The sequence below is a fragment of the Microbacterium sp. NPDC056736 genome (assembly GCF_042790415.1).
Lineage (GTDB): Bacteria > Actinomycetota > Actinomycetes > Actinomycetales > Microbacteriaceae > Microbacterium.
The window spans coordinates 1-55693 of record NZ_JBHTZE010000003.1; the positions used below are offsets into that span (position 1 = coordinate 1).

Genomic DNA, 55693 nt, shown 5'->3' on the forward strand with positions numbered 1-55693 from the left:
AAAAGACCCCCACCAACCAGAAAACTGGTCGACAGAGAAATAAATTTGGCATTTGACAAGTGCACGCTGTTGAGTTCTCAAAGATCGGACGCACCCGCGTTCAGGCCTCTCAGCCGTCGCCGCAGGGCAACTTCTCTATCTTACACATCCCGACCCGCTTGTCAAACCGCCTCAGCGGGGCACGAGACCCCACCACGGCCGACAGCACACGGAAGTGGAAGAAACCCATCCTAGACCGAAACCGGACAGACTCGCCAGGAGCTGATTCGGATGGGGTGGTCCGCTGCTTGAGGGGAGCCAGGCCTTCCGGCCTTCCGCTCTACCCTTTGGGGCGAACAACAATTACTTTACGTGGCACCGACGCACGCGTCGAATCCACCCCGCATCCCGGGCGTGTCGCACCGCCGATCCGCGTGAATACGCGGAAGCGTCGCCCTCCCACCGCGCTAGCGTTGATCGCATGAGTCAAGAACGATGGGTGTGGGGCGTCGGCCTCGCGACGACCGCAGATGACGGAACCGTGCTCGACACGTGGTTCCCCTCCCCCAGCGCCGGACGGATCCCCCTGGGATTCGACCCCAAGATGCCGCCGGACGAGTTGGACCGCCTGGCTGTCGCCGACCCACGACGCGCCGTCTCCGTCGACGTCGTCACCCTCGAGGCGGACCTCGACGCGGCGCCGACCTCCACCTCCGACGCGTACCTGCGCCTGCACGCGCTGTCCCACCGGCTCGTCCGCCCCAACGAGGTGAACCTGGACGGCATCTTCTCCCACCTCCCGAACGTGGCGTGGACGAACGCCGGCCCGATGCATCCCGATGCGCTCACCCGGCTCCGCCCCTTCCTCGCGCGCGACGGCATCCAGGTGCAGGGCCTGGACAAGTTCCCGCGCCTGCTGGACTACGTCACCCCGTCGGGCGTGCGGATCGCCGACGCCTCCCGCGTGCGGCTGGGCGCATACCTGTCTCCCGGCACGACCGTGATGCACGAGGGGTTCGTGAACTTCAACGCCGGCACCCTGGGTCAGAGCATGGTCGAGGGTCGTATCTCGCAGGGCGTCGTCATCGGCGACGGCAGCGACATCGGCGGCGGGGCATCCATCATGGGAACGCTGTCCGGCGGCGGCACGCTCAAGGTGTCCATCGGCGCACGCACGCTGCTGGGGGCGAACGCGGGTGTCGGGATCTCGCTGGGAGACGACTGCGTCGTCGAGGCCGGCCTCTACGTCACGGCCGGCACGAAGATCGTCCTCGCGGACGAGACCCCGCGCGCGGACGGCTCGTTCCCGACCGCCAAGGGCGCAGAGCTCTCCGGCCGCGACGGACTGCTCTTCCGCCGCAACTCGCTCTCCGGCGCGGTGGAGGCGGTGCGCCGCGCGGGCGTGGGCGTGACGCTCAATGAGGCGCTGCACGCGTAGCGCGCTGCCCTCGCCGCCCCGGCACTGACGCCGCGGCGCCCCCCGGTGCCATAATGTGCGCGTCAGATCGTGACGCAAAGGGGGGCGGCACGTGGATGAACGCGACGTCGAGCACGTGGACGCCCTCGTGGTGGGCAGTGGTTTCGGCGGATCCGTGGCGGCCTACCGCCTCGCCGAGGGCGGCAGGTCGGTGGTCGTCATGGAGCGCGGACGACCGTATCCGCCGGGCTCGTTCGCGCGCACGCCGAGCGAGTTCGGCGCGAACTTCTGGTCGCCGTCCGACGCGCTCTACGGTCTGTTCGAGACGTGGAGCTTCCGTGGCCTGGAGGGGGTGGTGTCCAGCGGTCTCGGCGGCGGCTCGCTGATCTACGCGAACGTCCTCCTGCGCAAGGACCCCGAATGGTTCGTGCACGATTCCCCGCTCCCCGGCGGCGGGTACGAGAACTGGCCCATCTCGCGGGAGGACCTCGACCCGCACTACGACAGCGTCGAGGCGATGCTGGGGGCGAACCCGTATCCGTACACCGACACGGCCAAGACGGTGGCGTTCGAGCAGGCGGCCCGACGTGCCGGCCTTCCCACCTTCCGTCCGCCGCTGGCGGTGTCGTTCGCGCCCGAGCGTGAAGGGCGCCCGTCGATCGGGCTCGTGCCGACACCGGCGTACGGCAGCATCCACGGCTCCGAGCGCTTCACCTGCATGCTGTGCGGGGAGTGCGACATCGGCTGCAACTACGGCGCCAAGAACACCCTCGATCACACCTACCTCTCCGCGGCGGCCCATGCCGGCGCCGACATCCGTGCGCTCCACGAGGTCAAGGGATTCCACCGCCGCGACGGAGCGTGGGAGGTGCGCTATCGCGTGCACGACGCGGATGCCGCGACCGCGGAGGACAGGATCATCTCCGCGACCTCGTTGATCCTCGCCGCAGGGACCTTCGGGTCCACCTACCTGCTGCTGAAGAATCGGGCCTCCCTCCCCGGCCTCAGCACCGCGCTGGGAACCCGCTTCTGCGGGAACGGGGACCTGCTGGGCTTCCTGTTCAACGCCCGCGAGAGCATCGATCGCACCGCCAAGGCACGATCGCTGGTCAGCAGCCGCGGCGCGGTCATCACGAGCGCCGTCCGCGTGGGCGATCGCGTCGACGGCGACGACACCGATGCGGACGGGCGCGGCTACTACGTGCAGGATGCCGGCTACCCCGGCTTCCTCAACTGGCTGATGGAGCTGAGCCAGCTGCGGTCGGTGATCTCACGCAGCACCCGCGTGGCCGCCCGCATGCTGGCGTCGCGGCTGTTCGGCGACGGGCGGTCCAACGTCTCGCGCGACCTCGCGGCGGCGATCGGCAAGGTCTCGCTCTCGTCCTCGTCCATGCCCGTGCTCGGCATGGGGCGCGACCTGCCCGACGGGATGATGTACCTCGAGGAGGGTCGCCTGCAGATCGACTGGACGACGGCCACCTCGATGGAGTACTTCGACCGCATGCGGCACACGATGGCCCGCATCGCCGACGAGCTGGGCGCCGAGTACGCCGACAACCCGCTGTGGTGGGCCAAGCGGGTCATCACCGTGCACCCGCTCGGCGGTGCGCCGATGGGGCGGAATCCCTACGAGGGCGTGGTCGACGAATGGGGCCGCGCCTTCGGCGTCGACGACCTCTGGGTGCTGGACGGCGCCTCGATGCCCGGTCCGGTCGGGCCGAACCCCGCGCTCACGATCGCCGCCTTCGCGGATCGAGCCATCGAGCATGCGCTCGAGGCTCCCGCTCCACAGCCCCACAGACGACCCCGGACCGGTTCCGGCGGCGAGAGGAGACACGCCATGCAGGACGCGCCCCGTCCCGGTCCCGACGCCAGGAAGGTCCGCTTCACCGAGCAGATGAAGGGATTCGTCGCCCTCGGGGCGCGCGACCCGCACGACGCCTACGAGGATGCCCGCATCCTCGACGAGAAGTTCATGTTCGAGCTGACGATCGAGACCTCCGACATCGATGCCTTCGTCGCCGACCCCTCACACGCCGGGACGGCATCGGGATACGTCGACGCGGACATCCTCGGAGGTCACGTGCCCGTCGACCGCGGGTGGTTCAACCTCCTCGTCCGAACCGATGACGGGGCGGACCGGCGCATGGTCTACCGTCTGTGGATCACCCCCGACTCCGGTGCGCCCTTCACGGTCCTGGGGATCAAGGAGGTGCGGGACGATCCGGGCTTCGACCTGTGGGACGACACGACGACGCTGTACGTGCAGCTGCTCACCGGGCACGTCCCGCCTCCCGACGTGGGAGAGCTCGGGCAGCTGCATCCCACGGGCGACGAGCTCGTCGCGGGGGCGGGGGTGCTCCGCATCAAGCCGCTCGACTTCGCCCGGCAGATGACGACGTTCCGCGCGACCGGCGAGGACGGCGCCGCCGCGATCGGCGCGTTCGGATCGCTCTTCCTCGGGCAGCTGTGGGACGCCTACGCCGGGCTGGCCGTCGAGGGGTCGTGACCGCATGGCGACGAAAGCGGACCCTGCGCCGTGGCGGTACGTGCGCCGCGGGGCGCGCGGGCACGACACGGAGCTCATCCCGTTCCCGGCGGACGACGGGGTTCCGCTGCTGATGCTCCACCTCACCCGCCCCGGTGCGGAGACTCCTCGCGGACCGGTGATGCTCGTCCACGGCGCCGGCGTGCGCGCCGAGATCTTCCGGCCGCCGCTGGAGCGGACGCTCGTCGACGCGCTGCTCGACGACGGCTTCGACGTCTGGCTCCTCAACTGGCGCGCGTCGATCGACCTGCGGCCGGTGGCCTGGACGCTCGACGACGCCGCCGCGTACGACTACCCGGCGGCGGTGCGCCTGATCCTGCAGCGGACCGGCCACCAGACCATGAAGGCGTTCGTGCACTGCCAGGGGTCGACGTCGTTCATGATCGCCGCGATCTCGGGCCTCGTCCCGGAGGTGACGACGGTCGTCACCAACGCGGTGTCGCTGCACACGGTCCTGCCGCGCTGGTCGACCATGAAGATCCAGGTGCTCTCGCCGATGGTGCGTCGCATCAGCCCCACGCTCTCGCCGAAGTGGGGCTACAAGACGGAGGGGCCCTTCTCGCGAGTGCTGCGCTCGGTCGTCACGGCCACGCACCCGGAATGCGACAGCCCCGTGTGCGCGATGGTGAGCTTCACCTACGGCGCGGGCCATCCGGCGCTCTGGGCGCACCGCAACATCGACCGAGCCACACACGACTGGATCACGGGCGAGTTCGCCGGCTCGCCGATGACGTTCTTCGCTCAGATGCGCGACAGCGTGCGCGCCGGGCATCTCGTCCCGACGGGGGATGTGCCGGAGGTGGTGCCTGATCTCCTGGCCCGTCCGCAGACCGACGCGCGGTTCGTCTTCCTCGCGGGAGCGGACAACCGCTGCTTCCTCCCGCTCGGCCAGCGGCTCTCGTTCGCGCACTTCGACGCGCTCGCCCCCGGCAGGCACACCCACCACGAGTTCCCGGGCTACGGGCACCTCGACGTGATCTTCGGCGCCGACGCGTGGCGCGACACCCACCCGGTCATCGTGGACGAGCTCCGACGCTAGGCGAAGGACCTCGGCAGAAGCCGTCGGGTCAGGACAGGCCGGGGTAGCTGCGCTCGGATGCGCCGACGTAGAGCTGCTGCGGGCGGCCGATCTTCCCCTGCGGATCGTTCGCCGCCTCGCGCCACTGCGCGAGCCAGCCGGGCAGACGCCCGATGGCGAACAGCACCGTGAACATGCGTGTCGGGAAGCCCATCGCCTTGTAGATCACGCCGGTGTAGAAGTCCACGTTCGGGTACAGCCGCCGGTCCTGGAAGTACGCGTCGTTGAGCGCGATCTCCTCCAGCTCCTTCGCGAGGTCCAACAGCGGGTCGCTGACGCCGAGCGCCGAGAGGACCTCGTCGGCCGACTCCTTGACGAGCTTCGCGCGCGGGTCGTAGTTCTTGTACACGCGGTGGCCGAAGCCCATCAGCTTGACGCCGTCCTCCTTGTTCTTCACCCGCTCGACGAAGCGCTGCACGCTCTCGCCCGAGTCGCGGATGCGCGCCAGCATGTCGAGCACCGCCTCGTTGGCGCCGCCGTGCAGCGGGCCGTAGAGGGCGTTGATGCCGGCGGAGATCGACGAGAACTGGTTGGCGCCCGTCGAACCGACCAGGCGCACCGTGGAGGTGGAGGCGTTCTGCTCGTGGTCCTCATGGAGGATCAGCAGGCGCTCCAGCGCGCGCGACATGACCGGGTCGACCTGGTAGACCTCAGAGAGCACGCCGAAGTTCAGCTTCAGGAAGTTGTCGACGAAGCCGAGCGAGTTGTCGGGGTACAGGAACGCCTGCCCGATGCTCTTCTTGTGCGCGTACGCGGCGATCACCGGCAGCTTCGCCAGCATGCGGATCGTGTTGAGCTCGACGTGCTCGGGGTTGTTCGGATCGGACTGGTGCTCGTAGTACGTCGACAGGGCCGACACCGCCGACGACAGCACCGACATGGGGTGCGCCGTGTGCGGCAGGGCTGAGAAGAAGCGCTTGAGATCCTCGTGCAGCAGCGTGTGGCGACGGATCTTCTCGTCGAACTCGCCCAGCTCGTCGGCGGTCGGCAGCTCGCCGTAGATCAGCAGCCATGCGACCTCGAGGTACGTGCTGTTCTTCGCCAGCTGCTCGATCGGGTAGCCGCGGTAGCGCAGCACGCCCTGGTCGCCGTCGATGTAGGTGATCGCCGACTTGGTGGCCGCGGTGTTGACGAACCCGTAGTCGAGCGCCGTGTAGCCGGTCTGGCGGGTGAGGGTCGAGACATCCACGCTCGGTGTGCCGTCCGTGCCCCGCAGCAGCGGGAACTCTGCGGTCTTGTCACCGATCGTGAGGGTGGCCTTCTCCTGCTGGGTGCCCGCTTCGCTCACGGCGCCTCCTCGCGATTGTCGTCGTACGGGGGGTTTCGTCCACTCCGGCGCGACGCCGTGACGTCGTCTGCGTGAGGACTTCGGGAGCGGGACGGGGGATGCCGCGTCGCCGCGTTCCTACAGCCTAGTGCGCCGCTGCGCCTACTGCTGACACAGCCAAACGGACGAGGCATCCGATGGAGGAATCCTCACGACCCGTCTGCGGATGCGGCGCGCAGGCGCTCGGCCGCCCGGAAGATGCCGTCGTCGGTCGCCGTCAGCGACAGCCTGATGTGCTCCGGATGGTGCGTGCCGTAGAAGTGCCCGGGCCCCGCCAGGATCCCGAGGTCTGCGAGCCGGCCGAGGCTCTCCCATCCGTCGCGGCCCTCCGTCGCCCAGAGATACAGGCCCGCTTCGCTCCCGTCGATCCGGAACCCGGCCGCCTCGACCGCAGGACGCAGCACCTCCCGGCGGCGGCGGTACAGCTCCTTCTGGGCGGCGACGTGCGCGTCGTCTTCGAGAGCGGCGACCATCGCCGACTGCACGGGCGCCGGCAGCATCAGGCCGAGGTGCTTGCGCGCGGTCAGCAGGCGCGCGACGATCGCCGGATCTCCGGCGAGGAAGGCCGCGCGGTAGCCGGCGAGATTGGACTGCTTGCTCAGCGAGTACACCGACAGGATGCCGCCGACGTCGCCGTCGGTGACGCGGGGGTCCAGCGCTGAGGGCACCGGCTCGGAATCCCACGGCGCATCCCAGCCGAGCTCCGCGTAGCACTCGTCCGAGGCGAGCACGGCGCCGAGCTGTCGCGCGCGTGCCGCCGCGCGCCGCAGGGCGGCGGCATCCAGGACCCGCCCGTCCGGGTTGCCCGGCGAGTTCACCCACACGAGCCGCGTGCCCTCCGGCCACTCCGCCGGGTCGTCGGACGCCAGGGGCGTCGCGTCGACCAGCCGCGCGCCGACCTCATAGGTCGGGTACGCGGCGCGGGGATGCACGACGATGTCGCCGGGGCCGAGTCCGAGCAGCAGCGGCAGCAGGGCGACGAGCTCCTTGGAGCCGACCGTCGGAAGCACGTGCGCCGGCGTCAGCCCCGGCACTCCCCGCCGCCGCTCGAACCACGCCGCGATGGCGGCACGAAGCGCCGGCGTTCCGACGGTCTGCGGGTACGCGTGTGCGTCGGCGGCCGCCCGCAGCGCGTCCGCCACGACGGCGGGCGTCGCGTCGACGGGCGAGCCGATCGAGAGGTCGACGATGCCGTCGGGGTGGGAGCGGGCGCGCGCCGCATACGGGGCGACGGCATCCCAGGGGTAGTCGGCGAGGTCGGCGACCCCCACGTCAGTGTTCCTGCGGCGGGAGGGCCTCGATGATCGGGTGGTCCTTGTGGATCACGCCCACCTTGGCGGCGCCGCCCGGCGAGCCGATGTCGTCGAAGAACTCGACGTTGGCCTTGTAGTAGTCCTGCCACTCGACCGGGAGGTCGTCCTCGTAGTAGATGGCCTCGACCGGGCAGACCGGCTCGCAGGCGCCGCAGTCCACGCATTCGTCGGGGTGGATGTACAGCGAGCGCTCGCCCTCGTAGATGCAGTCCACGGGACACTCGTCGATGCAGGCGCGGTCCTTGACGTCCACGCAGGGAAGGGCGATCACGTACGTCACGGTGCCAGTCTAGCCGCGGCCCTCGGGCCTGAGCGGCGGGACGCCGATCAGGCGGTGCGATCGGATGCCGCGACGGCGGGCACGCGCGTCTGCGGCCAGGCGATCACGATCGCGGAGACCAGCGGCACGAGGATCGTCCACGCCACGCCGGGATTGAATGCGCCGTCCGCCTCCTGCGGCACCACGACGGAGCCGCCGGGCCCGGCACCGGAGAAGACCAGCGTGGCGACCATGGCGCCCAGTGCGGTCGCCAGCGTCGCCCAGCGGTCGCTCGTGAGCAGCCGGACCGCCACGAGCAGCGCGGTCACCCCGACGAGTGCGAGCACCAGCCCGAGGGGGAACCAGCCGAGCCGGAACCCCTGGGCCACGGTGCCGGCCACGCCGTAGAAGGCGCCGATGACGAACGCCACGACCCAGGCGCCGATGCGCGACCAGAACGAACCCACGTCTCGAGTCTAGGCGGCGGGACCACGCGACGACCGCCCGGCTCAGGCCGCCCAGCCCCACAGCCGCAGGAGCGCGGCCACGAGCGCGGCCGCGATGACGACGACGAGGAACGGCGCCCGCAGCACCAGCAGACCGGCCGCGACCAGCAGCGCGGGCACCCGGGCGTCGACGACCACCGCCTGGCCGGCGCCCAGTGTCTGCACGGCGACGAGCGCTGCCAGCAGTGCGACGGTGAGCAGATCTGCGATCCGCATGGGTCGCGGCGCCGCCACCCACCGGGGCGGGATCAGGTATCCGACCGTCTTCAGCGCCACGCAGACGATGGCTGCCACGAGCACGGCGGTCCACATGGTCACGGCAGTCCCTCCCACGGCTCCTGAGCCCGCCGCTGTGCGGCGTCCTCGGGTTCGGCGCCGTCCGCCGCGTCGTCGGCGCCCAGCCAGTTCGACCAGCCGACGACGATGGCCACGGCGGCGGCGATGATGACCGGCATCCCCGGCATCAGCACCGGGGTCAGCACCGTCGCCACGACCGCGGCGGCGACACCGACCACGATGGGCTGGCGGGCGCGAAGCCGCGGCCACAGCAGGGCGAGGAACGCCGCCGCTGCCGCCGCATCCAGCCCATAGGCGCGGGGATCGCCCAGCACGTCGCCGAGCAGGGCGCCGGCGAGGGTCGAGAGGTTCCAGCCGATGTAGATGCCGATGCCCGTGACCCAGAAGCCCAGCGTGCGCGCGCGATGCGACGACTGCGCGAGCGACACCGCCGTTGACTCGTCGATCGTGAACTGCGCTGCGGCGGCGCGTCGCCAGAATCCCGGGCCGATGACCGGTGACATGCGGATGCCGTAGGCGACGTTGCGCACGCCCAGCAGCCCGGCGGACGCGATGGCGGCGGGCGCGGCGGCGACTCCCCCGGCGCCGACGATGCCGGCGAAGGCGAACTGCGATCCGCCGGTGAACATCACGAGGCTGAGGATGCACGTCTGCCAGACGTCCAGGCCGGACGCGACCGCCAGTGCGCCGAACGAGATCCCGTAGGCGCTCGTCGCCAGGGCGACCCCGAGCGCCTCGCGCACCGCCCGCCTCGCCTCTCCGGCGCTGTGCACGTCGTCGAAGTGAGGGTCGTGGGTCACCTCGTCATGGTAACCAGCGTCGCCGGACGTCGCGGCGGTCCGCTCTGCGACGAGTGGCCCACCCGCCGCGGCATCCGTTCGCCCGTCTCTTACGCGTTGGCGTCCTGCCGCTTGAGACGCGCGGCGGCGCGGCCGCGCTCGGTGGCGTCGAGGACGACCTTGCGGATGCGCACCTTCTCGGGCGTGACCTCGACGCACTCGTCATCGCGGGCGAACTCGAGGCTCTCCTCGAGCGACAGCTGGCGCGGCGGCGTCATCGACTCGAACGCGTCGGCCGTCGAGGAGCGCATGTTCGTGAGCTTCTTCTCCTTGGTGATGTTCACGTCCATGTCGTCGGCGCGCGAGTTCTCACCGACCACCATGCCCTCGTACACCTCTTCGGTGGGCTGCACGAAGAAGCTCATGCGCTCCTGCAGCGCGATCATCGCGAACGGCGTGACGACGCCCGCACGGTCGGCGACGATCGACCCGTTCTGGCGGGACTGGATGTGCCCGGCCCAGTCGTCGTAGCCATGGGAGATCGCGTTGGCGATACCGGTGCCGCGGGTGGTCGAGAGGAACTCGGTGCGGAAGCCGATGAGACCGCGGGACGGGACGATGAACTCCATGCGCACCCAGCCGGTGCCGTGGTTGGTCATGCTGTCCATGCGGCCCTTGCGCGCCGCCATGAGCTGGGTGATGGCGCCGAGGTACTCCTCCGGCGCGTCGATGGTGAGGTGCTCGAACGGCTCCTTCACCTTGCCGTCCTCACCCTTGCGCGTGACGACCTGCGGCTTGCCGACGGTGAGCTCGAAGCCCTCGCGGCGCATGTTCTCGACGAGGATCGCCAGCGCGAGCTCGCCGCGGCCCTGCACCTCCCACGCGTCGGGACGGCCGATGTCGACGACCTTGAGCGAGACGTTGCCCACGAGCTCGCGATCGAGGCGGTCCTTGACCATGCGGGCGGTGAGCTTGTGGCCCTTCACCTTGCCGACGAGGGGGCTGGTGTTGGTGCCGATGGTCATGGAGATGGCGGGGTCGTCGACGTGGATCTGGGGCAGCGGGCGGACGTCCTCGGGGTCGGCGATCGTCTCGCCGATCGTGATGTCCTCGAAGCCCGCGATCGCGACGATGTCACCGGGTCCGGCGCTTTCGGCGGGGTACCGATCGAGCGCACGGGTCTTCAGCAGCTCGGTGACGCGGGCGTTGCTGGTCGTGCCGTCGTGGCGCACCCACGCGACCGTCTGGCCCTTCTTGAGCGTGCCGTTGAAGACGCGCAGCAGCGCCAGGCGGCCGAGGAAGGGGCTCGAGTCGAGGTTGGTCACCCACGCCTGCAGCGGCGCCTCGTCGTCGTACGACGGAGCGGGAACATGCTCGAGGATCGCCTCGAAGAGCGGCTCGAGGTCGCCGTTGTCGGGAAGCTCGCCGTTGCCGGGACGGTTGTGGGATGCCGCGCCCGCGCGTCCTGACGCGTACACCACGGGCACGTCCAGCAGCGCGTCGACGTCCAGGTCGGGCACGTCCTCGTGGAGGTCCGACGCGAGCCCGAGCAGCAGATCGTGAGCCTCCTCCTCGACCTCGGCGATACGCGCGTCGGGGCGGTCGGTCTTGTTGACCAGCAGGATCACCGGCAGCTTCGCCTCGAGGGCCTTGCGCAGCACGAAGCGGGTCTGCGGCAGCGGCCCTTCACTGGCGTCGACGAGCAGCACGACGCCGTCGACCATCGACAGACCGCGCTCCACCTCGCCGCCGAAGTCGGCGTGGCCGGGGGTGTCGATGACGTTGATCGTCACCGGGACCTCGGTGTGCACGCCGTTGTAGGTGATCGCCGTGTTCTTGGCGAGGATCGTGATGCCCTTCTCGCGCTCGAGGTCGTTCGAGTCCATCGCGCGCTCTTCCATGTGCTCGTGCGAGCCGAACGAGCCGGTCTGGCGGAGCATGGCGTCGACGAGGGTCGTCTTGCCGTGGTCGACGTGTGCGACGATCGCCACGTTGCGGAGGTCCGGACGGAGGGCGCGCGCCATGAGGGAATCCTTGAAAGTGAGGGGAAGAACGAGGTCGGCCCCTGAACGTGTCGAGGGGACCGGCATCCGTCATTCTACCGGTCCGACCAGGACGTCTCCCGCGAACGCCTCCGCGCCGCCCCGGAGGACCGGGACGGCGCGGCGCCGACAGAGGCCGGCCGGGTCAGCTCGCGGCGGGGCCGCTGCGCTCGAGCAGCGCGGCGCGCGCCTCGCGGCGCACCCGCTGCTCCTCGGGGTTCGGCACCGGGACGGCGGCGATGAGGCGCTGCGTGTACGGATCCTTCGCCCCGCGCAGGATCTGGTCGCGGGTGCCCGACTCGACCAGCTTGCCGTGGTGCATCACCGCGATGCGGTGCGCGAGGATGTCGACCACCGCGAGGTCGTGGCTGATGAACAGGCACGCGAACTGCAGCTCCTGCTGCAGCTCCTGCAGGAGGTCCAGGAACCGCGCCTGCACCGACACGTCCAGGGCCGAGGTGGGCTCGTCGGCGACCAGCAGCTCGGGTGCCAGCGCGAGCGCCCGGGCGATGCCCACGCGCTGGCGCTGCCCACCCGAGAGCTCGTGCGGGAAGCGGTTCCGGTACGACGCAGGCAGCTCGACCTGGCTGAGCAGCTCCTCCACGCGCTTGTCGAGGTCCTTGCCCTTCGCGACCCCCGCGAGCAGGATCGGCTCGCCGATGGACTGCCCGATCGGCATACGCGGGTTCAGCGACGATGCGGGATCCTGGAACACGATGCCCGTCTTTCGACGGATCGCGAACAGCTCCTTCTGCGTCGCGTGCGAGATGTCGGTGCCGACGGTGGTGAGCTTGCCCTCGGCGATCGGCAGCAGACCGATGGCGGCGCGACCCAGGGTCGTCTTGCCGGAGCCCGACTCCCCCACGAGGCCGACGATCTCGCCGGGATAGATCGCGAGATCGATGTGCTCGGCGGCGCGGAACGCCGGGATGCGGCCGCGCTTGGGGTAGTCGATCGCGACGTCCTCGAACGCGAGCACGGGGGTGCGCGTCTCGATGATCTCCTCGGCCGCTTCGCTGGCGCGCTCCCGGATGTAGGAGACCGACGGCACCGCCGACGTCTCGGTGGCGACCTCCGCCGGCCCGGGCTCCGCCTCTTCGAGGACGCCGAGGCCGAGGTGCGGCACCGACGCCAGCAGCTGCTGCGTGTACGGGTGCACCGGGGCGTGGAAGATCTTGTCGACCGTGCCCGACTCGACCACGACGCCGTTCTTCATCACCATGATGCGGTCGGCGAGGTCGGCGACCACGCCCATGTCGTGGGTGATGAGGATGATCGCGGAGTCCAGCCGCTTGTGCAGGTTGCGCAGGAGGTCGAGGACCTCCGCCTGCACGGTCACGTCCAGGGCCGTGGTCGGCTCGTCGGCGATGAGCAGCAGGGGGTCGCACGAGATGGACTGCGCGATCATCGCGCGCTGGCGCTGACCGCCGGAGAGCTGATGGGGGTACTTGTGGAACGACTGCTCCGGCTCGGGCATCTCCACCATGCGCAGCAGCTCCACCGCGCGGTCCCGGGCATCGCTCGGGGCCATGCCGCGATCGTGCGAGCGCAGCGCCTCCATGATCTGGAAGCCGACGGTGTAGACGGGGTTGAGGGCCGTCATCGGCTCCTGGAAGATCACGGCGATCTCGTTGCCGCGGAGGGACCGCAGCGCCGCCTCGTCGAGGCCCCGCAGCTCGCGGCCCAGCAGCTTGATCGATCCCGTGACGCGGGAGTTCTCGGGGAGCAGCCCGAGAAGCGCCATCGAGCTCGTGCTCTTGCCGGAGCCCGACTCGCCGACGATGGCGAGCACCTCGCCGCGGCGGACCTGGTAGTTCATGTCGATGGCTGCCGGGTAGAACTGCCCGTCCACCCAGAACTCGACCCCGAGGTTGTCGACCTCGAGGATCGTCTCCGGAAGGGCTCCTCGCGACGCCGCCGCAGCGGCGTCGATGCCCGTCGTGTCAGTCATTCCGTGGTGTCCAATCTGCGAAGCTTGAAGTCATGTCGTTCCAGGAGGTCCGCTACCGGCCGGCGTTCGGCCGCATCCTCGCTGTCGTGACCGTTGTGGTGTGCGCCCTCGGCGTCGTCGCGCTGATCGTCACCGATCCCGCTGCGGCACTGCGCTATGTCTGGCCGATCCTGCTGGTCGGCGTGCTGGCGTGGGCGCTGTTCTGGCGACCGGCGCTCATCGTGCAGGAGCACGGCATCACCGTGGTGAACGTCCTGCGCACGAGCTTCGTGCCCTGGCCGTCGATCACGGCGATCGACACCCGCTACTCGCTCACCCTGCACACCGCCCACGGCCGTGTGCCCGTGTGGGCGGCGCCCGCACCCGGCCGGCACCGCACCCTGGGGCTGGCCCCGAAGGACTTCGACGGCGTCGGTGAGACCGCGCGGGGCGAGGTCGGGGAGCTGCGCCCCAACGATGCCGTCACGACGCCCACCGGCAACCTGGCCCAGCTCATCCGCGGCCGCTGGGAGCGCCTGCGCGACGAGGGCGCCTTCGCGAGCGGCGTCGACCCCGAGGCGTCGACGCAGACGTGGCACTGGGGGACGATCGCCACCGTCGCGGCGCTCGGCGCCGCGACGGTGGTCGGCGCGCTGGCGTGAGAGCACGTCACCGCTCCGGATCGAGCGGCTTGTGCTGCACGTCGCCGGGCTCCTCGGGGCGCGGATCGTTGAAGTTCACGATCCGGTCGCCCGTGTAGGCCGTCTGGATGCCGACGTCGACCATCGCCGCGTCGGTCGACGGCGTCGTGTCGACCTCTGGTGCCACCGGTCCGCCCGCCCGACCCGCGCGGGCCATCGCCCGCTCGCTCGGCATCTTCTTCTGGCGCGGGTCGAACGCGTCGCGCAGCCCGTCGCCGATGAAGTTCACGCACAGGGCGATCGCGATGATGAACAGACCCGGCCACCAGAACAGCCACGGACGCGTGGAGAACGCGGCCTGGTTCTCAGAGATGATCTTGCCCAGCGAGGTGTCCGGCGACTGCACGCCGAAGCCGAGGAAGCTCAGCGCCGACTCCAGCAGGATCGCGCCGGCCATCAGCAGCGTGGCGTTGACCACGATCACGCCGACGGAGTTGGGCAGGATGTGCCGGAAGATGATGCGGCGGTCCCGCGCACCCGAGACCCGGGCGGCGTCCACGAACTCGCGCTCGCGGAGGGTGAGGAACTCGCCGCGCACCAGCCGGGCCATGGTGGTCCACGCGAACAGGCCGATGACGACGCCGAGCACGGCTGCACCGAGGCTGCCGAACGTGTTGCCGAGCACGGAGCCGATCACGATGAGGGGGATCGTGATGATGATGTCGGTGAAGCGCATGAGCACCGAGTCGGTCAGCTTGCCGTAGTACCCGGCGACGGCGCCGATCACCACGCCGAAGATCGTCGCGACGACACCGGCGATGACCATCACCATGATCGACTGCTGCGCACCGCGCATGACGACCGCGAAGATGTCGCGCCCGACCTCGTCCTGGCCGAACGGGTGGTCGCCGAACTGCAGCGGCCACAGGCTCAGCGTCGGAACGCCGTTGTCGATCTTCGGGGGGATCTCGTCCCAGGAGTACTGCCACCACCCGGGGATGCGTATGCCCCACAGGTTCACGCCGACGGAGGTGAACGCGAGGAGCACGATGAACGCCAGCACGATCATCGAGATGAGCGCAGCGCGGTGACGGAAGAACCGCCGGCGGACGATCTGGCCCTGGCTGAGGCCCTGGGTCTCCTTCTGCTCGATCGAGATCTCAGCCTTGGCCTCGGTCTCCCTCGAGTCGGAGTCGTTGACGGTCGTGGTGTTCATGTCAGCCCACCTTGATTCTCGGGTCGAGGGCCGCGTAGACGAGGTCCGCGATGAGGTTGAAGAGCACGGCGAGCGTGCCGGTGACCACGAAGAACGCCATGACGGGGTTGGGGTCGTGCACGGCCAGCGCATCGACGAAGAGGCGGCCCATGCCGGTCCAGCCGAACACCGTCTCGGTGATGACGGCGCCGCCGATGAGCGCGCCGATGTCGAAGGCGATGATCGTGGTGATCGGGATCAGCGCGTTGCGGAACGCGTGCCGGACGATCACCGTGCGACCGGTGAGGCCCTTCGCACGCGCGGTGCGGATGTAGTCCTGGTTCATCACCTCGAGCAGGCTCGCGCGCGAGTAGCGGGTGTAGCTCGCGAACGAGATGAGGATGATCGCGATCGTGGGCAGCAGCAGGTGCGTGAACAGGTCGATGCCCTGCACCCAGAAGTTGCCGCCGAGTCCAGGCGTCGAGGCCCCCACCGTCGCGATCGGACGGCCGCGCACGCGGCTGGAGTTGGCGTACGCCTCCCAATACGACATGTACTTGTCCAGCGCGATGAAGGCGGCGACGATGAACCCGACGATCGCGGTGGTCCGCACGACGGGCCCCCGGTCGGGAGCGCCCATGAACCAGCCGATCGCCCCCGAGACGACGACGGCGCCCACTGCCAGGAGCACGAAGACCCACAGCGTCATCCCGTTCAGGATGTAGTTCATCATCGGCGAGTACAGCGCGATGCCGATGGCCGCGACGATGAGGGACGCGTACAGCGCCTTGCGGTTGCGCAGGCCCGTCGAGATGGCCGTCACGCCGACGGCCACGCCGATCGCGAGGAAGGCGTACACGACGATGCCGATGCTGGGGTCTGCGAACCACTGGGTCACCGACAGGAACGTCAGCACCGCTGCGGTGGCGACCGCCGAGATGCCGAAGACGGTCAGCCGGCGGCGCCATCTCCCGCCGACCAGCGACATCCAGATCAAGCCGGCGAAGATCGACATGCCGATGATCACGGGTACCGAGATCGTCGGGTCGCCGAGCCAGTTGTTCAGCTGGATGGCACCGTACTGCTTGAGCAGCACCGCGACCCAGAAGATGGGCAGCGAGAAGAACAGGAATGACAGCAGCGTCACCCCGTAGTCGAAGCCCGTGTACTGGCGCAGCGCCGACACGATGCCGACCGTGATGCCCAGCACGATGGCCACGATCGTCGCCGTGGTGACCAGCGTCAGCGTCGACGTGATCGCGTTGCCCAGCAGGGCGTTGACGGACTGGTTCTGGATGCTGATGCCGAAGTCCCCGCGGAAGAGCGCGCCGAGCCACAGGAAGTAGCGCAGCGGCGGGGGGACGTCGAGGTTGAGGAGCTTGGTGCGAGCTTCCATGAGCTCGGCTTTGTTCGGTGCATTGCTCTGCCGCAGGTCCTCGAGGGGATCGCCCGAGAAGGACACCAGCAGATACATCAGGAATGTCGCGGCGAAGAGCACGAAGATCGACGCGATCAACCGCCGGATGATGAATGAAGCCATGTTGTGGCCGCCTGCCAATCGATGAAGCAGCGCAGGAGGGCCGGCGAGACGCTCGGCCCGTCCTCCGCCGCTGAGGAGGAGTCTAACGCGGTGAGGTGCAGGCCCCTCGGGGACCTGCACCCCACTTCGGTCACGACCCGGGCATGAGCCCGGCGTGAGCCGTTATGCGCTTACTCCTCCGAGCCGCCGTCCGTGACTTCCCAGTCCCAGGCGTTCCAGAAGATCGTCGGGGCGAGGATCGACGCGTCGATGTTGGTGACGCGGTCGCTGAAGGCGGTGACCTCGGGGAACTGGAAGATCGTGACTCCGTAGAAGTCCTCCCACAGCAGGCGGTCCATCTCCTGCTGCAGCTCGATCTGGGCCTCCGCGTCGAACTCGACGTTCAGCTGGGAGATGATCTCGTCGACCTCAGCGTTCGAGTAGAAGTTGAGGTTGTTGATTCCACCGGTCTCGAACGTCGGCAGCGAGTTGGTCACGCCGAGGCTCGTCGACTGCCAGCCGAAGAGCGACGCGTCGTAGGCGCCGGGCGTGCCGAGCAGGCCGCCCCACTCCTCCGAGCCGCAGTCCGTGACGTTGAAGCCCGCCGAGTTGGCCGACTGCTGGATGAGCGAGAACTCGTTCACACGACGCGGGTTGTTCGAGGCGTACAGGATGCAGACCTCGGTGTTGGTGACACCCGACTCGGCGAGCAGCGCCGTGGCGCCCTCGATGTCGACCTCGGCGTAGTCCGCGGAGGTGTTGTTCGCGGCCGAGTCGTCGTAGCCCTCTGCACCCGGCACGAACAGCTGCGAGTCACGCAGGATCGCGTCGTCGCCGATGATCGGCTTGATGAGCGTGTCGACGATCTCCTGACGCGGGATCGTCTTCATGAACGCCTCGCGAACGAGCGGGTTCGAGAAGATGTTCTCCGGGTTGCGACCCTGGTCGAACTGCAGGTCGACGTGCTCGTAGGTGCCGCCGAGGCCCGTGTTGACCGTGATGCCGTCGATGCCCTCGAGCGCCGTCGTGATGTCGGCGGTCGCCTGGGGCTGGATGATGTCGACCTCGCCGTTCTCCAGCGCCTGGACCGCAGCGAGCGGGTCAGGGATGAAGCGGATCGTGATCTCCTCGATGTTCGCGGTGTTGTCACCGGCGTACTCGGGGTTCGCGGTCAGCGTGACGTACTGGTCGGCGACGTAGTCGCTGATCATGTACGGGCCGCTCGCGGTGACCAGCTCGGGGTCGTCGGGCATCTCGGTGAAGTTGAAGCCCGAGTTCCAGAACGACGAGATCGGCGCCAGCGCGGCGGCGTCCTCGTCCTGGATCGCGTCGAGGATCGCCTGCTTGGCCGCCTCGTTGTCGTCGAGCTCGAGAGCCTTCTTCGCGACGATGTGGGCCGGCAGCATCGCTCCGACACCCGCGAACGTGAGCTCCCAGTCCACGAAGGGCTGGTCGTACGTCATCGTGATCGACTTGCCGTCGTCGCCGACCTCGGGGGTCTCCGAGACCAGGCCGAGGCCCGACGTGGGCGTCGCACCCGAGTCGAAGTAGACGACATCGGTCGGGAACGACTCGGTGAACTCACCCGTGTCGGGGTCGGTGAACTCTGCCGGGTCGAAGTCCGGGGTGTCCAGCGAGCGCGAGTTGGCGGCCCAGTGCAGCAGCATGTCGGCGGCGTCGACGGGCGTGCCGTCGGACCAGCTCGCGTCGTCGGAGATCGTGTACTTGACGGTGAGCGGGTCTTCGCTGACGAGCTCGTACGAGCCGAACGACTCGTTCTTCACCAGCTCCGGCGTGTTGTCGTAGTAGTTGAAGCCGTCGAGCACCAAGTAGTTGATGTTGTTGTTCGCGGTCGCGTTGCCGAACGACGTGTTGCCGTTCATCGAGTAGAACGCCTGGTTCCACGCAGCCGTGATCGACGAGCCTTCGACGAGACCGGAGTCATCGTTGTTCTCCTCGCCACCACCGGCGGTGCAGCCCGAGATCACCAGTGCGCCGACTGCGGTGAGTGCCACCGCAGTCGAGATGCGCTTAATTCTCACTGTTCCTCCTGTGCAGGGTAATGCGCACACGACCAGTCGATGACCGGTCGGTGCGCGGATGGGAACACGATAAGCACCGGCTGTGAGATGGTCAAAACGATCGACGAAAACGTTACAGAGCCTTAACTCAATCGACGCCGAGTGTGACAATCTGACAAGATGACTCCCCCGAACGCGCCCGCGAACCAGAGGGAATCCACTACCCTTCCCCGGCTGGACCGGTATGGCCGGCAGCGACTGCGGTGGGAGGTCTGGATCGTCCTGGCGATCACGGTCGGCCAGTCCGCCGTGTACTCCGTCCTCTCGCTCGTCCGCAAGCTCCTCGCGCCCGTCCCGCTGGGTTCGCAGCAGACGCAGGTCAATCCGTCGCGCGACGCCCAGGCGGTCTGGGACGTGGTGTATCAGCTCCTGTCGGTCTTCTTCGCGCTGGCGCTCGTGGCCCTCGTCGTCTACCTGCTGTGGGAGCCGGGTGGCAACGCGCTGCGCCGCATCGGGCTGGACTTCACGCGGTTGGGCGGCGACGTCGGCCGCGGCATCCTGCTCGCCGCCGTCATCGGCCTGCCGGGGCTCGCACTGTACGCCGTCGGACGGGTGCTGGGCATCACGGTCGCGGTGGTGGCCTCGCCGCTGGACGCGGCGTGGTACACCGTCCCCCTCCTCCTGCTGTCCGCCCTGCGCGCCGGGCTGACGGAGGAGGTCATCTTCATCGGCTACCTCTTCGACCGCCTGCGCCGCCTGGGCTGGGGCGACTGGACGATCATCCTCACGACCGCCGCGCTGCGCGGCGCGTACCACGCCTACCAGGGCATCGGCGCGATCGTCGGCAACATCGTGATGGGCATCGTCTTCGGCTGGTGCTACCGCCGATGGGGCCGGGTCATGCCGCTCGTGATCGCGCACACGGTGCTCGACGTCGTCGCCTTCGTCGGGTACCCGCTCGCCGTCGCCCTCTGGCCCGGCGTCTTCGCGCCCGTCCCGACGCCGACCCTCACCCCGACCCCGACCCCGACTCCGGCCGCCGCGTCCTGACGGGCCAGGCCGCGGGATCTCGTCGCTCCGGGGGTGTCAGGCGAACGCCTCGATCGGGGGGCACGCGCACACGAGGTTCCGGTCGCCGTAGGCCTGGTCGATGCGGCGCACCGGCGGCCAGTACTTCGTGCGCACGAGCGCGTGGACGGGATACACGGCGGTCTCGCGGGAGTACGGATGCGACCACTCGCCGGCCACGACCGACTCGGCGGTGTGGGGGGCGTTGACCAGCGGGTTGTCGGCGGCGGGCCACTCCCCCGCGGCCACACGGTCGGCCTCGGCCTTGATCGCGATCATCGCCTCGATGAAGCGCTCGATCTCGGCCAGGTCCTCGGACTCCGTGGGCTCCACCATGAGCGTCCCCGCGACCGGGAACGACATCGTCGGGGCGTGGAAGCCGTAGTCGATGAGACGCTTGGCCACGTCGTCCACGGTCACGCCGGTGGCCTCACGCAGCGGGCGCAGGTCGAGGATGCACTCGTGCGCGACGAGTCCCCCCTCACCGGTGTAGAGCACCGGGTAGTGCTCGCGGAGCCGGAACGCGATGTAGTTCGCGGCGAGCACCGCGGACGCGGTCGCCGCGCGGAGGCCCTCGGCGCCCATCATCCGCACGTACGCCCACGAGATCGGCAGGATGCTCGCCGAGCCGTGGGGCGCGGCAGAGATCGGGCCGCCGTCGAACACGCCGCCGGCGTGGTCCTTGCGCTGCGAGAACGGGTGGCTCGGCAGGAACGGCGCGAGGTGCGCCTTGGCCGCGACCGGGCCGACGCCCGGTCCGCCGCCGCCGTGGGGGATCGCGAACGTCTTGTGCAGGTTCAGGTGCGACACGTCGCCGCCGAGGTCGCCGAACCGGGCATAGCCCAGCAGCGCGTTGAGGTTCGCGCCGTCGACGTACACCTGGCCGCCGGCGTCGTGCACCGCCTGCGTGATCTCCAGCACGTCCTGCTCGTACACGCCGTGCGTCGACGGGTACGTGATCATGAGCGCGGCGAGCTCGTCTGCGTGCGCCGCGATCTTCGCACGCAGGTCCTCGAGGTCGACGTTGCCCTGGTCGTCGCAGGCCACGACGACCACCCGCATCCCCGCGAGCACGGCGGATGCCGCGTTGGTGCCGTGCGCCGACGACGGGATGAGGCAGACCGTGCGACCCGGGTCGCCGTTCGCCCGGTGATAGCCGCGGATCGCCATGAGCCCGGCGAGCTCGCCCTGCGACCCCGCGTTCGGCTGCAGCGAGACGGCGTCGTAGCCAGTCACCTCCGCCAGCCACACCTCGAGCTGCTCGATCATCGCGAGATAGCCGTGCACGTCGGCCTCGGGGGCGAACGGGTGCACCCGTGAGAACTCCGGCCACGACACCGCCGCCATCTCGGTGGCCGCGTTCAGCTTCATCGTGCACGAGCCGAGCGGGATCATGCCGCGATCCAGCGCGTAGTCGCGATCGGCGAGCTGCTTGAGATAGCGCATCATGGCCGTCTCGGAGCGGTGGGTGTTGAACACCGGGTGGGTGAGGAACTCCTCGACGCGGCGGAGCTCCGCCGGCACGCCCGCGAGCGGCTCGGCGTCGGTGAACGGCAGCACGCGCTCCCCCTGGGCGCCCGCACCGAGGAACTCCCCCTCCGGCAGGCCGAACGCCCACGCGACGGCCGCCAGGTCGTCCTCGGTCGTGGTCTCGTCGACCGAGACGCCGACCGTCGCGTCGTCCGCCCAGAAGAGCTGATACCCGCGCTCCCGCGCGCGCTCGATCACGCGTCGCGACGCACCGGGCGTCGCGACGCGGATGGTGTCGAAGAACGAGTCCGACCGCAGCGACAGCCCGTACTCGCGCAGTCGCGCGCCGAGCGCCTCGGCCTTCTTCGCGACGTCGGTCGCGATCGCGCGAAGGCCGTCGGGACCGTGGTAGACCGCGTACATCGAGGCCATCACCGCCAGCAGCACCTGCGAGGTGCAGATGTTCGACGTGGCCTTCTCGCGCCGGATGTGCTGCTCGCGCGTCTGCAGCGCGAGGCGGTAGGCGGCGTGACCGGCGGCATCCTGCGACACCCCGACCAGGCGTCCCGGCAGCTGCCGCTCCAGACCCTGACGCACCGCCATGTAGCCGGCGTGCGGGCCGCCGAATCCGAGCGGCACGCCGAACCTCTGGGTCGTGCCGACGGCCACGTCGGCACCGAACGATCCGGGTGAGCGCAGCAGCGTCAGCGCGAGGATGTCCGCGGCGACGACGACGAGACCGCCCGCGACGTGCGCCGCATCGACGACGCCCGAGGGGTCCCAGACGTTCCCCGAGGCGCCCGGGTACTGGACCAGCACGCCGAAGAGCTCGTCGGGCAGCGTCGCGCCGCGGGCGAGGTCGAGCTCGACGAGCCGGATGCCGACGGCCGCCGCCCGGTGGGCGAGCAGGGCCTTCGTCTGCGGGAGCGTGTCGGCGTCGACCACGAAAACGTCGGAGGCGGACTTGGAGCCGCGCCGGGCGACGAGCATGCCCTCGACGACCGCGGTGGACTCGTCGAGCATCGACGCGTTCGCCGTCGCGAGACCAGTGAGATCGGTCACCATCGTCTGGAAGTTGATCAGCGCCTCGAGCCGGCCCTGCGAGATCTCGGGCTGATAGGGCGTGTAGGCGGTGTACCACGAGGGGTTCTCGAGCACGTTGCGCGCGATGACCGACGGGGTGAGCGTGTCGGCGTAGCCGAGTCCGATCATCGGGCGCGCGGTGCGGTTCTGCGACGCCAGCGCGCGCAGCTCGGCGAGCGCCTGCGCCTCCGTCGCAGCGGGCGGGATGTCGCTCGTGGACCGCGGCGTGGCGTGGATGGATGCCGGCACCGCCGCCGCCACGAGCGCGTCGACGCTGTCGTAGCCGAGCGCGTCCAGCATGAGCCGCTGGGCCGCGGCATCCGTCCCGATGTGACGGTCGGCGAACAGACCCGTCATTCGGCGCCCCCGGTCAGCGAGATGTACGCGTCGCGGTCCAGGAGGCCCGCCACCGCGGCGGGGTCGACCGTGATCTTCACGAGCCACCCGGCGCCGAACGGGTCGGCGTTGACGAGACCGGGGTCGTCCACCACGGCGTCGTTGACCGCGACGACCTCGCCCGTCAGCGGCGCGTACAGCTCGCCCACCGACTTCGTCGACTCGATCTCGCCCACGACTGTGGCGGCCGTGACGGCGCTCCCCACGGCGGGCAGCTCCACGAACACGACGTCGCCGAGCTTGTCGGCGGCGTACGAGGTGATGCCGACGGTGGCCACATCGCCGTCGAGGGCGACCCACTCGTGCTCGGCGGTGTACTTGAGGGCGGTGAGGTCGGTCATGTGTTCCTCCGGTAGAAGGGCAGGGCGGTCACGGTCGCGGGGATGCGCGTCCCCCGCACGTCGATGTAGAGCTCGGTCGCGGGCGCGCTCGCCGCGGGCGGGACGAAGGCCATGGCGATCGGATGCCCCAGGGTCGGGCTGAGCGCGCCGCTGGTGATCTCGCCCACCGGCGTGTCGGCGTCGGGGCTGTCGAAGACGGCGTACCCGGCGCGGCCGGCGCGACGCCCCTCCGCGACGAGGCCGACGAGCAGCGGGGCGTCGGCGGCGGCGCCGGCCTCCAGTGCGGCACGTCCGACGAAGTCGGCGTCCTTCGTCTTCAGCGGCGCGACGCGGCCCAGTCCGGCCTGGGCGGGCAGGACGTCGAGCGAGAGCTCATGGCCGTAGAGCGGCATGCCGGCCTCCAGACGCAGGGTGTCCCGTGCGGCGAGGCCCGCCGGCACCAGGCCGAGCGGTTCGCCGGCCGCGAGCAGCGCATCCCAGAGGGCACCGGCCGCACGGTTCGGAACGAGCAGCTCGAAGCCGTCCTCGCCCGTGTACCCGGTGCGGCCGATGAAGACGTGCTCGCCGTGGAACCGCGACGAGGACCATGCGTAGTATCCGAGATCCGCGAGCGACGGGTCGGTGCCCTCCAGCGGGGCGGCCTCCAGCACGGCGCGCGCGACCGGGCCCTGCACGGCGATGAGCGCGACCTCGTCGGTGATGTCCGCGACGGTCGCGACGCCGCTCACGCCCTCGAGGTGGAGGAACGCCTCGGTGCCCGCGCCGGCGGGAGGATCTGCGGCGAAGGACGCTGCCACGGGCGCGCGGCGCGCGCGCTCGGCGAACGCGGCGGCCACGGCATCCCGGTTCCCGGCGTTCGCGATCACCAGGAAGCGGTCGTCCGCGATGCGGTAGACGATGACGTCGTCGACGATGCCGCCGTCCTCGGACAGCACGAGCGAGTACTTCGCCTTCCCGACCCGCATCGGCGAGATCGCGCCCGCCACCGCGTAGTCCAGGAATGCGGCGGCGTCGCGACCGGTGACGAGGAACTCGGCCATGTGCGAGATGTCGAACAGGCCCGCGGCGGTGCGGACCGCGTGGTGCTCGGCGAGGTCCGAGGTGTAGCGCACCGGCATCAGCCAGCCGCCGAAGTCGGTGAAGGAGGCGCCGAGCGCCTCGTGGCGCGCATGCAGGACGGTGGTGCGGGGCGGAGCGTCGCTCGGTTCGGTCATGAGTTCTCCCGGTCGTGGGCGGGCAGGCGCCTGTCGACGCCTGTGAACTCCCCCTCTGTCATGGGCCTGAGAGCTTCGCCGGATGCGAGGCATCCTGCTTTCACCGTCGGCGGATCCCGGGCGACGCGTCGCGTCGCTTGAATCGCTTTCCAGAGTCGGCCTGCCCGAACGGTACGCGTACCTGAGAGATTGGCGGGGAGGCTTGCTCCTTCGGTGCCCGGCGATCGCGCTGCCGAGGCTCTCCCGCCCGGGTCATGGGCCGTTGTTGACTTGCGGGGCCAGCATACCGGTCGGCGACCCGATCCACGCGGTTTCGGCGATTCCGTCCGCCGCCGCCGGTTCAGCCCACGCAGGACCCCGACGAGACCGGGTCCGACAGCGACGGCGCCTGGGCGGCGACCGGGGTGAGCTCGGCCATCGTCATGGCGTAGCCGAGGTCCTCGTCGTTCTCCGCCCGCGCGAAGACGACGCCCGCGACGGCACCGTCGGCGGTCAGCACCGGACCGCCCGAGTTGCCCGGCCGCACCACGGACTGCAGCGCATAGATCTCGCGGGGGTTCCACGACTCGTCGTACACGTCGGGGACCGTGGCGGTGCCCACCGACTGCACGGCCGCCGGCACCATGGCGAACGGGCCGCCGAAGGGGTAGCCCTGCACGACGGCCGCGTCGCCGGCGGCGAGCGTGGGAGCGAACGGCAGGGCGGTGGCGCCGAGCTCGTCGACGGCGATCACGGCGATGTCGTCCACGGGATCGAAGTACACGACGCGTCCCTCGCGCGCGGCGACGCCCGGGAGCTCGACGATGGGCGTGTCGACGCCCGCCACGACGTGCGCGTTGGTGACGACGCGGTCGGCGGCGACGACGAATCCGGTCCCGGCCGATCCGCGTCCGCAGGCGTACGCGTTGCCGGTGATGCGCGCGACGGATGCCGCGGCCCGCTGCAGCTCCGGATCGTCCAGGGCGACCGGCGGTGCCGGCTCGACGGTGACCGGCCCGAGGAGCTGGCCGAGACCGGGCAGCCCGTCGTCGAGGACGGCGCCGCGCAGCTCCGCGAGGGCCGCCGCGACCGGGTCGGGCGTGGCGGCCTCGATGCCCCGCAGGATGCTCGAGGACGCGACGGCCGATGAGACCCCCGGGATGCCGGCGACGGCGACCGCAGGAGCCACGAGGGCGAGCGCGAGGACGGCGGCGAACACCGAGGCGACGCCGCCGAGGAAGCGCTCGACGCCGCGGAGCTTCAGCCGGTCGGCGCCCGAGCGCAGCGCCGAGCCGATGGCGGAGCCCAGCGCCGCCCCCACGAACACGAGGCCGACCGCCGTGAGGAGCACGGCGGGGCCGCGCCACACCGGCGACGGGACCCAGGTGCCGACCAGGGGTGTCAGCCAGAACGCGGCCAGTGCGCCGGCGGCGAGGCCGGCGAGTGTGCCGATGCTCGCGAAGAACCCCCGCTGCGCACCGCTCACGAGAGCGGCCAGCAGGACGAGGACGACGATCACGTCGACGACGATCATCGCCACCCCTTCCGCACGGCCGGACTGCTCCCGCCAGGCTACGCATCGAGCCTGTGAGGGCACCGCGACACCCGGGTCCGGCGCGTGTTACCGCAGGGGTTTGGCTTCTGGTCACTCTGACACTATGATCGTGGATGGAGAGTTAGGGTCATGATGACAAGAACAGCACCCGACCCCGTCCCGGCCGACGCGATCCGCGTCGCGGTCTCGACGGTGATCTTCACGCTGCGCCGCCTTCCCGGCAGCGACGGCGTCCAGGTGGTGCTCCCGCTGGTGCGGCGCACCCGCGACCCGCACGAGGGCCAGTGGGCGCTCCCCGGCGGGTGGCTGGATGCGGCGGAGGGCCTTGATGCCGCGGCGTCGCGCACGCTCGCCGAGACGACGGGGCTGGCGCCGAGCTACCTCGAGCAGCTGTACGCGTTCGGCGCGGTCGACCGCTCCCCCACCAGGGTCGTCTCGATCGTGTACTGGGCGCTGCTGCGGGCGGACGAGATCGCCGACGGCACGGTCGAGAACGTCGAGTGGTTCGATGCCACGCGGCTCCCGCGACTCGCGTTCGACCACAACGAGATCGTCGACTACGCCCTGTGGCGCCTGCGCAACAAGGTCGGCTACAGCCGCATCGCCCACGGCCTCCTCGCCGACGAGTTCACGCTCGCCGAGCTGCGGGAGGTGTACGAGGTGGTCCTCGGCCGGCGCCTCGATCCGGCGAACTTCCGCCGCCAGGTCGAGAACTCCGGCACCCTCATCCCCACCGACCGGTTCCGCACCGGCAGCCACCGCCCGGCCCGGCTGTACCGGTACAACCAGGACGTCGAACTGGCCGACCGCGGCCCGCTCGGCGCCCGAGACTGACCCGCACCCGAACGAGAGAGCCCATCATGTCCGCCATCAACATCGCTCTGCAGCCTCGGCCAGACCTCGACGCGTCCGTCGATCACGCGATCCAGGCGATCGTCGCCGGTGCGCAGACCGGCGAGACCTGCAACACCGACCTCGCCGCCGGCCCGTGGGACTTCGACGCCCGCCCGGGGTACGGGCCCGGATCGTCGATGGGCGACGTGATCCCGACCGGCGCCCCCCGCCAGGGCGAGCTGCCGCGGGAGTATCGCGAGGCCTCCGAGGAAGAGCTCGACACGCGCATCCGCGCCGCCAAGTCGACCCTCGGCGAGCGCGTCGTCGTGCTGGGCCACTTCTACCAGCGCGAGGAGGTCGTCGTGCACGCGGACTACGTGGGCGACTCGTTCCAGCTCGCCAACGCGGCGCTCGAGCACCCGGACGCCGAGGCGATCGTGTTCTGCGGCGTGCACTTCATGGCGGAGACCGCCGACCTGCTCTCGCGGCCCGAGCAGGCGGTCATCCTGCCCAACCTCGCCGCGGGCTGCTCGATGGCCGACATGGCCGACATCGACCAGGTCGAGGAGTGCTGGGAGCAGCTCGCCGACGTCTACGGCGACCTCGACGCCGTCGACGAGGAGGGCCTCGTCCCCGTCGTCCCCGTGACCTACATGAACTCCTCGGCCGCCATCAAGGGCTTCGTCGGTCGCCACGGCGGCATCGTGTGCACGTCGTCGAACGCGCGGACGGTGCTCGAGTGGGCCTTCGCGCGCGGCCGCCGCGTCCTCTTCTTCCCCGACCAGCACCTCGGCCGCAACACGGCGAAGGCGATGGGAGTGCCGCTCGAGCAGATGCCCATGTGGAATCCGCGCAAGCCGCTGGGCGGGGCATCCGCCGACCAGCTCGCCGATGCGCGCGTGATCCTGTGGCACGGCTTCTGCTCGGTGCACCGCCGCTTCTCGGTCGACCAGATCGAGAAGGCGCGCGCGGAGCACCCGGGCGTGCGGGTCATCGTGCACCCGGAGTGCCCCATGGAGGTCGTGGATGCCGCGGACGAGGCCGGTTCGACCGACTACATCCGCAAGGCGATCGAGGCCGCGACCGAGCCTGCCACCTTCGCGATCGGCACCGAGGTGAACCTCGTGCAGCGACTGGCCGCCCAGCACCCGCAGCACGACATCTTCTGCCTCGACCCCGTCGTGTGCCCGTGCTCGACGATGTACCGCATCCACCCGGGCTACCTCGCCTGGGTGCTCGAGGGTCTCGTGGCCGGCGAGGTGCGCAACCGCATCACGGTGCCGCAGGACGTCGCCGATCCGGCACGACTGGCGCTGGAGCGCATGCTCGCCGCCAAGCCGCCCGCCGCCCCCGCCGCCGCATGGGAGCACGCATCATGACTCCGCAGCCGGACCGCGCTCCGCACGCGGTCATCGTCGGGTCGGGCATCGCGGGCCTCCTCACCGCCCTGCACGCGGTGGAGCACGGATGCCGCGTCACGCTGGTGACCAAGGACGTCCTCGAGCACGCCAACACCCGGTACGCCCAGGGCGGGATCGCGGGCGTCATGTTCGACGACGACCGCGCCGACGACCACCTGCACGACACCCTCGTCGCCGGAGCGGGCCTCAGCGACCCCGACGCCGTCCGGGTGCTCGTCGACGAGGGCCCTGACCGCATCCGCGAGCTGATCGACCTGGGGGTCGCGTTCGACCGCGACGGCAGCGGCGGATTCGTGAAGGGTCTCGAAGCGGCGCACTCCTATCCGCGCATCCTCCACGCCGGCGGCGACGCCACCGGCACGGCCATCGAGCGGGCGCTGGTCGCCCGCCTGCGGTCGAGCGCCGTGACCGTCATCGAACACGCGTTCCTCGTCGACCTGCTGACCGATGGGACCCGGGCAACGGGCGTGGAGCTGCTGGTCGGCGAGACGGATTCCTCACCCGGCCGCCGCGAGGCGCTTGCGGGCGATGCGGTGGTGCTGGCGACGGGCGGCGCCGGCGAGCTCTACGCGCACTCGACGAACCCCGAGGTGGCGACGGGCGACGGCATCGCCGCCGCTGTCCGAGCCGGCGCGGCCGTCGCAGACCTCGAGTTCTTCCAGTTCCACCCGACGGTGCTCGCGGTCGGCGATTCGTTCCTCGTGTCGGAGGCGGTCCGCGGCGAGGGCGCGACGCTCGTCGACGAGCGTGGCCGCCGCTTCGCGTTCGACGCCCACCCCGACGGCGAGCTCGCACCCCGAGACGTCGTCGCCCGGGCGATCGCGCGGCGGATGGAGGAGCAGGACGGCCGGCCCGTGCTCCTCGACGCGACGGGCATCCACTCCGCCGACCCCGCGGAGCGCGCCGCGTTCCTCGCCCGCCGCTTCCCCACGATCGACCGCGCGGTGCGCGAGCGCGGGCTCGACTGGGCGCGCCAGCCGATCCCCGTGACGCCGGCCGCCCACTACCTCATGGGCGGGGTCGTGACCGACCTCTACGGACGCACGACGCTGCCGGGCCTGTACGCGGTCGGCGAGGTCGCCCGCACCGGCGTCCACGGAGCGAACCGGCTGGCCTCCAACTCGCTGCTGGAGGGCGCCGTGTTCGGCGCCCGGGCCGGCGACGCGATCGCCGCGGACGCGGCATCCGCATCGTGGCCCGCTCCCGTGCCGCCGACCTCCGGGACGCGTGAGCACAGCGCGGAAGGCGGACGCGCACCGGCCTTCACGCGAGCGGCGCTGCAGCACCTGATGTGGGAGCACGCCGGACTCCGGCGCGACGAGGCCGGGCTCGCGCACGCGGCATCCGTCATCGCGGCGTGGCGTGCGCAGCACCGCGACCCCTCCTCCGAGCACGACCGGGAGGACGAGAACCTGCTCCTCGTCGCCGAGCACCTGGTGGCGGCGGCCCGCGACCGCAGCGAGTCCGTCGGGGCGCACTTCCGCTCGGATGCCGCGCCCGTCGCCGTCGGCGCGGTGAAGGAGGCGGTCGCATGCTGAGCCGTGCCCACATCGATCGGGTCGTCGCGCTCGCACTCGAGGAGGACGCGCCGTGGGGCGACCTCACGAGCGAGGCGCTCATCCCCGAGAACGCGGTCGCCCGCGCCGACCTGGTCGCGCGGGAGCGCGGCGTCTTCTCCGGCGGCGAGGTGTTCGAGGCGGCGTTCCGGCTCACCGACCCGCGCACCGACGTCCAGCTCGTCGTCGAGGACGGCGAGTGGTTCGAGCCCGGAGCCGTGCTGGCGGTCGTGACCGGCCCTGCCCGAGGCGTCCTGCAGGCCGAGCGCATCGGGCTCAACTTCGTCCAGCGCATGTCGGGCATCGCGACGCTCACCGGCGCCTATGTCGCCGAGGTGGCGCACACCGGCGCCCGCATCGCCGACACCCGCAAGACGACACCGGGCCTGCGCGCGTTCGAGCGCAAGGCGGTGCGAGACGGCGGCGGCCGCAACCACCGCCACTCGCTGTCGGACGCGGTGATGGCCAAGGACAACCACCTCGCCGTGCTCGCGCAGAAGGGCGTGTCGGCGACCGCTGCGCTCCGCGCGGCGAAGGACCTGCTCCCCCACACGACGCACATCGAGGTCGAGGTCGACCGCCTCGATCAGATCGAGCCGGTGCTCGCCGCGGGCATCGGCACGATCATGCTCGACAACTTCTCGCTCGAGGATCTCCGCGCGGGCGTCGCCCAGGTGGCCGGCCGGGCGACCGTCGAGGCGTCCGGCGGCGTCTCGCTCGAGACCGTGCGTGCGATCGCCGAGACCGGCGTCGACGTCGTCTCCGTCGGCGCGCTGACCCACTCCGCCCGCGCACTTGACCTCGGGCTCGACGTGCGCCTCGACGCCCCGTGACCCGGGCAGGCGCACGATGAGCATGCTGTACCTCGACAACGCCGCCACGACACCGGTGCGTCCCGAGGTGCTCGAGGCGATGATGCCGTACCTCACCCGGTGGTACGGCAATCCGTCCAGCCACCACACCGTGGGCGAGGCGGCGGCCGACGCTCTCGCCGACGCCCGCACCCGCGTCGCCCGCGTGCTCGGCCTGCGATCGGGCGACGTCGTCTTCACCTCGGGCGGCACCGAGGCCAACAACCTCGCGATCAAGGGCATCGCGATCGCCGCCGCGCAGCGCCGGGACGACCGGCGCGCCCACGTCATCACCACGCCGATCGAGCACGAGTCGGTGCTCGAGTCCGTCGCCTACCTCGAGCGCGTGCACGGGTACGCGGTCACGCGGGTGCCCGTCGACGCGCACGGACGGGTGGATCCGGATGCCGTGGCCGAGAGCCTGCGCGACGACACGGCGCTGGTGAGCCTGGGGTACGCCAACAACGAGGTCGGCACGGTGCAGGATGCCGCGGCGATCGCGGCGCTCCTGCGCGATCGGCGGGTGCCGCTGCACCTCGACGCCGTGCAGGCGGCGGGCTGGCTGCCGCTGTCGGCGGACGAACTCGGGTACGACGCGATCTCGCTGGCCGGCCACAAGCTCGGAGCACCCAAGGGCACCGGGGTGCTCGGCGTGCGCGGGCGCATCCCGCTCGAGCCGCTGCTCCACGGCGGCGGGCAGGAGCGCGGCCGCCGCAGCGGCACCGAGGACGTCGCGGGCGCCGTCGGGCTGGCGACGGCGCTGGAGCTGGCCGAGTCCGACCGCGTGGCGGCATCCGCGCGCGTGAGCGCCCTCCGCGACCGCTTCATCACGCGGGTGCTCGAGAGCATCCCGCCGGCGCGGCTCACCGGCGACCCGGTGCACCGGCTTCCCGGCACGGCGAGCTTCACCTTCGCCGGCACCAGCGGCGAGGCGGTGCTGCTCGAGCTGGAACGGCGCGGCGTCGTGTCGTCGAGCGGGTCCGCCTGCGCCGCCGGCAGCGACGAGCCGTCGCACGTGCTCGTGGCCATGGGCGTGGCACCCGACGTCGCCCGGACAGCCGTGCGCTTCACCTTCCCGCGCTGGCTCAACGCCCCTCTCGACGCCGTCGCCGATGCCGTCGCCGCCTCGGTCGCGGCCGTCGCCGCACCGGGCCGATGACGCCGGCGCCGCGGCGCCGGGCCGCCTCGCCGCGCCCGTAGGATCGGACGGTGACCCCCGCCGTGACCGTCATCGTCCCCGGGTACGACGTGGCGCTCTACGCCGCCGAGGCGCTCGAATCCCTCCGCGCCCAGACGCGCACGGACTGGGTCGCCATCCTCGTCGACGACGCCTCGAACGACGACACCGGCAGGCTTTTCGACGCCGCGGCGGCGCACGACGAGCGCTTCACCGTGATCCATCATCCCCGGCAGCGCGGACTGGGCGCGGCGCGCAACACCGGACTCGACCTCGTGCGCACCCCGTTCGTGGGCTTCCTCGACGCCGACGACCGGCTTGCGCCGCGGGCCCTGGAGCGGCTCGTCGGCACCGTCGCCGCCAGCGGCAGCGACTTCGCGGTGGGCGCGTACGTGCGGCTGCGGCCCGACACCGCCGGCGGATACGAGGCGGGGAGCGTGCAGCCGTGGGTGGCCGCCGCGACCGATCCGGCGCGGGTCGGCACGACGCTCGCCCGGCACCCGGAGGCGTCCGGCAACATCGTCGCGTGGTCGAAGGTCAGCCGAGCCGACCTGTGGCAGCGCACCGGCCTGCGCTTCCCCGTCGGGAAGGCCTACGAGGACCAGGTCGTCGCGCAGCAGATGTACACGCGCGCGCGGGCGTTCGACGTCATCCCGGACGTCGTCGTCGAATGGCGCGAGCGCGCGGACGGCTCCTCCATCACCCAGCACAAGAGCGAGCTGCCCGTGCTGCGCGACTACCTGGAGGCCCTTTCCGGCGGGATCGCGGTGCTCGACGCGGCCGGACAGCAGCGGGCGGTGGCATCCCGCGTCCGGCTGATCCTGGGAATGGACCTGCCGCCGCTCGTCGACATCGCCCGCCACCACCCCGACGACGCGTACCGCCGCGCGCTCGGCTCGTTCGCCCGGGCGCTGACGCCGCACGCCGAGCCCGGGTCGCTGCCCGACGCCGCGGCGACGGCGCTGGCCGCCGCATGCCTGTGGTGACGTCGCCGGCGCGGATCAGCCCTCGAGCGGCCGGTCGCCGACGACCGCCCGCCCGATGCCGCGCTCCTCGAGCTGCGCGGCGGTGAGCGCGAGGGGTTGGTCCGGCGCGGTGTCGGCGCGGCGTTCGGGGTGATCGGCGGGCGGCTGATCGACCTCCGCCTCGAGGATGCGGGTGGTCGCGAGCTGCTGCGCCGCGAGCTCGGCGTAGAGTCCGCCGGCGGCCAGCAGCGAACCGTGCGTGCCGGACTCCACGATGCGGCCGGCCTCGACGACATGGATCACGTCGGCGTCGATCACCGTCGAGAGGCGATGGGCGATCGAGAGGGTGGTGCGGCCCCGCGCCGCGGCATCCAGCGCCTCCTGCACCACGCGCTCGGACACCGTGTCGAGGGCCGACGTCGCCTCGTCGAGGAGCAGCACGGGAGGGTCCTTCAGCAGCACGCGGGCGATGGCGATCCGCTGCTTCTCGCCGCCCGAGAGACGGTAGCCGCGCTCGCCGACGACGGTGTCGTAGCCCTGCTCGAAGCGCTCGATCACGTGGTGGATGTTGGCCGCGCGACAGGCGGCCTCGAGCTCCGCGTCGGTCGCGTCGGGCTTGGCGTAGCGCAGGTTCTCGCGGATCGTCGCGTGGAACAGGTACGTCTCCTGCGACACGATGCCGACGCTGTCGACGATGGATTCCTGCCGGAGCCGCCGCACGTCCTCGCCCGCGAACAGGACGGATCCCTCGGATGCCTCGTACAGTCGCGGCGTCAGGTACAGCACGGTGGTCTTGCCCGCGCCGGACGGCCCGACGAACGCGACTTGCTGGCCGGGGTCGGCCACGAAGGACACGCCCTGCAGGGTCGCCCTCGTGTCGGGGGCGGCATCCGGATACCGGAACACCACGTCGCGGAACTCGATGCGCCCGACAGGACCCGGCGCCTGCGAGACGTCGATCGCATCGGGGGCGTCCTTTATCGCCGGCACCAGGTCGAGGTACTCGAAGATGCGCGCGAACAGCGCCGCCGAGGTCTGCAGGTCGAGCGAGACGCGCATGAGGCCCATGAGCGGCATGAGCAGCCGCGCCTGCACCGTCGTGAACGCGACGATCGTGCCGGCGGTGATGGCGTCGGTGCCGCTGCCGATGAGGTATCCCGACACGAGGTAGATGATCGCCGGGACGCTGGCCATGATGACCTGCACGACGGCGAAGAAGCCCTGCCCGCTCATGGCCCGCCGCACCTGCAGGCGGACCTGGTTGACGTTCTCGTCGGCATAGCGGGCGGACTCGGTGCGCTGACGGTTGAAGGACTTGGAGAGCAGGATGCCCGAGACGCTGAGCGTCTCCTGGGTGATGGCCGTCAGCTCCGACAGCGACTCCTGCGTCTCGCCGGCGATGCGCGCCCGCACCTGGCCGACGCGGCGCTGGATGAGGATGAGGAAGGGCATCAGCACGACCGCGATGATCGTGAGCCGCCAGTCGATGAGGATCATGGCCACCAGCGACGCCACGACCGTGACGGTGTTGCCGAGGATGCTCGTCACCGTGTTGGTGAGCACGCCGGAGACCCCGCCGACGTCGTTCTGCAGACGCGACTGGATGACGCCCGTCTTGGTGCGCGTGAAGAACCCGAGCTCCATCGACTGGAGGTGGTCGAACAGCTTCACCCGCAGGTCGCCGGTGACCCGGTTGCCGACCGTGGACGTCAGCCACGTCTGCACGACGCCGACCACGGCCGACAGCAGGAAGAGCACGATCATGGCCAGCACGAGCTGCCAGAGGAGCGTCAGGTCGGGGGCGGAGCCGTCGACGGGGAACAGCGCGTCGTCGAAGACCCGCTGCACCAGCAGCGGCGGGATGACCGCGATGCCCGCTCCCACGACCACGAGCACGCCGGTGATCGCGATCGAGAACGTGTACGGCCGGAAGAGCGCGACGACCCGGCGGCCCAGGTTCGGGATCCGGGGAGCCTCGGCGTTGGCCTTGCGCTGCGCCTCGGTGTCGACCGGCCGGAACCCGGGGTGCCCTCCGCCGCCTCCACCACCGCGCATACTCACCCCGCCAGCCTAATTCCGCCCGCCGACGCTAGGCTCGTGCCGTGAACTCCACCCCGGACCGTCCCGAGCACGACGGCAGCGACCTTGCCGAGCTCCGCGAGGAGATCGACGCGCTCAAGGCCATCCCCCACGAGGAGATCGTGAGTCCGACGCCCAAGGGCATCGAGGATCGCGAGCCCGAGCCCGAGCCGACCGACGCGATCGGCTCGGAGGACTGGGACGACGAGGAGCCCGCCGGGCGCTGACCGCGCGACCGGCGCGCGCCGGCATTCCCGCGACCGATCGGGAATGCGATGTCGGAGCCTGTGGTTAAGTTGGAGGCTTGCCATCGTCGGGTGGCGCTTCGCTGTCCATCCGAGCCTCGAGGAGACGACTTTGGCCGCCATCGAAACGAATCCCGGTACCGGCAGCATGCCCGCCGTCTCCCGCCAGGCCGCCGGTGCCCCCGTCGCCCTCCGCCCCGAGGAGAACCGCGTCATCTGGCTGCTCCTGGCGGCCGCTTTCGTCGCGATCCTCAACGAGACGACGATGGGCGTCGCGATCCCGCACCTCATCGTCGACCTCGGCATCACCGCGCTCGCCGCGCAGTGGCTGACCACGGCGTTCATGCTGACCATGGCGGTGATCATCCCGATCACCGGCTTCCTGCTGCGCCGCTTCACCACGCGGACGATGTTCGTCGCCGCGATGTCGCTGTTCTCGGCGGGCACGCTCCTCGCGTTCCTCGCGCCCGGGTTCCCGATGCTCCTCATCGCGCGCGTCGTGCAGGCCTCGGGCACCGCGATCATGATGCCGCTGCTCATGACGACGCTGATGACCGTGGTGCCCGCAGCCATCCGCGGTCGCATGATGGGCCGCGTCAGCATCGTGATCTCGCTCGCCCCCGCGATCGGCCCGACGCTCGCCGGCGCCATCCTGAACAACTTCGAGTGGCGCTGGATCTTCGGAATGGTGCTGCCGATCGCGATCGTGGCGCTGGTCGTCGGCGCCCGCTGGATCCACAACCTCGGTGAGACCACGCGCGCGCCGATCGACGTGCTGTCGGTGATCCTGTCGGCCCTCGGCTTCGGTGGCCTCGTCTTCGGCCTCAGCCAGCTGGGCGCCGGCGGTCACGGGGGCGGAGCGGATGCCGCCGCTGCGACCGCCGCCTCGACGACGACGCTCATCGTGTCGCTGAGCATCGGCGTGGTGGCCCTCGGCCTCTTCGGCTGGCGACAGGTGCGCCTCCAGCGCAAGGACGACGCACTGCTGGACCTGCGGGTGTTCCGCAGCACGAACTTCTCCCTGTCGATCGCGCAGATGGCCATCATGTCGATGGCGTTCTTCGGCGCCATCACCATCGTGCCGCTCTACCTCCAGGACGTGCTGGGCGCAGACCCGCTGACGGCGGGCCTCGTGGTGCTGCCCGGCGCGCTGGCGATGGGTCTGGCGGGTCCCTTCATCGGCCGCATCTACGACCGCTGGGGCACCACGGTGCTGCTGGTGCCGGGCGCCGTCATCACCAGCTCGCTGCTGTGGTTCTACACGACGTTCACGACCGAGACGCCGGTGTGGCTCGTCGCCGTCGCGCAGACCGCGCTGTCGCTGGGTCTCGCGCTCTCCTTCACGCCGCTGTTCACGGCCTCGCTCGCATCGCTGCAGCCCCGGTTCTACTCGTACGGATCGGCGGTCGTCGGCACCGTTCAGCAGGTCGCCGGTGCTGCAGGGATCGCCCTGATGTTCGGCGTCATGGCCGCCGGCACGTCGGCCGCGGTGGCATCCGGCGCCGACGAGGCCGCTGCCGGCGCGGCCGGGACCCACGCGGCGTTCCTCACGGCCGCGTTCCTGTCGCTGCCGCTCCTGGTGGGCGCATTCCTCATCCGCAAGCCCGCCGACCAGCCGGTCGGGGCGCCTGCCGCGCACTGACGACGTATCACGCCGATGCCCCGCCCCTCGACAAGGGGTGGGGCATCCGCGATTCTGGATGGCGCCCGAGAACCGACGGGAAGGCAGCAGCATGATCGTCAGCACACCCGATGTCGACGCCGCCGTGGGACACGTCGCCGAGATGTACCAGGCGGACCTGCGAGAGGACGGGTTCGTCTTCGCCCACACGCGGGCGATGGCGGTGAATCCTGAGGCGCATCAGGCCTTCGAGGCGCTGATCGGGGCGATCCTGCCCTCGATCGGCCTGCGCACGTACGAGCTCGCCACCCTCGGCGCAGCCCGTGCCCTGGGGTCGGAGCACTGCCTCCTGGCCCACGGGCGCAAGTCGCTGCGGGCGGGACTCCTGGACGAGGACCAGCTGGCCCGGCTCGTCCGCGACGGCGCGGCTGCCGGGACCGGCCTGAGCGATGCCGACGCCGCGGTCGTGCAGTACGCCGAGAGGCTGTCGACGGATGCTGCGGCGATGACCGACGCAGACGCGCAGCGCTTGCGCGATGTGGGGTTCACCGACCGCCAGATCGTCGACATCACCCTGGCCGCCGGTGCGCGCAACTTCTTCAGCAGGTCGCTGCAGGCGCTCGCCGTGCCGGCGGACGACGTGCCGGGGCTCAGCGCGTCGCTCACCTCCGCGCTGCGCGGGACCCGCGGCGCGGCCCGCGTCAGTGGTGGATGACGGCCTTCAGAAGGATGAGGACGCCGCCGAACGCGGCGGTGGTCAGGGCGCTCAGGATGCGCGGGAGCCAGTGAGTGCTCCAGCGGGCGACGGCGATCCACCCGAGCGCGCCGAGCATCACGGTGTTGACGATGAGGGCCACCCACAGGGAGGTGCTGTCCTCGATCACCCGGGAGGTTCCCAGGAGCAGGATCGTGAGCGGCGGCACCGACGCGAGGAGCATGCCGCCGGACTGACGCGACGAGGCCCTCAGGCTGGCGCGAAGACCGGCGTGACCGTCGGTGGCCGCCAGCCTGCCCAGCGTGCCGGCGAAGACGTGTGCCGCGAAGAACACGACGACTGTCACGGCGACCGTGATGAACGCGTCCAGCGACGTGCCCGTCGACGAGCCGCTCACGACGATCATCCCGGACACGAGGATCAGGCCGTAGATCGCCTCCTCGGACATGAGGATGCGCCCGACGCGCGGGGTGATGTGCAGCTGTTCGTCGGTCATCAGCGCGGCGAGAGTCGACTTCGGGCGCCGGGCCTCAGCCCATGCCGCAGGCGCCGCCACCGCAGCAGGAGCTGCCGGACTCGACGACCGTGAGGAGGTTCTTGTCGTCGGAGACGGGGGCGAGGGTGATCGGGGCGGGCTGCTGCGACGTGGTCATGTCGTCCATGCTACCCACGCCGTGCAGCAGCGGGGTCCGCCCTGCCGCCTCGCGCCGGGGTGCGTCGTCAGAGCGGCGCGCCCCCGTTCTGGCACGTCGGGCAGTACTGCGCCACCGTGCTCGAGAACGCGAGATCGCGCACCGTGTCACCGCACACCCGGCACGCCTCGCCGGTGCGGCCGTGCACGCGCATCGAGGCCACCTTCTCGGCCTTCAGCCGGTCGATCGGGACGCCCGTGCGCGCGGCGATCGCTTCGCGCACGGTCGACACCGTCGCATCGAACAATCGGTCGGACTCGCCCGCGTCCAGCGCGGCCGCGTGGGCGAGCGGCGAGACGCGGGCCCGATGCAGGATCTCGTCGGAGTACGCGTTGCCGATGCCGGCGAGCGACTCCTGCTCCTGCAGGATCGCCTTGATCTGCTTGCGGCGCCGCCCGAGAGCCGCGTCGAAGTCCGCACGGGTGAACCCCGGGTCCGCCGGATCGGGACCGAGCTTCGCGATCGCCGGCACCGCTTCCGCGGTGGCCACGACGAAGAGCCCGAGCGAGACCCAGGTTCCGGCATCCGTCACCGCCAGCGTCCGCCCGCCGGCAAGGGCGAATGCGGCCAGAGCAGGCGGCTCGTCGGCAGCGGAATCGGGATCGACGCCGTCGGCGTACCACCGCATCCAGCCGTGTCTGCCGAGCGAGACGACGAGGCTCCCCTCGTCGAGGATCAGCTCGACGTGCTTGCCGTGGCGTGCGGCTCCGGTGATGGTGCGCCCCACGATCGTCGCCGGGGGCGCTGCACGCGTCTTGACGACGCGGTACTCGAGGACATCGACCTCGTCGACCTGGCGGCCGGTGGCCTCGCTGCCGAGGAACCGCGCGAGCGCCTCGACCTCGGGAGACTCTGGCATGGGCACATCCTGCCACGGGCCGCCGACACGGCGAGGGCGTGGTCCCGCGTCGGCCTCACACCCGGGCAGGCGGGCGGTGCGGGATGTGCTGCGGCTTGAGGGCGCCGAGACTGCGACCGCTGTCGACGCGTTCGATCGCGTCGGCGAGCAGCGGCTCCAGCGACGGGTACCGTGCGAATCCCAGCCCCACCGACACCCACACCGCCTCGTAGGTGCCGTCCTCGAGCTCCTCCACGTACGCGATCACACTCGCCGGGTCGCTGTAGGTCAGGGCCCGATCGCACAGGCGCCACGAGCGGTCGCACAGCGGTTTGAGGACCAGCCGCCGAGCGTCTTCCTGCTGCTGCACGGTCGCCGCCGGATGCCTCACATCACTCGTGGCGGCGGCGACCGCTCCCTTCGTCGAGGCTCCCGCGCCCCCCGTGGGTCCGGACATCGTCAACCTCCTGCGGACCGAGCATCGCCCCCCGCACGGAGATCCGCAGAGGGGGTTGACATCGGCCCGGAGACGGTCCAGGCGCGAGCTGCGCTGCTCTAGCCAGGCGTCGGCTGCGTCATTGCGAGCCGCTCGGCGATCGCGTCCAGCGCCGCACGGATCGAGTCGAACTCGCACACCCCCGACGAGCCGGTCACCCACAGCAGATACACCCGCTCGTCCTTGCACTCGAGGTACGCGACCGTCCGGCGGGGATCGTTCGGATCGGCGTCCGGATCGCACGCGACCCAGGCGCCCGACCCGACCCAGGTCAGTTCAGGGCGACGAACCCCATCGGCCGAAATCGGTGCACTGAGCATGGCCACCTCCTGCTGGCGGAGCCCGCCTCGATGCGAGCGCAGGCCCACCATGGCGGCATCCGAAATGCGCCGACAAGGGGTTGACTTGCCGAGGATCCTGTGGGCCGTTCACGCCGCATGTCAAGGGCCGGGCCGGGATGCCGCGACCGGACGTAGAGTGAGCGGGATGCGCGAGTTCGCCCGGGGAGTCGGCCTGCTCGGACGCGGCTTCGCCTACTGGCGGCGGCGTCCCGGGCTGATGGCGCTCGGGCTCGTTCCCGCGGCGATCGTCGCGGTGATCTTCCTGGCCGGTCTCATCGCCCTCGGGACGTACCTGCCGACCATCACGGAGGCGATCACCCCCTTCGCCGACGGCTGGCCGGGTGTGTGGGCCAGCGTCCTCCGGCTCGCCGTCGGCACGGCGCTCCTCGGCGCCTCGCTCGTGCTGGTCGCCGTCTCCTTCACGGCGTTGACGCTGCTCATCGGCGAGCCCTTCTACGACAGGATCTGGAAGGCGGTCGAAGCCGATCTCGGCGACGCCGGAGACGACGCCGGCTACGGGTTCTGGCGATCCGTGGCCGACGGGATCTCGCTCATCTCACGCGGCATGGTGATCGCGCTCCTGGCCGCCATGGTGGCTCTGATCCCGGTCGTGGGCGGCGCGCTGAGCGCCGTCTTCGCGGTGTCGTTCACCGGCTGGCTGCTGGCGGACGAGCTCGCATCCCGCGCGCTCACCGCGCGCGGACTGGTTCCCGCCGACCGTCGACGTCTGATGCGGCGGCATCGCGCGCGCGTCCTCGGCTTCGGCGTGGCGACCCAGCTCTGCTTCTTCGTGCCGCTCGGCGCCGTCGTCACGATGCCCGCCGCCGTGGCGGGATCCACGCTGCTCGCTCGTTCCCTGCTGGAGAGCGCGCCCCGGCGCGCACCCGCCGCAGAGGAGCCCGCACGGCCAGCCGGCACGGTGCCGTCCGCCTGACGCGCGTCGCTGCCTGCGGCGGTCAGGAGGCCTGCGCGAGCTCCCGGGAGACGTCGACCATGTGCGGGATCGCCCGGTCGATCATGGGCATGGTCGCCGTCAGCGAGACGCGGAAGTGATGCGGCTGATCGAACAGGTCTCCGGGCATGACGTACACCCCGCGGGCGGCGAGGGCGTCGCAGAAGACGCGCCCGTCCCCGCCGGGCGCCCGGCCCCAGAGATAGAACGTGCCCTCGGGGCGGGTGACCTGCACACCTGCCTCCGTGAGCACGCCGTAGAGGCGGTCCCGCCTCCTCGCCAGCTCCTGCACGTCGATCGTCAGCGACTCGAGCTCGGGGACGGAGTACTGCATGATGGCGTCGGGGAACCCCCACCCGATCGCGAGTCCGAGCGGGAAGAGCGCGGCGCGCAGCTCCTCCCGCTCTGCCGCCGGGATGTGCGGCGACAGCGCCAGATACCCGAGCCGCTGCCCGGGAGCGAGGAGCACCTTGCCGTAGCTGTAGTCGATGAGCGTCCACGGGTACGAGCCGGCCGGGCTGGCGAACCCGACGCCGTCGAACCGGATCCGGCGGTACGGCTCGTCCGAGAGCAGCCAGATGCGGCGCCCGTGGCGGCGCGACGCACGCTCCAGCTCTTCCGCGAGAGCGTCCCATGCCGACTTCGGGTACACACGTCCGGTCGGATTGGCGGGCGAGTTGACGATGACGATCCGCGTGCGCGGCGAGATCGCCCGCGCGATGGCATCCACGTCCAGGTCGAAGGTCTCCGGATCGAGCGCGGCCCGCACCGGGACCAGGTCAGCGGCGTACAGCGTCGGCTCGTAGCAGAACCAGCCGGGCACCGGCACGACGACCTCGTCGCCCGCATCGGCCAGCAGCGCGAACGTCAGCGAGATCGCCCCGAAGGCGCCCTGCGTCATCGCGATGTCGTCGGGCTCGAAGTCGAGACCGAGCTCGGTGCGCAGGCCGGATGCGACGACCTCCTGCGCCGACCGCTCGCTGCTCTTGTAGGCGAACCAGTCGACGGACCGCGGCTGGGCGTTCGCGCGCAGTGCGGACGAGAGCCCCGGCAGCGCCATCTCGTGCGGGTTGCCGAACGTGAAGTCGAGGGCATCCTGATCGGCGGCGAGCGCCTGGATCCGGGAGAAGAACGTCGTGACGACGTCCACGGACTTCTTCGCCGCCCTCGCACGCGTCGACATCTCCATCGTCGGACCCCCGCTCCCCAGCGCCGGACTGTGACCTCGCTCAGCTTCCCAAGACGCCGCCGACGCGTCAATGGCCCGCGCGGACGGCGGCGCCGGCGTCTTCTGTCCGCAGCGCCGCGTGAGGCAGGATGAGCCCGTGGCCGACGACGACGGACTGGCGCTCGTGCTCGGCGGGGGCGGAGCCTTCGCCGCCGCCCACGTCGGGGTGCTGCAGGTGCTCGCGGAGCGAGGCATCCGTCCCGGCATCGCCGTGGGCACGAGCTCGGGTGCGCTCGTCGCGGCCGCCTACGCCGCCGAGCTCGATCAGGGGGCGATCGAGCGGGCTGCACGCGAGTTCCGCTGGGGGGCGATCGCCCGATGGTCCCTCTCCCCCCGCTGGGGCCTGCTCGACACCGCAGCGGTGCGCGACTCGGTCATCCGCGTGCTCGGCAGGGACCCGCTCGTCGAAGAGCTCCCCCGCCGGTTCGCCGCCTACGCCACGGACCTGCGCACCCGCCGCGGGGTGGTCATCGACGAGGGTCCGCTCAGCCTGGCGCTGCGATCGACGATCGCCGTCCCGGGGATCCTGCCGCCGGTGCGGCGCGCCGCGGCGCTGCTGGCCGACGGCGGCATGGTCGACAACGTGCCCGTCGAGGCGGCACGGATGCTCGGCGCCTCCCGCCTCATCGTGGTGCGGCTGCACGCCCGATGGGAGAACGTGCGCATGATGCGCACCGTCGCACGCACCGCCGAACTGGCGGGTGACCCCGCCGTCGTCCTGATCCAGCCGGAGATGGAGCGCATGGCGCAGTGGACGATGTCCGACGTCCCGCGTCTCATCGCCGAGGGGCGTCGCGCGGCGCTCGTCGCCCTCGACGAGCGATCCGCGCGCGATCCGGGCGCAGGAGGCGCGGACGCGGAGCCGGTCTCCGGGTGAGACGGCCGCTCCCCGCCGCGCTCCCCCGTGTCACATCCGGGCGTAGCGGGCGCGGGCGAAGCAGAAGACGCCGTAGATGATGAGGCCGGCGGCGACGACCCACAGGATCATGCGCCCGAAGGGCAGCTCGGCGAGCGAGTGGAGGGCGGCATCCAGGCCACCGGCGGTCTCGGCGTCGTGCGTGACAGCGGCGACGACGAAGAGCACGCCCGTCACGCCCACGGCGATCCCCTTCGCGATGTAGCCGACGACGCCGAACGTCACGATGCCCTTGCGGACCGACCCTGCCGGCAGATCCAGGTGCTTCTCGAACGCGCGCGTCGCGCCCCGGATGATGAAGGCGACGCCCACCGCGAAGATGATGAGGCCCACGAGCACGAGGAGGAACACCCCGCCCGGCGTCGACATGAGCTGGGCGCTGAACGTCTGCGACGACTGGGAGGAGTCCGAGCTGCCGCCCATCGCGTACACGACGGCGGTGGCGGCGATCGCGAGGTAGGCGGCGGCGGTGCCGAGGTACTTCGCGCGGTGGCCCCACTTCTTCTTCTCGTCGGGCTCGCGCTCGAGGAAGGCGTCTGCGATCTGCCATGCGGCCAGCGCCACCAGGCCGATCGCGATCGCCCAGAGCATGAAGACCCCCGCGGGGGTCTCGCGGATGGTCTGCATCGCGCCGCCCTGGTCGGCCTGCCCGCCGCCGCCCGCCGCGACCGAGATGGCGATCGCGCCGATGACGATGTGGAGCACGCCGAGCACGACGTAGCCGATGCGGGCGATGGTGCGGAATACGGGTGATTCCTGTGCGGCCCGCGCCGCGTTCTTCGCAGTGGTCATGCTGGAACCGTATCCCTCGCCGGCTCGCGCAGAAGGGACTTGAAATGCGGCCGGAGATCACTCATGTATCTCGCGAGACCGACGACTGGGCCCTGCGGATGCGCAGCGCGTGCATGAAGCACCACACCAGCGTGGCGACGGCGACGCCCTCGAGCATGCCCGCCACCACGTCACTGACCCAGTGCGCGTGCAGGTATGTGCGGCTCCACATCATGTAGACCACCCAGCATGCGCCGGCCACCCACACGTACCAGCGCCTGAGCAGCAGGCCCAGCGTCACGGCGACGGTCGTCGCGACGGCCGTGTGGCCGGAGGGGAACGAGGTCGGCACGCTCTCGGCCAGCGAGTTCTCCGGGCGGACGCGCGCGATGATCGCGGCCATCGGCGCGCCGATCGCCACGACGGTGACGATCGCGAGCGCCATGTTCGCCGCATCCCATGGACGCCTGCGCCACAGGAACACGGCGACCAAGAGGATGCCGATCACGATCATTCCGATCGTGCCGCCGACGACCGCGGGGATCCAGGCCAGGATCAGCCCCGCGTCCGTCGTGATGTCGATCATCAGCGCCTGCCACCAGATGTCGAGGGCGAGGGGCTCGTGCCCGCCCAGCGCGACGACGAACCGGAGCACGACGAAGGCCACGGTGGCGCACACGCCCACCACGAGGACGGTGCCGCGGTGCGGGTCGGGGTGCGGCAGCGGCTCGGTGGGCACGGGTGCGAGGGCGGACTGCCCGCCCTGCTGCTCCTGGTCCTCCGCCACGGACACCATTGTCGACCCGAAGGGCGCGGGCGCGAAGTTGTGCCCACACTCTTGCGTCGTCGCGGCGGGCTGGCTATAGGGCCCGCGATTCAGCGGGACGCCGTCCGTCAGCGGGACGCCGTCAGTGCGTATCGCTCGTCGGCGATCGGCCCGCCCCACAGCTCGGCGTCCGGGAGCTCCCGGAGCGAGCCCTCCTGGAGACCGCTCGCAGCGACCAGCCGGCGCGCGTCCTCGGCGGTCATCCCCGCGCCCGTGTGCCACCGCCCCTCGATGAGGACGATCCTGCCGTCCGGCCGCAGCAGGTCGGCCCAGTTGCGCAGAGCCTGGGCGGGGACGGTCATCGCCCACAGCACGTGACGGCTGAGCACGACGTCGAAGTGCGCCACCGGGAGCGGCGGAGCCGAGGCGTCCGCGCACACGAACGTCGCGTCCGCGCCCGCGGTGCGGCTCTTCTCCCGCGCCCGCTGGATCATCGACGGCGAGAAGTCGAGGCCCGTGACCTCGTGGCCGAGCTCGGCGAGCAGCACCGACAGCGTGCCGGTGCCGCACCCGAGGTCGGCGATCCTCGAGCGCCGCTCCCCGACGAGCGACACCAGCAGCGCCCGCCAGGCCTCACGGGCGACCGGATGCCGCAGCCCGTGGTCGACGGCGTCGTCGAAGGTCGCGGCCTCGGCGTCCCACATCGCTGAATCCGACATCGTCACAGCCTGGCAGTCGCCGCGGTCCTTTCCGGCACCGGCGGACGACGTGTCAGTCCCAGTCGAGGTAGTCCTCGATGGGCCACGCCGTCGCGCCGATGTGGGTGACGGGGAACAGGTGCCCGCCGCCCTCGACGGTGGTCACGCTCACCCGGTCGGGCGCGGATGCCTGGAGGGCCTGGCCGTTCGCCGGCGGCGTGAGGCGATCCTCCGAGCCCTGGATGACGAGCACGGGGAGCGCGGGCGGGAGCGTGGACCACTCCACGTCGGGCGTCGACGCCTGTGCCGCGCGCTGCATCGCGACGACGTCGCCGTCGCGCGCCTGCGCGGGGACGTCGGAGTCGCCGGCGGCCAGCTCGTCGGTCGCCACCGCGCCCTCGACGCCCAGCAGCAGCACGCCGTTGACGCGGCCGGGGTGATCCAGTGCCACCGTGCGGGCCACGGTGCCGCCGAACGCGTGGCCGCCGACCCAGGCGCCCGCGAGACCGACGTGCGCCATCACGTCCACGACGTCCTGCGCGAGGTCGTGCAGCGACACCTCGGCGTCCGCGGCGGTGGCGGGGTGGCGCGGCCCGATGCGGACGACGTGGAAGTCCTCCTCCACGAGGGCGTGCGCGAGCGGGCCGAGATAGCTGATGTTCAGGCCCTGGCCGGGCAGCAGCACCAGCGCGGGACCGTCGCTGCGCTCGTCGACGTACGGTATCGCCCGGCCGTCGGGCTCGAAGATCTGGGTTTCAGCCACGGGTTGTCCTCTCGAAGGGCGGATCGGGTGCGGGTCGGGGGCTCAGACGTTGAACCGGAACTCGACGACGTCGCCGTCCTGCATGACGTAGTCCTTGCCCTCGAGGCGCGCCTTCCCCTTGGCGCGCGCCTCGACGACCGATCCCGCCGCGACCAGGTCGTCGAACGAGATGACCTCGGCCTTGATGAAGCCCTTCTCGAAGTCCGTGTGGATCACACCGGCAGCCTGCGGGGCCTTCCACCCCTTGCCGATGGTCCACGCGCGCGCCTCCTTGGGCCCGGCCGTCAGGTAGGTCTGCAGGCCGAGCGTGTCGAAGCCGATGCGGGCGAGCTGATCGAGACCGGACTCCTCCTGGCCCGTGGAGGCCAGCAGCTCCGCCGCGTCCTCGGGGTCGAGGTCGATGAGCTCGGACTCGATCTTCGCGTCGAGGAAGACGGCCTTGGCCGGGGCCACCAGCGCTTCCAGCTCCGCCTTGCGGGAGGCATCCGTCAGCACGGCCTCGTCCACGTTGAAGACGAAGATGAACGGCTTGGCGGTCAGCAGGCCCAGCTCCTTGATCGGCGCGAGGTCGATGCCCGAGGCCGAGAGCAGCACGCCGCGTTCGAGCGCGTCCTTCGCCTCGGTCGCCGCGGCGAGCACGGCGGGGTCGAGCTTGCGGCCCCTGACCTCCTTCTCGTACCGCGTGATCGCCTTCTCGAGCGTCTCGAGGTCGGCCAGCTGCAGCTCGGCGTTGATCGTCTCCATGTCGCCGCGCGGGTTCACCGCGCCGTCGACGTGCACGACGTCGTCGTCGGCGAAGCCGCGCACGACCTGCGCGATGGCGTCGGCTTCGCGGATGTTCGCGAGGAACTTGTTCCCGAGTCCCTCGCCCTCGCTGGCCCCGCGGACGATGCCGGCGATGTCGACGAACGACACCGCTGCGGGGAGGATCCGCTCCGACGAGAAGATCTCGGCGAGCTTGTCCAGTCGCGGGTCGGGCAGGTTGACCACGCCGATGTTGGGCTCGATCGTGGCGAACGGGTAGTTCGCCGCGAGCACCTGGTTCTTGGTCAGCGCGTTGAAGAGGGTCGACTTGCCGACGTTCGGGAGTCCGACGATTCCGATGGTGAGAGCCACGGGCATCCAGTCTAGTTCGGGACGGATGCCGCTCCCCGCCGCTCCGCGATGGCCGGGCCGTTGCCGGGCCCGAAGCACGGCGGGATACTGAGCCCGTGGACGAGTGCTGCACGCCACGCACCCCCGACGGCTACGACCGCGAGTTCGGCGACCGGTTCGCCCGCCGCCTGGCGCGCGACTACCGGCGCGACGGCCTGACGCCCAGCGCACGGCTCGTCCTCGACTTCGCCCGCACGACCGGCCTGGAGGGCGCCTCGGTGCTCGAGATCGGCGGCGGCATCGGCGACATCCAGCTCGAGGCGCTCAAGGCCGGCGCCGCCCGCACCACCAACGTCGAGCTGTCGCCGGCGTACGAGCCCGAGGCCCTCCGGCTCCTCGACGAAGCGGGACTGCGGGACAGGGCGACGAGGATGCTCGGAGTCGACCTCGCCGGTGCGCCCGAGGCCGTCGAGCCGGCCGACATCGTCGTGCTGCATCGCGTGGTCTGCTGCTATCCGGACTACCGGCGGCTGCTCCGCGCCGCCGCCGGTCGTGCCAGGCGCGCCGTCGTCTTCAGCCACCCGGGGAACGCGCTGTGGACGCGCGTCGCCTCCCGCGCGCTCAACGCGCTGTACACGGTGACCGGCAACCCGTATCGCTCCTTCGCCCACGACCCGCGCGCGATGGAGGACGTCCTCGTCCACCACGGCTTCGCGCCGCGCTACCGCGAGCGCAGCGGCCCCTGGCACGTCGTCGGCACGGTCCGGGGATGACGGCGCGGCATTCCTTCCGCGGCGCTCAGGGACGGATGCTGCGGAACGCGCGGGTGACGTACGGCAGGTCGACCACCTCGGCGCCGGTGGCATCGGTGAGCAGGCGCTCGTCGAAGAGGGCCGACACCGCCGTGAGGATCGCGGCGCGGTCCGCGTCGGGCGCGGTGATGACATAGCTGCGCGAGGCCGCCATGTCCAGCAGTGCGGCCCGCGTGAGAGAGCGCGTCCAGGTCCACGTTCGCGCCTCGAGCGCGTCGAACGGATACGCGACCTGCGCTCCGTCCCCGGCGAGCATCTCCTCGGCGTGGGAGCCGTGCAGGGCGGCGGTCAGGCGCGCGACCCACGGATCGGACTCGTCGCGGATGTTCCAGGCGAGGCCCAGCACGCCGCCCGCCCGCAGGACGCGTCCGGCCTCGGCGGACGCCGCGGCCGGGTCGACCCAGTGCCAGGCCTGACCGAGCAGCACCGCGTCGAGGCTGTGGTCGGGAAGCGGCATCCGCTCTGCGGTCCCCACGAAGGTGGGGACGCCGCGCACGTGCTCGCGGAGCGCGGCGAGCATGACCGGGTCCGGGTCGATCGCGACCACCTCGGCGCCCGCCTCGACGACGGTGCGGGTCAGCTTGCCGGTCCCCGCGCCCACGTCCGCCACGCGGAGCGCGCGTCCCGTCTCGCGCACCGGCGCGAGCATCCAGTCCACCGCCTCGCGCGGATAGTCCGGACGCCCGGATTCGTACGCGCCGGCGGCGGCGCCGAACGACAGCGACATCTCCTCGCGACCGGCCATGGTCCGAGCCTATGCCGCGGTGGCGACGGCGGCCCGCGTTCGGCGCGCCTCCGCCCCGCCGGCGCGGGTCCGGGTGAGTCTGGGGACGTGGCACTGGACTTCACCGCGATCGACTTCGAGACGGCGAACTCCAGCAACGCCTCCGCGTGCGCGGTCGGGCTGGTGCGTGTGCGCGACGGGCGCATCGTCGACAAGGCCGGATGGCTGATCCGCCCGCCCGCGGGCCACGACGTCTTCTTCGAGCTCAACGTGCGGATCCACGGGATCCGGCCCGAGGATGTGGCCGGCGCCGCCACGTGGGGGCGGCAGCTCGCCGATCTCGCCGCCTTCGCGGGCGACGACATCCTCGTCGCCCACAACGCCGGCTTCGACATGGCCGTGCTCAAGCGCGCGTGCGACGCGACCGGCGACGAGTGCCCGCCCTACCGCTACGCGTGCAGCCTGCAGGTGGCGCGCAAGGTGTACCGCCTGGACTCGTACCGGCTGCCGTTCGTCGCCGCCGAGGCGGGTTTCGCCGACTTCCCCCACCACAACGCCACGGCGGACGCCCTGGCCTGCGCCCACGTCATGATCGACGCGGCGAACCGCGTCGGCGCGGCGGACATCGAGGGCCTCGCCGCGGCCGTCGGCGTCCGGGTCTCGCAGATCGCGGTCGCGGAGGCTCCCGCTGTCTCGTTCGCGGTCGCCTAGAGCGGATGCCGCGGCACGGTGCCCGGCGATGTCGGAGGGATCGGGCACGCTGAGGCCATGGACGCAGTCGTGATCAGTGCCGTGGTGATCGCCGGGATCGTGGTCGGGGCCCTCGCCGGGTGGGCGGCGGGGCGCGCGCGCGGCGCGGCGCGCGCGGCGCGGCAGCACGCCGAGCTGACGGCGCACCTGGCCGCGTCCGAGGCCGGGCGCCAGGGCGTGCAGGCTCAGCTCGAGCATCAGCAGCTGCTCTATCGCGAGCTGGCCGCGCAGGCTCGCCACGACCAGGCGGCGCGCGAGGAGCGCGAGCGCCGCGAGCAGTCCGTGCTCCGCGCCCTCGCCCCGGTGCAGGAGACCCTGGCCGCTATGCATGTCAAGGTCGACGAGCTCGAGCGCGACCGTCACACGCAGTTCGGCACCCTGGCCGAGCAGCTTCGGCGCGCGCACGAGTCCGATGAGGCGCTGCGGGCCACGACCGAGTCGCTCGCGAGCGCGCTGCGCTCGGGCAGCACGCGCGGCGTGTGGGGCGAGACGCAGCTGCGCCGCGTCGTCGAGGCCGCGGGCCTGACCCGTCACGTCGACTTCGACGTGCAGACATCGATCACGACGGATGCCGGCGCCGGCCGTCCCGACATGGTGATCCGGCTGCCCGGCGACAAGGCGATCGCCGTCGACGCGAAGGTGCCGCTCGACGCCTTCCTCGAAGCCAGCGCCATCCCGCTCACCGCGCAGGGCGCGGAGGCGGCCCGGCGCCGCGCCCTCCTCGACAGGCACGTCAAGGCCGTACGCTCGCACGTCGACGCGCTCGCGCGGAAGACGTACTGGGCCGGGCTGTCGTCGAGCCCCGAGTTCGTCGTGTGCTTCCTGCCGAGCGAGTCGCTCCTGGCGGCGGCGCTGGAGGAGGATCCCGCGCTGCTGGACTACGCGTTCGGCAAGCGGGTGGCACTGGCCTCGCCGGTCAACCTGTGGGCGGTCCTCAAGACCGTGGCGTACACGTGGACGCAGCAGGACGTCTCGCACGAGGCGCGGGCGCTGTTCGACCTCGGCAACCAGCTCTACGAGCGGCTCGGCTCGCTCGCGTCGCACGCCGACGACCTCCGCCGCGCGATCGAGCGCACCGTCGACAGCTACAACCGGTTCGCCGGGTCGCTCGAGACCCGCGTGCTGGTGAGCGCCCGCAAGTTCCCCGGCATCGACGCGACGAAGCTCGACGCGGTGAGCGAGCCCGCGACCATCGACAAGACCCCGCGCCGTCTCACGGCCCCCGAGCTGCTCGACGGCACCCTCACCACGCCAGACAGCGACGAGGCCACCGAGACGCCGGCGGCCATCGCCGAGCTGGGCGATGTGCGGACGCGGATCGCCTCACCGCGCGAATAGATGCGCGGGAGCCGCTGCGCGGTGGTGGTCAGTGACCGCCGGGGACGAAGCTCAGCAGCCCGATCACGGCCGCGGAGACGCCGACGAACGCGCCGATCATCCACCACGCGCTGATCTCGTGGCCCTCGTCGCGGCGCACGCGCAGCAGCACATCGGGGCGGCGAGCCGGGTCGACCGCATTGGCGACGACCGCGTGCGCGCCGGTCTGGGGCGACGAGGTCTCTCCGGTCTGCTGCGTGGCCATCGTCACACTCCTCGCGTGGAAACACTGTGATGTCTCCGTCGGCACCACTTCGATTGTGCCAGAGATCGGTCGCGACGGGGTCACGGACGCATCACAACGACAACATCCGTCACAGCCGTCACACGGCTCCCGCCGATGGATGCCGGCGCGTCGATCGTCGGGCGCGGCGGGCGCGGCTCAGAGCCACTTGGAGACGAGATGCTCCGACGTGATGCGGCGAAGCGTGCCCGAGGCGCCGCGCAGCACGACGCTCTCGGTGTACACGTACCCGCCCTCGCGGCGCACGCCGGCCACCAGCGCGCCGTCGGTCACACCCGTCGCGACGAAGATCGTGTTGTTGCCCTTGACGAGCTCGTCGGCCTCGTACACGTGGTCGTCGAGCTTGAGGCCCGCGTCGACGCCGCGCTGCCTCTCCTCGTCGCTGCGCGGCCACAGACGCCCCTGGATGTGCCCGCCGAGGGCCTTGATGGCGCACGCGGTGACGATGCCCTCCGGGCTGCCGCCGATGCCCACGCACATGTCGGTGCGGGCGTTGTGACGCGCGGCGTTGATGCCGCCGGCGACATCGCCGTCGCTCATCAGGCGCGTGCCCGCGCCCGCCTCGCGGATCTCGTCGATCAGCTTCTCGTGGCGCGGGCGGTGCAGCACCGAGACGACGAGCTCGTCGACGGGCTTGCCGAGCGCCTTGGCGAGCCGGCGGATGTTCTCGCCGATGGGAAGGCGGATGTCGACGACCCCGACGCCGGCCGGGCCGGTGACGAGCTTGTCCATGTAGAAGACGCTCGACGCGTCGAGCATCGTGCCGTGATCGGACACCGCGATCACCGACAGCGCATTGTTGCGTCCGGCCGCGGTCAGCGACGTCCCGTCGATGGGGTCCACGGCCACGTCCGCCCGGGGGCCGCGACCGTTGCCGACCCGCTCGCCGTTGTAGAGCATCGGCGCTTCGTCCTTCTCGCCTTCGCCGATGACGATGGTGCCGTCGAAGTTGACGGTGGTGAAGAACGCGCGCATCGCGTCGACGGCGGCGCCGTCGGCGGCCTCCTTCGCCCCGCGGCCGATGAACGGCACGGCGCGGATCGCGGCCGCCTCGGTCGCACGCACCAGCTCCAGGGCGAGGTTGCGATCAGGGTGGAGGGGACTCATATCCGCGGTCAGGCTCACCATGCGGTCAGCCTAGCCAGCATCCCGCCCCGGACCCGCTGATTTCGGTGGCACAGCGGTGAAGGAATCGCGATTCTTTCCGTCATCGCAGGGACGGGGATTTCCCGGCCTTACGGGAGCGGACGCATCCGTCACTGCGTGGACCCCCCTTCGATAGAGTTTGCGGTGACGCCCGCCACTATCAACAGGGAGCACCCATGCCCGTCGCCACCCCGGAGCAGTACGCCGACATGCTGGATCGCGCGAAGGCCGGTGGCTTCGCGTATCCCGCCATCAACGTCTCGAGCTCGCAGTCCATCAACGCGGTCCTGCAGGGCCTGACCGAGGCCGGCTCGGACGGCATCATCCAGGTCACCACCGGCGGCGCCGACTACTTCGCCGGTCACACCGTCAAGGCCCGCGCCGCCGGCGCGCTCGCGTTCGCGAAGTTCGCCACCGAGGTCGCCAAGAGCTACCCGATCACGGTGGCACTCCACACCGACCACTGCCCGAAGCCGGCGCTGGCCGACTTCGTGCTCCCGCTCATCGAGGCCTCCGAGGAGGAGGTCAAGGCGGGGCGCAACCCGATCTTCCAGTCGCACATGTGGGACGGCTCGGCCGTGCCGCTCGACGAGAACATCGAGATCGCCAAGGACCTGCTCCCCCGCCTCAAGAACATCAACGCCATCCTCGAGGTCGAGATCGGCGTCGTCGGAGGCGAAGAGGACGGCGTCCAGCACGAGGGCTCGAACGACGCGCTGTACACGACGGTCGCCGACGTGACGAAGGCGGTCGAGGCGCTGGGGCTCGGCGAGAACGGCCGGTACATCTCGGCCCTCACGTTCGGCAACGTCCACGGCGTCTACAAGCCGGGCAACGTCAAGCTGCGTCCCGAGCTCCTGGGCGAGATCCAGGAGGGCATCGCGGCGAAGTTCGGCACCGGCCCCAAGCCCCTCGACCTCGTCTTCCATGGCGGCAGCGGCTCGTCCGACGACGAGATCGCGCTCGCCGTCGCCAACGGCGTCGTCAAGATGAACATCGACACGGACACCCAGTACGCCTTCACCCGGTCGGTCGCCGGATTCATGTTCTCGAACTACGACGGCGTGCTGAAGGTCGACGGCGAGGTGGGCAACAAGAAGGCCTACGACCCGCGCGCGTGGGGCAAGGTCGCCGAGTCGGCGATGGCCGCCCGCGTCGTGGAGGCCACCCGGCAGCTCGGCTCGCACGGCAAGAGCCTGGCAGCCTGACGCACGATTCCAGCGGATGCCGCGGCATCGCGCCCTGATGGGCGCGGCGTCGCGGCATCCGTCGTCTACACGGGATCGACGTAGCGCTCCAGCAGGCCGGGCGCGCCGTCCGGGCGGTGGATCACGACCACCTCGTCACCGGCCCGGACCGTTCCGCTGCGGACCACGCGCAGGTACGGGCCGAGCCGGCGCTCGGCCGAGAACCGCCTGACCCACCCGCGCGCCGCCGGGCCGCCCACCCACCGGGCGAAGGTCTGGCAGGGCGTTCGCGGCATCGTGACCTCGACCTCGACCCGCTCGCCGATCCGCCAGCGCTCGCCGATGAGCGCGGCGTTCACGTCGAGCCCTTCGACGCGGAGGTTCTCACCGAACCAGCCGGGCGGAAGGCTGCGGCCGAGCTCGGACTCCCAGAAGGCGGCGTCCTCCTGCGCATAGGCGTAGAGCGCCTTGTCGAGCCCGCCGTGGTGCTTCCGGTTGGCCTGGACGTCGCCGCGCACGCCGTACGGCCCGACGCGCACCGGTCCGTCCACGGCGCCCTTGTCGATCGCGGTCACGCCGTTGGTGCCGGCGTCGGGTCGGAGCTGTCGGACGGCGCAGACGGCGACGATGCGGGGCATCCGCTCATCGTAGCCAGCCGGCGCCGGGCGAGCGCATCGTTCACCCCGGCGGGTCTTCGCCGCCCGGCGGCGGGAGGAGGGCGTCGGCCCGATCCGGCGTCACGCCCTTCTCCTGCAGCGTCCGGCGCAGGGCGCGCAGGCCGTAGTGCAGGCGGGACTTCACCGTCCCCTCGGGGACCTCCAGCTCGCCGGCCATCTCGGCGACCGACATTCCGCGGTAGTACGCCCGGACCACGACCGACCGGTGCTCGATCGTCAGCGCGGCCAGCGCCTCCCCGATCAGGATCGCCTCGAACAGCGCGTCGATGGCGTCGGGCACGACGCGCTCCGGGACCTCGGCGACGCCGATCTCGCGTCTCCGGTGCGCGCTGCGGGCCTCGTCGACCACGAGGTGCCGGGCCACGGTGAACATCCACGACCTCGTCGCCGACGGGTCCTCCTCGAGGATCCTGGGCGTGCGCCACGCCCTCAGCAGCGTCTCCTGCACGATGTCGTCCGCGCCGGCGCGATCACCCGTGAGGTGCACGACGTAGCGCCACACCGGCGCCGCCTGCTCGTCGTAGAGCGCGGCCAGGCGCTCCGCGTCGCGGCTGTCGGCGCTTCGCCGTCGTTCCACGCTGTCGTGCAGCATCCCTCACCTCCCGCAGGAGACGGAAGACGCGGCGCCCGCGGTGTCAGCCTGACCAGCCGCCGCGCCCGTCCGTCACACCGAGTATGGACCCGGCCGCGGTCCACGCGCGCACGGCTGCGCGTCGCGGACGATCAGCGCGCGCCGCCGGCGCTGTCGACGAGGGCCTGCCACACCGCCGGGTCGTTGACGATCGGCACCATCATCAGCGCGCCCGCCGCGAAGGAGAACACGACACCGGCGACGAGCGGGATCCACCAGGTGAGCCGGCCCTTGCGCAGGCTCCAGAGGGAGACGAGCAGTGTGACGATCCATCCGACGGCGAGCACGAGCGCCGCGGCGATCCCCCACGGGCGGCCGGCGGCCGGGTCGGAGAGCTGCGCGTCCACCCCCATCAGGCCGAGCACCATCTCGGCATACCCGCCGTAGTCCGTGTAGGCCGGGAAGGCGGAGACGACGCTGATGAGACCGTAGGCGAGCAGCGCGAATGTGACGATGCGGTCGACCGTCCGCGGGCGCGGCGGCGCAGCAGGCGCCGGCGACGCGGGGCTCGGAACCGGCGCTTCGGCGACCGCAGGCGCCGTCGTGGGCAGCTGCCAGGGGGCCGGCTCCTGGATGCGGGCGCGCTGCTCCTCGGCCGTCGCGTACTCCCCGTACTGCGGCCGGGGCCGCGGGTCGGTGCGGGGGGCCGGGTCGGTCACGAGCGGCTCCGGCCACCGATGGCGCGCTCGTCGCGCCTGCCGGCGGCATCCTGCCGCAGCTCCTTGGGCAGGGAGAACATCAGATCCTCCTCCGCCGTCCGGACCTCCTCGACCTCGCCGTAGCCGGCGGCCGCGAGGTCGCGCAGCACTTCCTGGACGAGCACGTCGGGGACGGATGCGCCGCTGGTGACGCCGACCGTCTCGACGCCCTCGAGCCACGCCTGCTCGACCTCGTCGGCGTAGTCCACGCGGTAGGCGGCCTTCGCGCCGTACTCCAACGCGACCTCGACGAGCCGCACGCTGTTCGAGGAGTTCGCCGAGCCGACCACGATGACGAGGTCGGCGTCCTTCGCGACCTTCTTGATCGCGACCTGTCGGTTCTGCGTCGCGTAGCAGATGTCGTCCGACGGCGGATCCTGCAGCTGCGGGAAGCGCGCCCGCAGGCGCCGCACCGTCTCCATGGTCTCGTCGACCGAGAGAGTCGTCTGCGACAGCCACACGACCTTCGA

The 55693-nt window shown here is 71.2% G+C and carries 54 protein-coding genes and 2 riboswitches (1 of these 56 cut by a window edge); of the genes, 20 read left to right on the forward strand and 34 right to left on the reverse strand.

Annotation, left to right across the window (positions count from 1 at the left end):
• Positions 1-460: 460 nt before the first annotated feature.
• The 3 genes from dapD (at position 461) to ACFRAL_RS07445 (ending at position 4983) form a co-directional block, all read left to right on the forward strand.
• Positions 461-1417, forward strand: a complete 957-nt coding sequence (gene dapD / locus ACFRAL_RS07435; protein ID WP_336396378.1) for a 2,3,4,5-tetrahydropyridine-2,6-dicarboxylate N-succinyltransferase — start codon at positions 461-463, stop codon at positions 1415-1417.
• 91 nt (positions 1418-1508) lie between these two features.
• Positions 1509-3905 (forward strand): GMC oxidoreductase, encoded by a 2397-nt coding sequence (locus ACFRAL_RS07440; protein WP_378881338.1) that lies wholly within the window; start codon positions 1509-1511, stop codon positions 3903-3905.
• A 4-nt stretch (positions 3906-3909) separates the two neighbouring features.
• Positions 3910-4983: an alpha/beta fold hydrolase gene (locus ACFRAL_RS07445; protein ID WP_378881341.1), complete on the forward strand. Its 1074-nt coding sequence runs from the start codon at positions 3910-3912 to the stop codon at positions 4981-4983.
• Positions 4984-5011: 28 nt separating this feature from the next.
• Here ACFRAL_RS07445 and ACFRAL_RS07450 read toward each other — a convergent pair whose 3' ends face one another.
• From ACFRAL_RS07450 to ACFRAL_RS07485, 8 genes are all read right to left on the reverse strand, one after another.
• A complete protein-coding gene (locus ACFRAL_RS07450; protein WP_336396381.1) occupies positions 5012-6310 on the reverse strand; it encodes a citrate synthase in 1299 nt (432 codons plus the stop codon).
• A gap of 188 nt (positions 6311-6498) precedes the next feature.
• Positions 6499-7620, reverse strand: coding sequence for a succinyldiaminopimelate transaminase (dapC, locus tag ACFRAL_RS07455; RefSeq protein ID WP_378881344.1), 1122 nt, complete (start codon positions 7618-7620; stop codon positions 6499-6501).
• Position 7621: 1 nt separating this feature from the next.
• Positions 7622-7942 (reverse strand): ferredoxin, encoded by a 321-nt coding sequence (fdxA, locus tag ACFRAL_RS07460; protein WP_378881347.1) that lies wholly within the window; start codon positions 7940-7942, stop codon positions 7622-7624.
• A gap of 47 nt (positions 7943-7989) precedes the next feature.
• Positions 7990-8388, reverse strand: a complete 399-nt coding sequence (locus ACFRAL_RS07465; protein WP_336396384.1) for a DUF6113 family protein — start codon at positions 8386-8388, stop codon at positions 7990-7992.
• Between the two features lie 42 nt (positions 8389-8430).
• Positions 8431-8745: an AzlD domain-containing protein gene (locus ACFRAL_RS07470; RefSeq protein WP_336396385.1), complete on the reverse strand. Its 315-nt coding sequence runs from the start codon at positions 8743-8745 to the stop codon at positions 8431-8433.
• On the reverse strand, positions 8742-9524 hold the full coding sequence (locus tag ACFRAL_RS07475; RefSeq protein ID WP_336396386.1) for an AzlC family ABC transporter permease: 783 nt from the start codon (positions 9522-9524) through the stop codon (positions 8742-8744). The genes ACFRAL_RS07470 and ACFRAL_RS07475 overlap by 4 nt, the downstream gene beginning before the upstream one ends.
• An 89-nt stretch (positions 9525-9613) precedes the next feature.
• On the reverse strand, positions 9614-11527 hold the full coding sequence (gene typA, locus ACFRAL_RS07480; protein WP_336396387.1) for a translational GTPase TypA: 1914 nt from the start codon (positions 11525-11527) through the stop codon (positions 9614-9616).
• Positions 11528-11690: 163 nt separating this feature from the next.
• Positions 11691-13496, reverse strand: a complete 1806-nt coding sequence (locus ACFRAL_RS07485) for a dipeptide ABC transporter ATP-binding protein (RefSeq protein ID WP_378881352.1) — start codon at positions 13494-13496, stop codon at positions 11691-11693.
• 32 nt (positions 13497-13528) lie between these two features.
• Between ACFRAL_RS07485 and ACFRAL_RS07490 the strand changes: the two genes are divergently transcribed.
• The gene (locus tag ACFRAL_RS07490; RefSeq protein WP_336396389.1) at positions 13529-14137 is read left to right on the forward strand and encodes a PH domain-containing protein; all 609 of its coding nucleotides are present in this window, start codon (positions 13529-13531) and stop codon (positions 14135-14137) included.
• Positions 14138-14144: 7 nt separating this feature from the next.
• Here ACFRAL_RS07490 and ACFRAL_RS07495 read toward each other — a convergent pair whose 3' ends face one another.
• The 3 genes from ACFRAL_RS07495 to ACFRAL_RS07505 form a co-directional block, all read right to left on the reverse strand.
• Entirely contained in the window at positions 14145-15332 is a 1188-nt protein-coding gene (locus ACFRAL_RS07495; protein WP_336396390.1) for an ABC transporter permease, read from the reverse strand.
• 1 nt (position 15333) lies between these two features.
• Positions 15334-16851, reverse strand: a complete 1518-nt coding sequence (locus tag ACFRAL_RS07500) for an ABC transporter permease (RefSeq protein WP_378881356.1) — start codon at positions 16849-16851, stop codon at positions 15334-15336.
• 170 nt (positions 16852-17021) lie between these two features.
• Positions 17022-18845 carry an ABC transporter family substrate-binding protein gene (locus ACFRAL_RS07505; RefSeq protein WP_378881359.1) on the reverse strand — a complete coding sequence of 608 codons (1824 nt, stop codon included), beginning with the start codon at positions 18843-18845 and terminating at the stop codon, positions 17022-17024.
• 186 nt (positions 18846-19031) lie between these two features.
• Between ACFRAL_RS07505 and ACFRAL_RS07510 the strand changes: the two genes are divergently transcribed.
• Positions 19032-19901, forward strand: a complete 870-nt coding sequence (locus ACFRAL_RS07510) for a CPBP family intramembrane glutamic endopeptidase (RefSeq protein ID WP_378881360.1) — start codon at positions 19032-19034, stop codon at positions 19899-19901.
• A gap of 36 nt (positions 19902-19937) precedes the next feature.
• Here ACFRAL_RS07510 and gcvP read toward each other — a convergent pair whose 3' ends face one another.
• From gcvP to ACFRAL_RS07530, 4 genes are all read right to left on the reverse strand, one after another.
• Positions 19938-22829, reverse strand: coding sequence for an aminomethyl-transferring glycine dehydrogenase (gcvP, locus tag ACFRAL_RS07515; RefSeq protein ID WP_336396394.1), 2892 nt, complete (start codon positions 22827-22829; stop codon positions 19938-19940).
• Entirely contained in the window at positions 22826-23209 is a 384-nt protein-coding gene (gene gcvH, locus ACFRAL_RS07520; RefSeq protein ID WP_336396395.1) for a glycine cleavage system protein GcvH, read from the reverse strand. The genes gcvP and gcvH overlap by 4 nt, the downstream gene beginning before the upstream one ends.
• Positions 23206-24423 (reverse strand): glycine cleavage system aminomethyltransferase GcvT, encoded by a 1218-nt coding sequence (locus ACFRAL_RS07525; RefSeq protein WP_378881365.1) that lies wholly within the window; start codon positions 24421-24423, stop codon positions 23206-23208. Before ACFRAL_RS07525 ends, gcvH begins: the two co-directional genes overlap by 4 nt.
• 45 nt (positions 24424-24468) lie before the next feature.
• A riboswitch (glycine riboswitch) is annotated at positions 24469-24582 on the reverse strand.
• A riboswitch (glycine riboswitch) is annotated at positions 24583-24679 on the reverse strand.
• Between the two features lie 84 nt (positions 24680-24763).
• The gene (locus tag ACFRAL_RS07530) at positions 24764-25936 is read right to left on the reverse strand and encodes a MarP family serine protease (RefSeq protein WP_336396397.1); all 1173 of its coding nucleotides are present in this window, start codon (positions 25934-25936) and stop codon (positions 24764-24766) included.
• Between the two features lie 153 nt (positions 25937-26089).
• Here ACFRAL_RS07530 and ACFRAL_RS07535 point away from each other — a divergent pair, with 153 nt between their 5' ends.
• From ACFRAL_RS07535 to ACFRAL_RS07560, 6 genes are read left to right on the forward strand one after another with little or no spacing between them, the layout of a single operon-like run.
• Positions 26090-26791: an NUDIX domain-containing protein gene (locus ACFRAL_RS07535; protein ID WP_336396759.1), complete on the forward strand. Its 702-nt coding sequence runs from the start codon at positions 26090-26092 to the stop codon at positions 26789-26791.
• Between the two features lie 26 nt (positions 26792-26817).
• The gene (gene nadA / locus ACFRAL_RS07540; RefSeq protein WP_378881368.1) at positions 26818-28170 is read left to right on the forward strand and encodes a quinolinate synthase NadA; all 1353 of its coding nucleotides are present in this window, start codon (positions 26818-26820) and stop codon (positions 28168-28170) included.
• On the forward strand, positions 28167-29750 hold the full coding sequence (nadB, locus tag ACFRAL_RS07545) for an L-aspartate oxidase (protein ID WP_378881371.1): 1584 nt from the start codon (positions 28167-28169) through the stop codon (positions 29748-29750). Before nadA ends, nadB begins: the two co-directional genes overlap by 4 nt.
• Positions 29744-30601: a carboxylating nicotinate-nucleotide diphosphorylase gene (nadC, locus tag ACFRAL_RS07550; RefSeq protein WP_378881373.1), complete on the forward strand. Its 858-nt coding sequence runs from the start codon at positions 29744-29746 to the stop codon at positions 30599-30601. Before nadB ends, nadC begins: the two co-directional genes overlap by 7 nt.
• A 22-nt stretch (positions 30602-30623) precedes the next feature.
• Positions 30624-31778, forward strand: a complete 1155-nt coding sequence (locus tag ACFRAL_RS07555; protein WP_378882113.1) for a cysteine desulfurase family protein — start codon at positions 30624-30626, stop codon at positions 31776-31778.
• 50 nt (positions 31779-31828) lie between these two features.
• Entirely contained in the window at positions 31829-32782 is a 954-nt protein-coding gene (locus tag ACFRAL_RS07560; protein WP_378881376.1) for a glycosyltransferase family 2 protein, read from the forward strand.
• A gap of 15 nt (positions 32783-32797) precedes the next feature.
• Here ACFRAL_RS07560 and ACFRAL_RS07565 read toward each other — a convergent pair whose 3' ends face one another.
• Positions 32798-34816, reverse strand: a complete 2019-nt coding sequence (locus ACFRAL_RS07565) for an ABC transporter ATP-binding protein (protein WP_378882116.1) — start codon at positions 34814-34816, stop codon at positions 32798-32800.
• A 47-nt stretch (positions 34817-34863) separates the two neighbouring features.
• Between ACFRAL_RS07565 and ACFRAL_RS07570 the strand changes: the two genes are divergently transcribed.
• From ACFRAL_RS07570 to ACFRAL_RS07580, 3 genes are all read left to right on the forward strand, one after another.
• Positions 34864-35067, forward strand: a complete 204-nt coding sequence (locus ACFRAL_RS07570) for a hypothetical protein (RefSeq protein WP_336396402.1) — start codon at positions 34864-34866, stop codon at positions 35065-35067.
• A gap of 166 nt (positions 35068-35233) precedes the next feature.
• Positions 35234-36727, forward strand: a complete 1494-nt coding sequence (locus ACFRAL_RS07575; protein WP_378882119.1) for a DHA2 family efflux MFS transporter permease subunit — start codon at positions 35234-35236, stop codon at positions 36725-36727.
• 91 nt (positions 36728-36818) lie between these two features.
• On the forward strand, positions 36819-37421 hold the full coding sequence (locus ACFRAL_RS07580) for a carboxymuconolactone decarboxylase family protein (RefSeq protein ID WP_378881379.1): 603 nt from the start codon (positions 36819-36821) through the stop codon (positions 37419-37421).
• On the opposite strand, the gene ACFRAL_RS07585 is transcribed toward ACFRAL_RS07580, so the two are convergent.
• The 5 genes from ACFRAL_RS07585 to ACFRAL_RS07605 all read right to left on the reverse strand — a co-directional run bounded on the left by ACFRAL_RS07585 (position 37408) and on the right by ACFRAL_RS07605 (position 39818).
• Complete coding sequence (locus ACFRAL_RS07585; protein ID WP_336396404.1) at positions 37408-37917, reverse strand: hypothetical protein; 510 nt, start codon at positions 37915-37917, stop codon at positions 37408-37410. The two genes, ACFRAL_RS07580 and ACFRAL_RS07585, sit on opposite strands and share 14 nt — an antisense overlap.
• 34 nt (positions 37918-37951) lie before the next feature.
• Complete coding sequence (locus ACFRAL_RS07590) at positions 37952-38074, reverse strand: hypothetical protein (protein WP_336396405.1); 123 nt, start codon at positions 38072-38074, stop codon at positions 37952-37954.
• A gap of 67 nt (positions 38075-38141) precedes the next feature.
• Positions 38142-38972, reverse strand: a complete 831-nt coding sequence (locus ACFRAL_RS07595; RefSeq protein ID WP_378881384.1) for a DNA-formamidopyrimidine glycosylase family protein — start codon at positions 38970-38972, stop codon at positions 38142-38144.
• 55 nt (positions 38973-39027) lie between these two features.
• A complete protein-coding gene (locus tag ACFRAL_RS07600) occupies positions 39028-39408 on the reverse strand; it encodes a hypothetical protein (RefSeq protein WP_378881387.1) in 381 nt (126 codons plus the stop codon).
• Positions 39409-39506: 98 nt separating this feature from the next.
• Complete coding sequence (locus ACFRAL_RS07605; RefSeq protein WP_336396408.1) at positions 39507-39818, reverse strand: hypothetical protein; 312 nt, start codon at positions 39816-39818, stop codon at positions 39507-39509.
• 115 nt (positions 39819-39933) lie between these two features.
• On the opposite strand from ACFRAL_RS07605, the gene ACFRAL_RS07610 reads away from it, so the two are divergent.
• Entirely contained in the window at positions 39934-40722 is a 789-nt protein-coding gene (locus ACFRAL_RS07610) for an EI24 domain-containing protein (protein WP_336396409.1), read from the forward strand.
• A gap of 22 nt (positions 40723-40744) precedes the next feature.
• On the opposite strand, the gene ACFRAL_RS07615 is transcribed toward ACFRAL_RS07610, so the two are convergent.
• Positions 40745-41929, reverse strand: coding sequence for an aminotransferase class I/II-fold pyridoxal phosphate-dependent enzyme (locus ACFRAL_RS07615; RefSeq protein ID WP_378881391.1), 1185 nt, complete (start codon positions 41927-41929; stop codon positions 40745-40747).
• 136 nt (positions 41930-42065) lie between these two features.
• Here ACFRAL_RS07615 and ACFRAL_RS07620 point away from each other — a divergent pair, with 136 nt between their 5' ends.
• Complete coding sequence (locus ACFRAL_RS07620) at positions 42066-42845, forward strand: patatin-like phospholipase family protein (RefSeq protein ID WP_378881394.1); 780 nt, start codon at positions 42066-42068, stop codon at positions 42843-42845.
• Between the two features lie 30 nt (positions 42846-42875).
• Here the strand turns inward: ACFRAL_RS07620 and ACFRAL_RS07625 are convergent, their stop codons facing one another.
• The 5 genes from ACFRAL_RS07625 to ychF form a co-directional block, all read right to left on the reverse strand.
• Positions 42876-43676: a DUF1206 domain-containing protein gene (locus ACFRAL_RS07625; protein WP_378881398.1), complete on the reverse strand. Its 801-nt coding sequence runs from the start codon at positions 43674-43676 to the stop codon at positions 42876-42878.
• Between the two features lie 61 nt (positions 43677-43737).
• Entirely contained in the window at positions 43738-44442 is a 705-nt protein-coding gene (locus ACFRAL_RS07630) for a phosphatase PAP2 family protein (RefSeq protein WP_378881400.1), read from the reverse strand.
• 107 nt (positions 44443-44549) lie between these two features.
• Complete coding sequence (locus ACFRAL_RS07635; RefSeq protein ID WP_336396414.1) at positions 44550-45140, reverse strand: class I SAM-dependent methyltransferase; 591 nt, start codon at positions 45138-45140, stop codon at positions 44550-44552.
• A gap of 52 nt (positions 45141-45192) precedes the next feature.
• A complete protein-coding gene (locus tag ACFRAL_RS07640) occupies positions 45193-45882 on the reverse strand; it encodes an alpha/beta fold hydrolase (protein ID WP_378881403.1) in 690 nt (229 codons plus the stop codon).
• Between the two features lie 42 nt (positions 45883-45924).
• A complete protein-coding gene (gene ychF, locus ACFRAL_RS07645; protein ID WP_378881406.1) occupies positions 45925-46998 on the reverse strand; it encodes a redox-regulated ATPase YchF in 1074 nt (357 codons plus the stop codon).
• 95 nt (positions 46999-47093) lie between these two features.
• Between ychF and ACFRAL_RS07650 the strand changes: the two genes are divergently transcribed.
• Complete coding sequence (locus ACFRAL_RS07650) at positions 47094-47750, forward strand: methyltransferase domain-containing protein (protein ID WP_336396417.1); 657 nt, start codon at positions 47094-47096, stop codon at positions 47748-47750.
• A 25-nt stretch (positions 47751-47775) separates the two neighbouring features.
• On the opposite strand, the gene ACFRAL_RS07655 is transcribed toward ACFRAL_RS07650, so the two are convergent.
• On the reverse strand, positions 47776-48534 hold the full coding sequence (locus ACFRAL_RS07655; protein ID WP_378881409.1) for a class I SAM-dependent methyltransferase: 759 nt from the start codon (positions 48532-48534) through the stop codon (positions 47776-47778).
• 87 nt (positions 48535-48621) lie between these two features.
• Here ACFRAL_RS07655 and ACFRAL_RS07660 point away from each other — a divergent pair, with 87 nt between their 5' ends.
• Together ACFRAL_RS07660 and ACFRAL_RS07665 are read left to right on the forward strand one after the other, a co-directional pair.
• A complete protein-coding gene (locus ACFRAL_RS07660; protein WP_336396419.1) occupies positions 48622-49224 on the forward strand; it encodes a 3'-5' exonuclease in 603 nt (200 codons plus the stop codon).
• 57 nt (positions 49225-49281) lie between these two features.
• Complete coding sequence (locus tag ACFRAL_RS07665) at positions 49282-50601, forward strand: DNA recombination protein RmuC (protein WP_378881412.1); 1320 nt, start codon at positions 49282-49284, stop codon at positions 50599-50601.
• A 28-nt stretch (positions 50602-50629) separates the two neighbouring features.
• On the opposite strand, the gene ACFRAL_RS07670 is transcribed toward ACFRAL_RS07665, so the two are convergent.
• Both ACFRAL_RS07670 and glpX read right to left on the reverse strand, forming a co-directional pair.
• Positions 50630-50845, reverse strand: coding sequence for a UDP-N-acetylmuramyl pentapeptide phosphotransferase (locus ACFRAL_RS07670; RefSeq protein ID WP_336396421.1), 216 nt, complete (start codon positions 50843-50845; stop codon positions 50630-50632).
• A 177-nt stretch (positions 50846-51022) separates the two neighbouring features.
• Positions 51023-52012 carry a class II fructose-bisphosphatase gene (glpX, locus tag ACFRAL_RS07675; RefSeq protein WP_336396422.1) on the reverse strand — a complete coding sequence of 330 codons (990 nt, stop codon included), beginning with the start codon at positions 52010-52012 and terminating at the stop codon, positions 51023-51025.
• A 194-nt stretch (positions 52013-52206) separates the two neighbouring features.
• Between glpX and fbaA the strand changes: the two genes are divergently transcribed.
• A complete protein-coding gene (gene fbaA, locus ACFRAL_RS07680; RefSeq protein ID WP_336396423.1) occupies positions 52207-53238 on the forward strand; it encodes a class II fructose-bisphosphate aldolase in 1032 nt (343 codons plus the stop codon).
• A 65-nt stretch (positions 53239-53303) separates the two neighbouring features.
• Here the strand turns inward: fbaA and ACFRAL_RS07685 are convergent, their stop codons facing one another.
• The 4 genes from ACFRAL_RS07685 to ACFRAL_RS07700 all read right to left on the reverse strand — a co-directional run.
• Complete coding sequence (locus tag ACFRAL_RS07685; RefSeq protein ID WP_336396424.1) at positions 53304-53855, reverse strand: MOSC domain-containing protein; 552 nt, start codon at positions 53853-53855, stop codon at positions 53304-53306.
• Between the two features lie 40 nt (positions 53856-53895).
• Positions 53896-54486: a sigma-70 family RNA polymerase sigma factor gene (locus ACFRAL_RS07690; RefSeq protein ID WP_336396425.1), complete on the reverse strand. Its 591-nt coding sequence runs from the start codon at positions 54484-54486 to the stop codon at positions 53896-53898.
• Between the two features lie 131 nt (positions 54487-54617).
• Entirely contained in the window at positions 54618-55184 is a 567-nt protein-coding gene (locus ACFRAL_RS07695) for a DUF6264 family protein (RefSeq protein WP_378881417.1), read from the reverse strand.
• On the reverse strand, positions 55181-55693 hold the final stretch of the coding sequence (locus ACFRAL_RS07700) for a 4-hydroxy-3-methylbut-2-enyl diphosphate reductase (RefSeq protein ID WP_336396763.1). Its footprint extends 528 nt past the window's final position; the window shows 513 of its 1041 coding nt (coding positions 529-1041); its start codon lies beyond the right edge, outside the window; the stop codon is at positions 55181-55183. Before ACFRAL_RS07700 ends, ACFRAL_RS07695 begins: the two co-directional genes overlap by 4 nt.

Excerpts from the sequence above, each read along its gene's own strand:
- glpX (WP_336396422.1), bottom strand. The coding sequence starts at position 52,012 with ATGGTGAGCCTGACCGCGGATATGAGTCCCCTCCACCCTGATCGCAAC.
- ACFRAL_RS07575 (WP_378882119.1), top strand. The coding sequence starts at position 35,234 with ATGCCCGCCGTCTCCCGCCAGGCCGCCGGTGCCCCCGTCGCCCTCCGC.
- nadA (WP_378881368.1), top strand. The coding sequence starts at position 26,818 with ATGTCCGCCATCAACATCGCTCTGCAGCCTCGGCCAGACCTCGACGCG.
- ACFRAL_RS07445 (WP_378881341.1), top strand. The coding sequence starts at position 3,910 with ATGGCGACGAAAGCGGACCCTGCGCCGTGGCGGTACGTGCGCCGCGGG.
- ACFRAL_RS07535 (WP_336396759.1), top strand. The coding sequence starts at position 26,090 with ATGACAAGAACAGCACCCGACCCCGTCCCGGCCGACGCGATCCGCGTC.
- typA (WP_336396387.1), bottom strand. The coding sequence starts at position 11,527 with ATGGCGCGCGCCCTCCGTCCGGACCTCCGCAACGTGGCGATCGTCGCA.
- ACFRAL_RS07510 (WP_378881360.1), top strand. The coding sequence starts at position 19,032 with ATGACTCCCCCGAACGCGCCCGCGAACCAGAGGGAATCCACTACCCTT.
- dapD (WP_336396378.1), top strand. The coding sequence starts at position 461 with ATGAGTCAAGAACGATGGGTGTGGGGCGTCGGCCTCGCGACGACCGCA.
- ACFRAL_RS07610 (WP_336396409.1), top strand. The coding sequence starts at position 39,934 with ATGCGCGAGTTCGCCCGGGGAGTCGGCCTGCTCGGACGCGGCTTCGCC.
- ACFRAL_RS07525 (WP_378881365.1), bottom strand. The coding sequence starts at position 24,423 with ATGACCGAACCGAGCGACGCTCCGCCCCGCACCACCGTCCTGCATGCG.
- nadC (WP_378881373.1), top strand. The coding sequence starts at position 29,744 with ATGCTGAGCCGTGCCCACATCGATCGGGTCGTCGCGCTCGCACTCGAG.
- ACFRAL_RS07685 (WP_336396424.1), bottom strand. The coding sequence starts at position 53,855 with ATGCCCCGCATCGTCGCCGTCTGCGCCGTCCGACAGCTCCGACCCGAC.
- nadB (WP_378881371.1), top strand. The coding sequence starts at position 28,167 with ATGACTCCGCAGCCGGACCGCGCTCCGCACGCGGTCATCGTCGGGTCG.
- ACFRAL_RS07530 (WP_336396397.1), bottom strand. The coding sequence starts at position 25,936 with ATGATCGTCGTCGACGTGATCGTCGTCCTCGTCCTGCTGGCCGCTCTC.
- ACFRAL_RS07500 (WP_378881356.1), bottom strand. The coding sequence starts at position 16,851 with ATGGCTTCATTCATCATCCGGCGGTTGATCGCGTCGATCTTCGTGCTC.
- fbaA (WP_336396423.1), top strand. The coding sequence starts at position 52,207 with ATGCCCGTCGCCACCCCGGAGCAGTACGCCGACATGCTGGATCGCGCG.
- ACFRAL_RS07580 (WP_378881379.1), top strand. The coding sequence starts at position 36,819 with ATGATCGTCAGCACACCCGATGTCGACGCCGCCGTGGGACACGTCGCC.
- ACFRAL_RS07600 (WP_378881387.1), bottom strand. The coding sequence starts at position 39,408 with ATGTCCGGACCCACGGGGGGCGCGGGAGCCTCGACGAAGGGAGCGGTC.
- ACFRAL_RS07655 (WP_378881409.1), bottom strand. The coding sequence starts at position 48,534 with ATGGCCGGTCGCGAGGAGATGTCGCTGTCGTTCGGCGCCGCCGCCGGC.
- ACFRAL_RS07615 (WP_378881391.1), bottom strand. The coding sequence starts at position 41,929 with ATGGAGATGTCGACGCGTGCGAGGGCGGCGAAGAAGTCCGTGGACGTC.
- ACFRAL_RS07585 (WP_336396404.1), bottom strand. The coding sequence starts at position 37,917 with ATGACCGACGAACAGCTGCACATCACCCCGCGCGTCGGGCGCATCCTC.
- ACFRAL_RS07490 (WP_336396389.1), top strand. The coding sequence starts at position 13,529 with ATGTCGTTCCAGGAGGTCCGCTACCGGCCGGCGTTCGGCCGCATCCTC.
- ACFRAL_RS07495 (WP_336396390.1), bottom strand. The coding sequence starts at position 15,332 with ATGAACACCACGACCGTCAACGACTCCGACTCGAGGGAGACCGAGGCC.
- gcvH (WP_336396395.1), bottom strand. The coding sequence starts at position 23,209 with ATGACCGACCTCACCGCCCTCAAGTACACCGCCGAGCACGAGTGGGTC.
- ACFRAL_RS07485 (WP_378881352.1), bottom strand. The coding sequence starts at position 13,496 with ATGACTGACACGACGGGCATCGACGCCGCTGCGGCGGCGTCGCGAGGA.
- gcvP (WP_336396394.1), bottom strand. The coding sequence starts at position 22,829 with ATGACGGGTCTGTTCGCCGACCGTCACATCGGGACGGATGCCGCGGCC.
- ACFRAL_RS07665 (WP_378881412.1), top strand. The coding sequence starts at position 49,282 with ATGGACGCAGTCGTGATCAGTGCCGTGGTGATCGCCGGGATCGTGGTC.
- ACFRAL_RS07555 (WP_378882113.1), top strand. The coding sequence starts at position 30,624 with ATGCTGTACCTCGACAACGCCGCCACGACACCGGTGCGTCCCGAGGTG.
- ACFRAL_RS07565 (WP_378882116.1), bottom strand. The coding sequence starts at position 34,816 with ATGCGCGGTGGTGGAGGCGGCGGAGGGCACCCCGGGTTCCGGCCGGTC.
- ACFRAL_RS07605 (WP_336396408.1), bottom strand. The coding sequence starts at position 39,818 with ATGGTGGGCCTGCGCTCGCATCGAGGCGGGCTCCGCCAGCAGGAGGTG.
- ACFRAL_RS07635 (WP_336396414.1), bottom strand. The coding sequence starts at position 45,140 with ATGTCGGATTCAGCGATGTGGGACGCCGAGGCCGCGACCTTCGACGAC.
- ACFRAL_RS07625 (WP_378881398.1), bottom strand. The coding sequence starts at position 43,676 with ATGACCACTGCGAAGAACGCGGCGCGGGCCGCACAGGAATCACCCGTA.
- ACFRAL_RS07690 (WP_336396425.1), bottom strand. The coding sequence starts at position 54,486 with ATGCTGCACGACAGCGTGGAACGACGGCGAAGCGCCGACAGCCGCGAC.
- ACFRAL_RS07595 (WP_378881384.1), bottom strand. The coding sequence starts at position 38,972 with ATGCCAGAGTCTCCCGAGGTCGAGGCGCTCGCGCGGTTCCTCGGCAGC.
- ACFRAL_RS07670 (WP_336396421.1), bottom strand. The coding sequence starts at position 50,845 with ATGGCCACGCAGCAGACCGGAGAGACCTCGTCGCCCCAGACCGGCGCG.
- ACFRAL_RS07590 (WP_336396405.1), bottom strand. The coding sequence starts at position 38,074 with ATGACCACGTCGCAGCAGCCCGCCCCGATCACCCTCGCCCCCGTCTCC.